This window comes from Tardiphaga robiniae (genome assembly GCF_001618955.1).
GTDB lineage: Bacteria > Pseudomonadota > Alphaproteobacteria > Rhizobiales > Xanthobacteraceae > Tardiphaga > Tardiphaga robiniae_A.
Genome location: NZ_LVYV01000007.1, coordinates 1 through 56,956, shown reverse-complemented (window position 1 = coordinate 56,956; position 56,956 = coordinate 1). Strand labels below are relative to the sequence as shown.

Genomic DNA, 56,956 nt, shown 5'->3' with positions numbered 1-56,956 from the left:
TGGGGCCAGTGCTTCCTGTCACGACCTGTGCCATGTCGGTCAGTGCGTCGTGGTAGTTCAGCCAGAGATATCCACCGCCGCCAGCGAGGATCAACAGCACGGCGACAACTCCGAGCGGGCCGAACGACCTGCGCTTGCGCAGCGGCACAGGGGGCGGCCCGACATTGATCTCGTTATTGAACGTATCGGCCACGGGAGATCCTCACTTGCGACGTCCGATCCTGCGGCTCGGGGAGCGAGACAACCGGCGCGATTCCTTAGAAGCGTATGTAAGCAAAAAGTCCACCGAGGTGAACTGCTGCGACTCGGTCATCCCCCATGTCGCCTCATCATGCCCGCGCAGATACGCCTTCAGCGCCCGTTAACCCTGCGCCGGGCTGGCGTCGCCTCGCCGGCGCCGCATTGTCATCGCCGTTGCGCCCCGATCGCTTCTCGCAACCGCGTAAAATGTTGCAACGACGCATCACTACAGCTCCGAATGAAAAGCCGACCGCGAATCTCTTTGACTGTGCGGCCCCCCGTACCGTCTGTAGTTCGCGGGGGAATAAGGACCACCACGATGATTGAGACCGTCACTGCACTCTTCGGATTTCTCAGCGCCGGCATTCTGGCCGCTCACGCCTATGACGGTTACCGCGCCCGCTTCTAAGCGCGCGACGATTTCGCGACACCGCCGCTCAGCCATCTCGCAACTCAGCTAGTTGGTGCGCCTGCAGCCACTGCGCTGCTCTGATCGAGAGACCGGGCTTCGATGAAAGCTGTCTCCGACGAAACAAGACTGAAACACGATTCTCCAGAACCGCTTTGAACGCGCCCGACGAGGGTAGCGACTGATGGGCAGGGACACAGCAAAGCGCTCGCGCGCCCACCCAATGGAGAAGATCTATGTTTCGCAAAGTAACCCTCGGACTGATCGCTGCGGCCTCGCTCGGTGCGGCCGCCCTCGCCCCCAGCGCTGCATCGGCCCACAGCTGGCATGTCGGTGGCTGGCACGGTGGATGGGGTGGCTACGGTCACCACGCCTTCTATGGCGGACCTACCTTCTATGTCGGCGGCCTGACCGACGGCTGCCTGCAGCGCCGCGTGGTGGAAACCCGTCGTGGGCCGCGCGTCCGGACCGTCAACGTCTGCGCCTACTGATCACATCAAGTTACGGAAAGCCCGGCCGCCCAACGGCCGGGCTTTTTGCTGCCGTACTCAGGTATTGTTCTGCTTCTGTTGCCCCCCGGTGACAGCCAAGGTCAGCGTTTCCAGCTAAAGCTTGTGTCGAATTCGCTCAATATCTTCAGAGCGATGGAAGGTCCTGGATGCGAACCCTTTGGCTGGCCGCGATCATCGCAGCGTCGGGCGCGGTGAATGCCGCTGCTGCCGACCTGCAGTCGCGCGTCTGGACCAAGACGCCCGCGACGACCGAAGCAGGCTATAGCTGGGGCGGCTGGTATGTCGGCGGCAACGCCGGCGGTTCCTGGGGCCAGAGCAACGTCTCCAACGCTTTCGTCAATGGCACCACGCCGATCGCAAACCAGCAGGCGATTGCGGCTGCCTCGCCGCGGCTCAATCCCGATGGCTTCACCGGCGGCGGTCAGGTCGGCTACAATCATCAGGTGGACCGCTGGTTGTTTGGCGTCGAGGCCGATGCGAACTATTTCGGCCTGAAACAGTCGCGCGGTTTCACCGCGCCTTTCCCGGCCGGCGGTTCGTTCACCACCACAAATTCCGTCACGAGCGATTGGCTGGTCACGCTGCGCCCGCGCGTTGGTTACACGGTCGATCGTACGCTTTTCTACGCAACCGGCGGCCTCGCGCTCACCGAGTTGAATTTCGCCTCCTCGCTAACCGACACGACTGGCCAGAACGAAACCGCGTCACTGTCAAAGACCGTGGCAGGTTGGACCATCGGCGCCGGTATCGAACACGCGTTCACCAAAAACTGGTCGGCGAAGGTCGAATATCTCCATACCGATTTCGGCAAGCAATCGGTCTCGGCTCCGACCTTCACCGGACCAGGCGCTGCAACCGGTATCATTGCCCACGATATCGACCTGAAGACCAATACGGTACGCGGCGGACTGAACTATCATTTCGGCGGCCCGTCGGTCGCGCGCTACTGATCGCTGCAGAACACATCGAAACAAAAAGCCCTCGGAAGCGAGGGCTTTTTGTTTGGAGGTACGTCGGTCAGCCGGTCATTGCCAAAACGCGGCTTTCGACCGGATACGGCTCCACGGTGATCGTCCAGCGCAGTGGCCAGCAGGTCAGATCCGGACGAACGGCGTGAACATAGCCGTTGACGAAAACGCTGTCGGCATCGTCGCTGAATCGCTCGTCGATCAACTCGCCATGAAGATGCGCCATCCGGCAGCGGCGCATCTGCGCATATTTCGTCGTTTCGTATTTGGCCAAATCGGGCCTCCCCAACGTCGCAATGTCCCCATCAGGAACTCTGGGCGACTCGCGGTTAAAAAAGCCTCAAGCAGATCCGCGACGGTATCGGGCTGGAGTGCGCGTATCAAAAATGCGCAAAGCCCCCGACTTTCGTCGATTCGATTCACGGCTGCTTCAAGAATGCAGAACAGTGTGGCGCCAATATTATTGGAGCGCCCCATGTTCATGATCGCGAGCATTCTGACGGTCGCTGCCGGTGTGTTTTACGCGGCGAGTATCAACAACAACGGATGGGCGATGCAGGTGTGCCGCTACGGCGACATATTCTGCATGAACCCGTCATGGCTTGTCATCGCCGCCGTCCTGTCCATCATCTGGGCATTCTTTTTGCGCGTCGATCGACTGTAGTCGTTCGATCAGCAGACGACCTGGTCCGCAACGAGTTCAGCGGGCTTGAGGTGTTGCCGACGCGGCGCCAAGCGCAGCGATTTCGACGTGGCACAATGTGGACAGCCAAAGGTGCGAATTTCACCGCCCTGGTCGTCCGACTCGATCTTGATCAAATAAACTTTGGTCCTGCAGCACGAACATTTCAGATGTTCGGTGCGAATGTTATCATTGAGATGAACTCTGCGGGTGCCGGACATCTGCAGTCTCCGAAAGCCGAGAACAGCTCGCCCGGAATGTCGCGTTTTTACGCGCACCGAGCGCCGAAACAGACAACCTATAGTTGCTTAAAATAAAATCCACGCCCTTAAGGAATCGTCGCCGTATTGGGCTACCTTGTTCCAACTGTATTATCCAGATTTCCCCGAGCCCATATACGTCTTTTCGCGCAGTTTGGAACTAATCCAATTCTTTGATTGCGGTCCGCCGTTACACAACTGTAAATTTCAATGACTCGCCCCATTTTCTCCGACTCGGACGTGTCGCGATGCACAAGCGATATCAGCCGTTAAATATCCCCATCGAGATCGTCCGGACCGTGGTGGCGATCTCGGAGACTGGCAGCCTGACCAAGGCAGCCGAACGCTTGGGCCTGAGCCAGCCCGCCGTTAGCTCCCAGATCAAGCGCATTCAGACCATGGTGGGAGGCATCCTTTTCACCAAGTCGGTGAACGGGACGATGGCTACCCAGCTCGGCAAGCTGGTGCTGCATCAGGCGAGACGGATTCTGGAAGCCAACGACCAGATGTTACGGATTGGCGGCGTGGCGTATCTTCCGCAACCGATCCGGTTTGGATTGAGCACCCTGTTCGTGCAGGATTTCCTCAGCCATCAGACCTCCCAAAGCCTAGCCGATCTGGTCATTCACACTGACAACTCGGTGGGCATCACCAAAGGCCTGATCGACGGCTATATCGATATCGCGTACATTCTCGAAAATCCGGAAATGAGCAGCGAGATATCGCACCTGATCGTCAACGAGGCCGACGAGGAGTTCGTGTGGGTGCGCGCAAAGGACTTCGTCCTCAGTTCGGGCGCGCCGATCCCCATTCTGACATGGCCGGGCGACGATCTGATGATCCGGACCCTGACGCGCCACGGTCTGTCCTACAAGATCGTATTCAACAGTCCCGACTATCACGCCAAGTTGGCGGCTGTGGAAAGCGGCATCGGCATCACCGCGATCCCGAAGCGGATGATTCCGCCTACACTTGTCTGGGCGCAGGAATATTATCTGCCGCACCTGCCGCCGGTCAAAGCGTTGCTGTGTGCGCGCTCGAACCTGGAAACAATGCAGAGCACGGAATTGCTCAACGAGATTTCGTCACGCTTTTTCAAATCGTCGGCCATGGTGAACCCTGTAGTTCAGCCATGATCGTGAGGCCGGCCGCAATCCCATCGGCAGTCAGCGTGGCACGAGATAGTGTTCGTCCCATTCGCTGCGCGGCACCTCAGTGCCGAGCTGATAGGCAAAGGATTTGACGTCGAGCCCGTCAGGGCTGGTCTCGCAGACATAAGACAGCCTGTACCACTTGCCCCCGCTGCGGATGGCGCCGCCCGGCGCTTTGATCTGGCTGCCTCGAATGACCGGATCGGCAAACGCGTAGGCAACGAACTCGTCCGGCTTGTATCCCTTGTGCTCGCGGCCCACGGCGCCCATGGCGCGCGCATCGCAACGCTGCTCCAGACGGGTTTCCGGCGACAGCTTGAGCATCTGATCGGTCCGGGACGACGCTGCACGTAGGGGAGACTGCGCAGCGATGCAGGCAATAGCCAAGATCGCGAATGCCATTTTTCTCATCGACTTAGACCAATTACCTTATGTGAATTGGGAGGATTGTTCGGCGTGAACCTACCATGTTCGCACGTGCAAAAAACCCCGCTCGTGTTACCGGCGGGGTTTCAACTTGGGATCGTCAGCCAATCCGTTTGAATGTCAGCAACTGATGAAATTCCGAGGGCGAGAACCGGCGGCCACCGAGACCTGAGATACTCACCCGCCAACCCGCATCGTTGAGCGTCCGGGCCTGGGCAACGGCAACATCTGGAATGATCCGGTGCGTCACCATGCTCTGGTCGTTGCGCGTCGCGTGGATAGTGAAGACATCGCCCCGCCGCGAAGCCGCAGGGGTATCGGTTGCTTCAAGATCACTGTCAGAAAACACAATCGCCACCGCCAGCCTCCATCATCACCAGTCAAAGCCCGATGTGATTGTGCGGCGCACATAGTTAACCAATTATTACAACGCGTGCATCGTCAGGATTTGAAAATGCCCGTGATCTTGTTCCAGAGCGATGAATCATCGTCGTTATCGTGTTTCGACCGGTCAGGCTGCGTCACGCTCACAGGATCCGAAGCCGGGAAACTGTCCTTCAGGCCGGTCTTGAGTTCCTCATGAGACTTGTGATCAGCGCGCGCTGCTTCCTTCACACCAACAGCATACTTGTCGTGGGGCGCGGGATCGAATTTCTCAGCCATGATTGTCTCCTTCATCTGATGAAGGAAAAACGTCCCCGCGGCCAAGAGGTTCCTCTCTGCGGCGATTAGTCGAGACCGCGCTCCCGGCTGAGGCCGACCATCTCCTGAATGAACAGCGCCTTCTGCTTATCATCCAGCGTGGCGAATAGCGGCTCCGCGGCATCGGCAACGGCGCGCTGATCGACGGCCCGGTCGTTGAGGAACTGGGCCTCATTGCGCATCTGCTCGATGATGTCATCCGGCGGATCGCGCTTGGCGCGGGCAATACGCAGTTTCAGGCGCTCCGCACCGTTATTGCCGAGCGTATGCATGGCGTTGCTAAAACCGGCCCAGTTCTTTTCCTGCTCCGGCGTCAGGTTGAGCGACGTCTTGATACGGCTAGTGTTGGCGTCGCTACTCGCGACGATCTGCTCGGCGGTCAGTTCCGGCTCCGCCGCGGGTTGAGCGCCTTTCTTGCCCTTCTTGGCGGCCTTGGTTTGTTTGGCACTCGACTGCCCGCCCACGGGACCGCGAACATTGCTGTTCGAGGGCACGCCCAGCACGCCGCCGACAACGCCCACGACGCCACCAATTGCTCCGCCGAGAACGCCGCCGATCGGCCCGGCCGCACGATTGCCGTCCCTTGCCCCCTGTTGCACGCCCTGCACCAGCCCTTGCGCGTGAACCGCTGCGGAATTTCCGAGCAGCAGAACGGCGGCGACGCACAGCACATGGCGCAGTGGTCGATGCGTGCGCTTGGGCAAATTCATTCTGGTCATCCCCGTCTCCCTCGCCGCAATTTCGCGGCGCAGCAAATCACTTGCGATCATCAGCAACCATAGTGGCTTCAACACGGCCAAGTCCACACGCCGCATCTCTGCCAATGGTAGACCTCATCGAGCCAAGCCTGTTAGATAACGCGCGGCCATTGGCAGGGCGCAACAACGTAGAATGCTTCAAGGGGTGGAAATGGCGACCAACAAGAAGAAACTTCTGATCACCGAGTCGATGTCGCAACTGGGCTGGGAGCTGTTCAATGCCCGCGATGACATCGAGATCGTCGAATTCTCGAACCTGATCTCCGCCGCCGATTTTTCAAAACTGATCGAGGAACAAGCACCCGTCCATGGCGTCGCGCTGGGCGCTACACGCTTTGGCGAACCGGAACTCGAAGCCTCAAGAGACATGAAGGTCGTAGCGCGCATTGGCGTCGGCTACGACGCCGTCGATGTCGCGGCACTCAGCAAGCGCAAGGTGCCGCTGATGATCGCAGGCACGGCGAACTCGCCATCGGTCGCCGAACAGGCGCTGTTCATGATGCTGACGCTGGCGAAGCGTGCGGTCGAACTACATGCGCTGGTCAAGGATGGCAAGTGGAGCACCCGTCTCGGCCTGCTGCCATTCGATCTGTTCGGCAAGACCGTGCTGGTGGTCGGCTTCGGCCGCATCGGCACCCGCACCGCCAAGCGCTGCCAGGCGATGGAAATGAACGTGCTGGTCTACGACCCCTATGTCTCGGCCGATACGATCAAGGCTGCCGGCTGCGAGCCTGTGAGCGATCTCGACGCGGTCCTGCCGCGCGCCGACTTTGTCAGCCTGCATTGCCCGAAGACTCCGGAAACGACCGGCCTGTTCAACGCTGCGCGGATCGCCCGCATGAAGCCGTCGGCCTATCTCATCAACACTGCGCGTGGCGGCATCATCGTCGAGGCCGCGCTGCATGATGCGCTGGTCTCGGGCAAGCTCGCCGGTGCCGGCCTCGACGTGTTCGAGGCGGAACCGCCGCCGCTCGGTCACGCGCTGTTCGAACTGCCGAACGTGATCATCGCGCCGCATGTCGCCGGCGTTACTCGCGAAGCACTCGACCGCATGGGCGCGCAGACCGCGCGCAACATGCTCAGCGTGCTCGACGGCGAGCCGATCAAGCAAAATGCCGTCAACGCGGACGTGTTCGGCTGAACCGTCGATTGCTGGCGCGGATGATTGATCCGCGGTAGCACGTCCTCAGTCCTCACCAGAGTACCCCGCGATGGCATTCAAGGAATACGGCGATCACGATGCGCTCGGCCTTGCCGGGCTGGTGCGCAGCAAGCAGATCAGCCCGCGCGAACTGCTCGATGAGGCGGTGGCGCGCACCGAGCGCGTCAATCCCCGGATCAACGCCGTCGTGGTGCGCCATGAGGACTATGCGCAGCGCCAGATCGACGAGGGATTGCCCGACGGGCCGTTCACCGGCGTGCCATTCCTGCTGAAAGATCTCGAACTCCTCGGCGGCACGCGCACGACCTTCGGGGCCAGTCTCTACAAAGACTTCGTCGCCGATCACACCGGCACCCTCGCCCAGCGTTTCCTCAAGGCCGGCCTGACGATATTCGGCAAGAGCGCGAGCCCCGAATTCGGGTTGATGCCGACGACCGAATGCCGGCTGCACGGGCCGACCCGCAATCCCTGGAATACCGATCATGCATCGGGCGGCTCGTCCGGGGGTGCGGCCGCTGCTGTGGCTGCGCGGATCCTGCCGGTCGCGCATGCCAGCGATGGCGGCGGCTCGATCCGTATTCCCGCCTCGGCCTGCGGCGTGTTCGGCTTGAAGCCGACCCGCGCTCGCAATCCGACGGGTCCTGACAAGGCCGAAGGCTGGGGCGGCTTTTCCTGCGGCCACGTCGTGAGCATCAGCGTACGCGACAGCGCCGCGATGCTCGACGCTGTTCACGGGCCTGAACTGACGAGCCCCTATATGGCGCCCGCGCCGGAACGTCCCTTCCTCGATGAAGTCAGCCGTGGTTCCGGCAGGCTGCGCATCTTCTTCACCGACAAGTCGCCCTATGGCGATGCGATCGATCCCGAGGTCGCCGCTGCCGTCCGCGATGTCGGCAGGTTGCTCGAAGCACAGGGTCATCATGTTGAAGAACGCGCGCCGGTTTTGCCGCTGGACCCTGCACAAGTGATTGCGGCGATCGTGTCGGCCAATACGGCGGCTACCGTGCAGTTCGCGGAGAAGAAGTTCGGCCGCCCGATGACCTCGGATGATTTCGAGAAACTCACACTCGGCAGCGCACACAATGCCAGCAAGGCAAGCGCAGTCGACTACGTGACAGCACTGCAGAACGCATTCCAGATCTCCCGCAGCGTCACCGAATTCTTTACCGGCTGCGACATCTTCCTGTCGCCGACACTCTGCACGCCGCCGATCAGGATCGGCGAGATCGATACGATGTCGGACGATCTCGGCCATGTCGCGCCTTTGCTGCGCCGCTACATGCCAGGCACCAGCATGGCCAACATGACCGGCCAGCCGTCCATGTCGGTGCCCCTGGCCTGGAGCAGCAAAGGCCTGCCGATCGGTATGATGTTCACGGCGCATTTCGGCGACGAGGCCATGCTGTTCCGTCTGGCCGGGCAACTCGAGCAGATCCGGCCCTGGAAAGACAGGCGTCCGCCGATCTCTGCCTAAAAACAGCCACAGCGATTACCAAAATGAAACCACAGCCGATTACATATCGGCCTATGTGGACGTTGCGTAATTGCGGGGAGGCGCATTTCAATGACCCAGAACGATCCGACCGATCACGCCCTCGCGGCCATTGCGAGCATTCTCGACCGCAAGGAAGCGGAATCGCAAGTGGCCGAACACGGCGACACCGAGCCCGCTTCGATTACCGTCATCACTGAAACCGTGGTCACCGAGACTGTATCTGTCATGGTCGCCGCTGAGCCCGAAGCACCGCTCGTCGAACACGAGTCGCCCTCCACGGTTCCAGAGGCCCTCGAGGTCGATGGCTACTCTCGTCTCGGTCCGGGTCCACTCGATGCCATCCGCTTTCGCTGGACCGCACGCCGCGACGACGACGGTCAGTATTTCGTCGATGAAACCATCGGTAGTTCGCGACCGATTTCATCAGGCCCGATGCCGCGTGACGAAATCATCGATTTCATCGATGGACGCGAGCGCGCCGCCCGCGATCGTTTCGAGACGCTGAAGAGCCAGATGACCGTGGGCAGCAGCGTCTCGCGTTACAGCGACTACTGACGAAAGCCAGCCTTCAGGCGACACCGCCATCCGGCGGCGGCGTTGAGGCCTGTCAGGCTGCCTTGAGCGCATATGTCCGGCGCATGATTGAACCACTTCTTCAGTCGGCGCCACACACCAAAGCAATTGCAATTCCCCCTGAGTGACGCGGATCACAGTGTTCGGGCGCATCCGCGGCTCGGTTAGGGGTAGGATTTCAACCGCTTTGGAGGACACATGAAGCCGCTCTTCGCCCTCGCCGCCATCCTGCTGACCAGCACCGCCGCTCAGGCCGGCGACAGCTACTCGTTCGACATCGGTGGCCGCACCATTACCATCGAAGCACCAAGCGACTGCAACTCGACGGACTGCATCTCGGTTTCCATTCCTGGCGTCTACGAATATGGCACGAAGCGCAGCAAGCGCGAGCGTGACCGCGAGACGCGCGAGCAGGCCCCTAACACTCCGCGATCCGAACAGACGGCCAAGCCTGCGGAGACGCAGAAGCCCGTTGTCGCCCCAAAGGAAGCGGCAGCTCCGGCGACACCTGTCACGCCATCCGTCGCGGTGGCCCCGCTGCCTGCCCCGGCTCCCGCGCCTGCCGAGAAATCTGTGCCCTCTACGGTCGTAGCCAACGCACCGCCCACCGATCCGGTCAACCAGCAGGATGCGCCCGCACCGGTTACGCCTGCCGCCGCGGCAACGCCGCTCGGCATCTGGATGACCGAGAAGAAGGAGGGCAAGGTTCGCATCGAACAATGCGGCGCCAATCTGTGCGGCTATTCGATGAATGCCAAGACCGAGGCCAATGGGGAGAAGGTGCTGATCAACATGAAGCCCGGCAACAACAAATGGGCGGGAAAGATCTTCGATCCGAACAGCGGCAGCACCTACGAATCGACTATCGCCCTGAAGGGCAGTGACACGCTGCGTGTTCAGGGCTGTGCCTTCGGTGGCATGTTCTGCGGCGGACAGACCTGGACGCGGGTGAACTGATCCCAGCAGACGCGCTCGTCGATTGAAAGGTCCAACATCCCCTGTAAGCTGATCGTAACGCGGTGCGCCCCTGAACGGTGAGCTCCGCGATACAAACGGGGGAGACGTCATGATCAGAATCACCGCCGCCTGGCTGGCAGCCTGCCTGCTGCTGTCGACGCCGTTGCAGGCAGAGACGCCAGTTGCTGCGCCCTCACCGTCCCGCCTCGACGATATCATTGCCCGGGGGACGCTGCGTGTTGGATTGACCGGCGACTACATGCCATTCAGCGCGTTCGATCCGACCACGACATCGTTCAAGGGCTTCGACGTCGAGATGGCGGCGCTCGGAAAAGCACTCGGCGTCAAGGTCGACTATGTGAAGACAAGCTGGCCAAAACTGTCAGCGGACTTTGCGGCAGACCAGTTCGACATGGTGATGGGCGGCGTGTCGATCACCCTCGACCGGCAGAAGAAGGGCGTGTTCTCGATCCCGATCATGCGCGAGGGCAAGACGCCGATCGCGCGCTGCGCAGATGCAGGGAAATTCGGCACGCTCGCGGAGATAGATCGGCCAGGTATCAAGGTGATCGTGAATCCGGGCGGCACCAATGAGCGCTTTGCACGGACGCATATCAAATCCGCCGAGATCACCGTCTTCAACGACAATACCCGCATCTTCGACGAGATCGCACAGGGCCGTGCCGACCTGATGATGACCGATGCGTCAGAGACCCGCTATCAGCAGAAGCTGCATCACGGCGTGCTCTGCGCTGTGCATCCCGACATGCCGTTCGATTTCGCTGAAAAAGCCTATTGGCTGCAGCGCGATGTCGCGCTGAAAGCCTTCGTCGATCAGTGGCTGCACATCATGCAGGAAGACGGCAATTTCCGTGCGACGGTCAACCGCTGGTTCGAGTGACCGGAGGCAATCGGCGCGCCGGACGCAAAGCCGGCGCACGCGATGTGACGGCACTATCCATTACGGAACGCGTAGCCGTATCCATTCAGCGCCGGCGCGCCGCCGAGATGTGCATAGAGCACCTTGGATCCTTCAGGGAAGTAACCCTTCTGCACGAGGTCGATCATCCCCTGCATCGATTTCCCTTCATAGACAGGGTCGGTGATCATCCCCTCGAGGCGCGCGCAGAGACGGATGGCGTCCTTGGTCTCTTCCGATGGCACGCCATAGACGGGATAGGCGTAGTCCTCGATCAGCACCACATCATCCTCGACGAGGTCTTTGCCTAATTTGACCAGCTTGGCGGTGTTCTGCGCGATCTCAAGTACCTGCGCCTTGGTCTGAGCCGGCGTGAAAGATGCGTCGATACCAATGACCCTGCGCTGACGATCGTCCTTGGCGAAGCCCACCAGCATGCCGGCATGGGTCGAGCCGGTCACGGTGCAGACGACAATGTAGTCGAATGCAAAGCCGAGCTCCTTCTCCTGCGCCCGGACTTCTTCGGCAAAGCCGACATAGCCGAGACCACCGAATTTGTGCACGGAGGCACCAGCCGGGATGGCGTAGGGTTTGCCGCCCTTGGCCTTCACATCCTCGATCGCCTCTTCCCAGCTATGGCGGATTCCGATGTCAAAGCCTTCGTCGACGAGCTGCACGTCCGCGCCCATGATCCGGCTGAGCATGATATTGCCGACACGGTCGTAGACGGCGTCCTCATGCGGCACCCAGCTTTCCTGCACGAGGCGGCACTTCATACCTATCTTGGCTGCGACAGCGGCGACCATGCGTGTATGATTGGACTGTACGCCGCCGATCGATACCAGCGTATCGGCGTTCGACGCGATGGCATCGGGGATGATGTATTCGAGCTTGCGCAGCTTGTTGCCGCCATAGGCCAGCCCGGAATTGCAGTCCTCGCGCTTGGCGTAGAGTTCGACCTTACCGCCGAGATGGGCCGAGAGCTTCTCCAGCTTCTCGATATAGGTGGGTCCAAAGGTGAGCGGATAGCGTTCGAAGCCTTCGAGCATGTGACACCTGTTGTCGTGAAAACTGGCGGTACAGCTAGCATTTTCGGTGCGGAAGGTGCTTTCAAAGATATGGCTGTTATCTGCTATATATCGTACCATATCCATATAAACTGGAAGTAAGATGCATATACTTCCAAAGATTTGGAAGATCCTTTCATGGCAGAAAATCTGGATAAAATCGGACTTCGCATGCTGCATTTGCTGCAGAAAGACGGGCGTCTGAGCAATGCCGATCTGGCCGCAAAGGTAAATGTCAGTCCCGCCACCTGCCATCGCCGCGCGCAGCAGCTGTTTGACGAAGGCTATATCAGGAACACACGCGCCATCATTGCGCCCGAGAAGGTCAACCGCGGCGCGCTGGTCATGGTCGGTGTCGTGCTCGATCGCTCGACGCCGGAAAGCTTTGCAGTGTTTGAAAAGGCAGTGGCCAAACTGAAATTCGTTCTCGATTGCCACCTGGTCGCCGGCGACTTCGACTATTTCCTAAAAATCCGCGTCGGCGACATGGCCGATTTCAATCGTATCCACGGCACGCAGCTCATCGCGCTGCCCGGCGTCCGTCAGACCCGAACCTTTTTCGTTATGAAAGAGGTGGTGGACAATGCGCCGCTAGACTTTTGAACCCAGCGTCGTCCTCGTACCCGGCAATGCCTGGCCGTCCTAGCCGACCGGCTTCGCATATTGTTCGTCGCTGACCTTTTCCATCCAGTCCGCGGTCTTGCCGTCGAGCGCTTCCTGCATGGCGATATGGGTCATGCCGGTGGTCGGCGCCGCGCCGTGCCAGTGCTTCTCGCCCGGTGGAATCCAGACGGTATCGCCCGGCTTAATCTCGACGACGGGCTTACCTTCGGTCTGAAAGCGCCCGACGCCCGCGATGACATAGAGCGTCTGCCCGAACGGGTGGGTGTGCCAGGCGGTGCGTGCGCCGGGCTCAAAGCTGACGCGGAAGGTCACCAGCCGCGCCGGCGCTTCGGCGACAATGACCGGGTCCTGCCAGACCGTGCCCGTGAAGTATTCCTCTGGCGCCCTTTTGGTCGGGCGCGAACCTGCGGGGAAAAGCTTCATGGCACGGTCTCCAATCTCTGGCCCTCATGGTGAGGAGGCGCGCAGCGCCGTCTCGAACCATGAGGGATGAACACTCCCTCGCCCTTCGAGACGCGGCCAAGCGGCCGCTCCTCAGGACGAGGGTATTTGAGTTGGTTGGTTACTTCTTCGACGCGGCGTAACGCGCCTTGGTCTCGGCATTCATCGGATACAGGCCGGGCAGCGTAGCGCCGTTGTTCACCTCGTTGACGATCCACGCTTCCATACGCTCCTGCTCGGCGCCTTCGGCGAGGACGAGATCGAGGAAGGCTTTCGGGATCACGACAGCGCCGTCCTGGTCGGCGACGATAACGTCGTCCGGGAAGATGGCAACGCCGCCGCAACCGATCGGTTCACCCCAGCCGACAAAGGTCAGGCCGGCAACTGACGGCGGAGCGGCATAGCCGTCGCACCACACCGGCAAATTGGTGCCGAGCACGCCTTCGATGTCACGCACCACGCCGTCGGTGATCAGCGCAGCCACGCCGCGCTTTTGCATGCGGGCGCAAAGAATGTCGCCGAAGATGCCGGCATCGGTGATGCCCATGGCATCGACCACGGCGATGCAGCCTTCCGGCATGGCTTCGATGGCGGTGCGGGTCGAGATCGGCGACGACCACGATTCCGGGGTGGCGAGATCCTCGCGCGCCGGCACAAAACGGAGGGTGAAGGCCGGGCCGACGAGACGGGGCTGACCGGGGCGCAGCGGCTTGGCGCCGCGCAGCCAGACATTGCGCAGGCCCTTCTTCAGGAGAACGGTGGTGATGGTCGCGGTGGTGACCTTCGACAGGGTGGCAATGGCTTCGGGTGTCAGGGACATACGCAGGGCTCTTCAGGTCAGAGGATGCAGGACGTTGAACTTACGGCGGCGCATCTTGCGGTGGAATGCCAGCGCGTCAAGGGCTGCTGCTTCAAAGCGCCATGCAATGTGATGAAACCTCTGCGATCAGTACGGCTTATCGCCAACATGCGTATTAATTTATTGAAGATGCACGGCTATTTTCAGATTGCGAATTCCACTCGCTGGTAAAACGCGCTATGCATGATTGTCCAATACTGACGTTGTGAGGCCATGGTCGCAGCTCTCTCCCCGCCCCGCATCCTCCCCAGTGGCGATGCTGCCATCACCGTGGAATTCAGCCGCACCATTGACGAGGAAGCCAACCGCCGGGTGCTGGCGCTCGACAAGCTCGTCGCGTCGGCCGGCCTTGCTGCCGTCACCGAAACCGTGCCGACCTATCGCTCCCTGCTGGTGCATTACGATCCGCTGCAGATCGGCTTCGACGCTTTGGGTGAGAAATTGACCGAACTGGCGCTGCAGCCGCTGCCCGAGGCCAAGGCGGCCCGGCGCTGGCGCATCCCCGTCGCCTATGGCGGCGAGAATGGCATTGATCTCGAAGACGTCGCGAAGGCGCTCAACATCACGCCGGACGAAGTGGTCGCACGCCATGTGGGCGGCGACTACAAAGTGGCGATGATCGGCTTCACGCCGGGCTGGTCCTATCTCAGCGGGCTGCCGAGTTCGATGCAGATGTCGCGCCGGCAGAATCCCCGACTGCTGACACCGCCCGGCACGATTTCCATCGGCGGCATCCAGACCGGCGTGCAATGCCTTGCCGGCCCCAGCGGCTGGCATCTGCTCGGACGGACCGCCGTGCGCACCTATCAGCTCGGCCGCGATCCCATCTTCCTGCTTGAACCCGGCGACGCCATCACCTTCGCGGCTGTCGATGAGAAGACCTTTGCCGAACAGGACCGCGCGGCCGAGGCCGGCGCATTCGTCGCGGAGCTGATCGCGTCATGAGCAAGCTCATCGTTACTTCCGTGAGCCCCGGCTCCTCAGTGCAGGATGTCGGCCGGTTCGGCGCACAGCGCTATGGCCTGGTGCCATCGGGCGCCGTCGATCGACTGGCGATGGCCGCCGCCAATGCCCTGCTCGGCAACACGCTGTTCGCCGCCACCATTGAACTCGGCCCGCTCAATTCGGTCTTCACCGCCAAAGGCGGCGCCGTGCGTGTGTCGCTGACCGGCGCAACACGGCCGGCGGATATCGCGGGCACACCCTTCAACGTCAATACCTCCGTCACGCTGGCCGATGGCGAGAGCCTCAATCTCGGCGTCGCCCGCGCCGGCACCTTCGGCTATCTCGCCATCGAAGGCGGCGTACGCGGCGAGCCGATGTTCGGCAGCCTGGCCGTGAACGCCCGCGCCGGTCTCGGCAGTCCCTATCCGCGCCCACTGCAGGCCGGTGACGAATTGCTGGTGGCGGCTGCAAGCAGCGCCAACGAGAAGCGCATCGATTTGCCTGCGCCGGCCGAAGGTCCGATCCGCGTGGTGCTTGGACCACAAGACGACGAATTCGGTGACGCCAAAGAATTGTTCCTCAGCAGCGAGTGGAAGATCTCGGCGACCAGCGACCGCATGGGCTATCGCCTTGAAGGCCCCGTCGTCAAACATCTGCATGGGCACAACATCGTTTCCGACGGCACCGTGAACGGCTCGATCCAGGTGCCTGGCAACGGCCAGCCCATCGTGCTGATGCCCGACCGTGGCACATCAGGCGGCTATCCGAAAATCGCGACCGTGATCTCGACGGATCTCGGCCGGTTCGGCCAGACCCAGCCGGGCCGCGCTTTCCGCTTTAAAGCCATCACCATGGCCGAGGCGCAGGCGGAATATCGCGCCTTCGCCGAGCTGCTGCAGAGCCTGCCCGGCCGTGTCCATGATTCCAACATCCTGATGTTGGACATCAAGGCGCTGCTGTCGTCCAATGTCGCTGGTGTCGCCGTCAGTGCAACCGATGACAATACGTGGCAGGCACCGCAAACGGCAGACGCCCAAGACTGATTTCGAATCCTACTCACGAAAGAGCACGACCATGGCGACCATCGATCTGAACTGCGACCTCGGCGAAAGCTTCGGCATGTGGGAGATGGGCAACGACGCCGCGATGATCGACCTCGCGTCCTCGGTGAACATCGCCTGCGGTTATCACGCGGGCGACGCCGACGTGATGCGCAAGACCGTGCAGCTTGCGAAAGCGCGCAATGTCAGGATCGGTGCCCATCCCGGCTATCGCGATCTGCACGGTTTCGGCCGCCGGCCTATCGTCGGTCTCACCGCACTTGAGATCGAAAACCTGATCGCCTACCAGATTGGCGCCTTGCAGGCGATCGCCGCCATGGAAGGCTACAAGGTCACCCATGTGAAAGCTCACGGCGCGATCTCCAACGTCGCTTGCGAGGACGACATGACCGCCCGCGCCATCGCCGCCGGCATCAAAGCCGTCGACCGCAATCTGACCTTCGTGGTGCTGGCGAATTCCAAACTTGTAACTGCCGGCGAAGCCGCCGGACTCCCGTTGGCACATGAAGTGTTCGCCGACCGCGCCTATGAGGACAACGGCAATCTCGTCTCGCGCAAGAAGCCCGGTGCGGTGTTACATGATCCGGTGATGGTTGCTGATCGTGTGGTGAAGATGGCACAGACCGGGGAAGTCATCTCGATCACTGGCAAGGTGATCAAGATGAAGATGGACACCGTGTGCATTCACGGCGACACGCCGGGAGCCGTCGAACTTGGCCGCCATGTACGAGATGGGCTGAAGGCGGCGGGGATCGATGTGGCGCCGTTCAAGACGGCGCTTTAGTTCGTAAACAAAACGCCGTCATGCCCGGCGAATGCCGGGTATCCACGCCTTGGCCACAAGCGAAGACGTGGATAGCCGGGACAAGCCCGGCCATGACGACCGAGAGGACAGGGATCATCCCCCTATCGATCGTTCAACATCCCCTCATGTGGCAGTCCCTCGATCGGGCATTCCTCCACACCCACCGTCGACCGCGTGAAGGCTTCGACATTCTCCCGCGCCTTGTCGGGATTGTTGACCCAGTTCGCGTAGAAATCGAACGGGCACGCTGCGACACCCTTGTTGCTTTCGCCGGAATTGATCGTGCCCGTATAACCGCGATGCAGCAGCTTGAAGAGATGGTTCTCCGACTGCCCGGTGCGTCGCGCGTCGCGGATCAGTGATTTCGACAGCGCCGCATATTGAATGCCGTAATCTTCCTCGCCGCATTCGCCGAGGGTGCGGCCATCGAAACCGATGATCGCTGAATGTCCGAAGTAGGAATACACGCCGTCGAAGCCTGACGCGTTGGCCACAGCAACATAAGTGTTGTTGGCCCATGCCATCGCCTTGGCCATCAGCACCTGCTGATCCTTGGCGGGATACATGTAACCCTGACAGCGCACGATCAGCTCGGCGCCCTTCATGGCACAGTCGCGCCAGATCTCGGGATAGTTGCCGTCGTCGCAGATGATCAGCGAAATCTTCAGGCCCTTCGGCCCCTCGGAGACATAAGTGCAATTGCCGGGATACCAGCCTTCGATGGGCACCCAAGGCATGATCTTGCGGTATTTCTGAACGATCTCGCCCTGATCGTTCATCAGGATCAGCGTGTTGTAAGGCGCCTTGTGCGGATGCTGCTCGTGCCGCTCGCCGGTCAGCGAGAACACGCCCCAGACCTTGGCCTTGCGGCAGGCCTCCGCGAAAATCTCGGTTTCCTCGCCGGGTACGATCGAGGCGGTCTCGTACATTTCCTTGGAGTCGTACATGATGCCCTGGGTCGAATATTCCGGGAACACCACCAGATCCATGCCGGGAAGACCGATCTTCATGCCGACGATCATGTCGGCGATCTTCTGCGCATTGGCCAGCACCTCGGCCTTCGTGTGAAGCCGCGGCATCTTGTAATTCACGACGGCGACGCCGACCGCGTCCTTGCTGGATGAAATATCGCCGTGATGCATCTGCGCTGGTCTCCGTTGCCGGGCGATGGTGGGCCGACGGAGGGAGACCGGGAATACGTGGATTTACGGATGTGCGGGTTGTGGCTCTGGCGACAGCGAGACGTCCTCGATGCAAACACCGTCATGGCCGAATTAAACACCGTCATGGCCGGGCTTGTCCCGGCCATCCACGCCTTTACTGCTTGTGGCACAGACGTGGATGCCCGGGACAAGCCCGGGCATGACAGAGTTTAAGTAGCAATTGCCGGGTCTGGATCGAGAGTCTACAACCCCGCACCCTTCCCGATCGCATCGTTGAACGATCGATCCACGATCGCATTGGCATCGAGCTTCTGCTTGATCAGTCCGCTGCGCAGATAGAGATCGATGGTCTTCTGCTCATCCGCGGCGACGCCATCGTCGATCGGTGCGATGCGGATTTGTGCGCGGGTCAGCCAATTCAGCGGCACCGACGGTGCCACGTTCATCAGCTTGCCCCAGGTCTGAGCATAGGCGTCCGCGTTCTTCAGCGCCCAGGCGCGGGCTGCGGTGAGGCGGCGGAGATAGTCCTCGAGCTCGGCATGCTTGTCGCGGATCGCATTCGGCGTCGCCACGACAAAGCTCAGCCCCGATGTCAGGCCCTCGGCATTGAGCACGACGCGCGACTGGAACAGCACCTCTTCCTGGCTCACATAAGGTTCCCAGGTCGACCACGCATCGACTGAGCCGCGGGTATAGGCGACCTTGGCGTCCGACGGCGCGAGGAACACGATCTGCACATCGTTCGCAGTCCAGCCCTTCTTCTCCAGCGCGGCGAGAATGAGCTGATGCCCGATCGAGCCGCGGCCGGTGGCGATCTTCTTGCCCTTCAGATCGTCGAAGCTCTTGATCGTCGAGTCCTTCGGCACCAGCACGGCGAGACCGTCGCCGGTCTGCCGGATCGCGCCGATTGCCTTGACCGGCACATTGGCCGCCGCGGCAAAGGTGAAGGGCGCATCGCCGACCAGCCCGCTATCGAGCGCGCCCGCACCGAGCGCCTCCAGCAGCGGCGCTGCCGCCGCGAACTCCTTCCACTCGATCTTGTAAGGCACGTCCTTCAGCACGCCGGATGCTTCCATCACGGCGCGCGCATTGCCCTTCTGGTCGCCGACGATCAGCGTGGTCTCGGCGTGGGCGGAAGTGGCAAACGCCGCGAGGATCAGCCCGGCGGCGAGAACAAGCCGTTTCATGCTGCGACAACTCCCTTGGCGGCGTCACGCGCCGCAATCAGCTCACGGGTGCGCGGGATCAGTTCGCGGCCGTAATCGATGGCGTCGATCAGGGGATCGAAGCCGCGGATCAGGAAGTGGCTGACGCCGAGATCGTAATAGTCGGCGAACACCTCGGCGACCTGTTCGGGCGTGCCGACCAGCGCAGTGGTGTTGCTGTTGGCGCCGGTGAGCGCCGCCATCTCGGTCCACAACCGCTTGTCGATGCGGGTGCCCTGCTCGGCCAGCGCCAGCAGACGCTTCGCGCCGGCGGTGGCATGGCCATCGGCCGGCTTGCGATAGCCGGTCTTGTCCTGCAACGCAGTGGCGCGGGCGAGAATGTCATCCGCCTTGGCCCAGGCTTTCTCCTCGGTGTCGGCAATGATCGGGCGCACCGACAGGCTGAATCGCGGCGCCGGACGGCCGTATTTCGCAGCAGCAGCACGTACGCGGCCAGTGACGTCGCGGACTTGCGCATAGGATTCCCCCCACAGCGCGAAGGTGTCGGCATGCTTGCCCGACACGTCGATCGCCGCATCCGACGCGCCGCCGACGAAGACATGGATCGGCACGATCGGCTTCACCTGTGAAAAGCCACCCTCGACCTGATAGTATTTGCCGTTGTAATCAAACGGCTTCTCGCTGGTCCATTCCTGCTTGATGATGTCGAGCCACTCGCCGGTGCGGGCATAACGCTCGTCCTTGTCGTCGAGCGTATTGCCGTCCTGCCGCAGCTCCTTGGCATTGCCGCCGGTGATGACATGCAGCGAGACGCGGCCGTTGTGGAAATTCTCGATGGTGGCGAGCTGGCGCGCCAGCACCGTCGGCGCGGTGAAACCCGGACGCTGCGCGATCATCACCTTCAGCTTCTCGGTGACGCCGAGCGCATGCTGGGCGACTTGCAGGCCGTCCGGCGAGGTCGAATGGAAGGCGAGCAGCGCGCGGTCGAAGCCGGCGAGCTCATGCGCCTTCGCGACGGTTTCGATATAGCTGGGATCGAGCACTGGGCCGGAGCGGACGCGGGTCTCGGATGCGTCATTGTTGGTGATGAAGCCGATGAATTCGACGGACATGGGTATCTCCACTTCCTGCTGTTATTCAGATGCCGAGCGCGATGCGTCCGGCGGAAATCTTGGTGCTGTCGTCCTGCGGCGTGTGCACGCGGCCACACAGCACGTCGCGATAATGCCGCTCCAGCGGATTGGCGCGGGTCAGTCCGTGATTGCTGGTCAGCGACAGCGCGTCTTCGACGACAGCCACGGCATTGTTGGTGACGGTGAGCTTGAGGATGTTCGCCTCGACCGGCGTCAGCGTAACACCGTCATCGATATCCCGTGCGAAGGTCTCGAGCAGGCGCGCATTCACCGCGAGCTTCGCCTCGATGCCGCCCACGATCTCCTGCACCCGCGGCAGAGTCGCCAGCGGCGCGCCGAGGCTTGAGGGCGTGCGGGTCTTGAGAAAGTCGATCAGCCAGTCACGCGCCGCCCGCGCCACGCCGTCATAGACGGCGCCCACCAGCACCGCCTGGATGGTCGCCTGCGACACATCCGGCGCGCCCCACTCGCTGGGACGGCGCAGATCCACTTCATGGTCGAGCGGGATGAGCACGTCGTCGAACACGACATCATGACTGCCGCTGGCGCGCAGACCGAGATGATCCCAGGTCTCGACGATCTCCGTGCCCGGCAGCCCCGCCGGCACCTGAAAGACGCCGACCCGTACGTCGGGCTCGTGCGTCTTCGCCCATACCGTGTACCATTTGAGGATCGGCGACCCCGTCGAATAAATCTTGCGGCCGGTCATGCGCCAGCCTTCGGTCGTGCGCTTCGCTGTTGTTTGAGGCAGACCGCCCCGCGATGGCGATCCCTGATCGGGCTCGACGCGCAACGCGTTGATCAGCGCCGGACCATTCACGGCATCGCGCGACACGCGCTGCGCCAGATGCGCAGGCCAGTTGCCATTCCGCGTGATGACCAGATGGTGGATATAGTGCATCGCCAATACAAGCGCGGTCGCGGCATCGGCCTTGCCGACCGCGTTCACGACGCGCGCAGCCTCGCGCACCCCGGCACCCGCGCCGCCCAGCGCCTTTGGCACCGGCAGCGCCAGAAGGCTCGCCTCGGACAGTTCCTGAAAATTCTCGAATGGAAAACTTGCCGCACGATCATGCGATGGCGCACGTTCCGCAAAGCCCGGAACGAGCAAATTAACTCTGTCGATAATGCTGGGAACCGCGTCCATATCGTATTGCTTTCGGCTTCTCTAACCCTAGAGAATGCCGTTCGGCAGGCGTTACAAGCGGTACCCGGAAATAACGACAGCGGGACTGATGGGCCTCAGACCCACAGGTGAAAATTCTCCCCGATGACCTCAGGCGAGAATTTTATTCGCGCGATTTTGAAGCCCGATTCAGGAATCTGCCGCCACCTGCCGGCTGCCAGCGATATGGCTGGTAAGCCTTTGCGTGACCTCACGCCGCAACGCATTGAACTCCGGCGATGCGACATCGCGCGGGCGCGGAAGGTCGACCTCGATTTCGCAGTCGATGCGGCCGGGTCCCGCGGACATCACGATGACGCGATCCGCCAGCATCACGGCCTCCTCGACCGAATGCGTCACGAAGATCACGGTAAGTCCTGTCGTGCGCCAGATCTCAACGAGTTCCTCCTGCAGCTTGCTGCGCGTCAGCGCATCCAGCGCGCCGAACGGCTCGTCCATCAGCAGCACGTCGGTGTCGTTGCTCAGCACGCGCGCGATGGCGACGCGCTGTTTCATGCCGCCGGAAAGCTGGTGCGGATAGCGATCGGCAAAGGCCGTCAGCCCGACCATGGCCATGAACTTGTCGGTAAGCTCGCTCACGAGTTTGGTGGCGAGACGACGATGCTTCGGCCCAAAGCCGATATTGTCGCGCACGGTCAGCCATGGAAACAGCGCGTAATCCTGAAACACCATGCCGCGATCCGGGCCAGGCTTGTCGACCGAAAAGCCGTACATGGTGACCGAGCCCTCAGTCACTTTCTCGAAACCGGCGACAATGCGCAGCAAGGTGGACTTGCCGCAGCCGGACGCGCCGAGCAGACAGACGAACTCGCCCTTGCGGATGGTGAGGTTGACACCGCGCAGCGCTTCGACCGGACCGTTGGAGGCCTGATAGATTTTCCTGACATCGCTGACCTCGAGGATATCAGGCGCAATTGTGGTTGGTCGATCAAGCATGGTGCTGCGGGCTCCAGCGAAGGAAGTAGTTGCTGAGCATCAGCAGGATACGATCCGACACGAAGCCGGTGATGCCGATGATGACCATGCCGGTGATCACGAGATCGGTGCGCGACAGTGTGCGGCCATCCATGATGACGGCGCCGAGGCCTTCGGGCACACCGGTCATCTCGCCGACCACGATCAGGATCCAGGCGAAACCGGCACCGAGACGAAGGCCGTTGAAGATGCTTGGCAGTGCCGCGGGCAGCACGACCGAACGGAACTGCTGCGCACCACTGCAGCCAAGCATCTCGGCAGCCTCGAACAGTCTGATATCGACCGATCGCACGCCGAATACCGTATTGAGCAGGATCGGGAAGAACGCGCCGAGGAACACCAGGAAGATCGCCGCGCGCGGACCTAGCCCGAAGAAGATCATCGACAGCGGCAGCCATGCTGTCACCGGGATCGGCCGCAGCAGCGACAGCGTGGGATCGAGCAGCTTGCGCAGCAACGGCATGCGCCCGATCATCAGCCCGAGCGGAATGCCGACCGCCGCCGCACAGAGAAAGCCGCCATAGACACGCTGCACGCTCTTCCAGAAATGGATCGGCAGGCTGGCGCTATAGGCGTCGTCATAGATTCCGCCGAAAGCGAAATCCCACATCATCACGGCGACACCATAGGGCGACGGCACCAGTCGCGTGCCGGTCCAGCGCACCATGACGTCCCAGATCACCATCAGGCAGACCGGCACAATCAGCGCGAGCGCGATGGTGCGCGCCCGCTGCACGCCCTGCCCGCGCTTGCCGGCCGCAGGCACCGGGGTTTCCGCTGCCGGCGCAAGCTGGACCCTGTTGGACGTATCGTCCATCGTGCTTTGCAGGCTCACGACGCGTTCACGTGGCCGCCAGCGCCTTCACGAAGCTCGCATCGATGAAGGTCTTGTAGTCCGGCAACTGCCGGATCTGCTTCTTGGACAGCATCTGGCCGCCGTAATATTCTGCCTGCTTCATGAACTGGTCGTCGATATTCCAGGTCAGCTCCACATTCGGTGCGGCCTTCTCGATCGACGGCTTCTGCTGTCCGAGCTTCTGCATCGCGATGGCGATGAAAGCCTCGCGGTCCTTCATGGCATATTCGCTGGCCAGGCGATGGGTCTTGAGCAGCGCCTTGATGAGTTCGGGGTCCTTCTCGATCAGTTCGCGGCGCGTGGCCAGTACCATGTTCAGCGAACCGGTCGGGGTCGTATAGGGATATTCGACGATCTGGCCAACGCCATTGGCGAGGCTGATGCCAGGGCCGGGCTCGGCGCCCACATAGGCGTCGATGTCGCCGCGGGCGAGCGCCGGCGCCATGTCGCTGAACGACAGACGCACGGACTCGACGTCCTTCACCGTCATGCCTTCGGCGGAGAGACGATCGAGGATCACGACTTCCTGGGTCGAGCCCGGCAGGATCGCGACTTTCTTGCCCCTCAGGTCCTTGATCGTATTGATCCCGGAATCCTTCTTGGCGACGACCGCCATGCCGCGATTGCAGGCAGACGCGATCACTACGATCGGCTCGCCATTGGCGCCGCCGAGCGTCGCCGCGGCAAAGCCGAAGATGCCAAAATCGACAGTGCCAGTCACGACAGCGTTCTTGCCGTCGGTCGGGGTTTCGAACGGGATCACCTCGAACTTGACGCCATCAGGCGCGAATTTCTCGTAGAAATACGGCGTGACACCGTGAATGAGCTTCAGCGTTCCGATCTTGACCACGCGATCGGCGGCGAAGGCCTTGATGCTGGCCGTGGACAGCGCCGCAGCAATAGCCGTCAGGCGGATGAAATCACGTCGGTTGGTGCTGTACATATCATTCCCTTGGGCTGAACCGTGTGTCAGCCCAAAAGGAATGCAATAACCATGCCTCGCATACAGCTATCGGTGGAGCGTGCCCTCACCCGCAACGGACCATATTCGGGAGGAGCTCACCACGTCGCGTCCAGCCCGAGCAGCCCCAGGATCTGTCGTCGCAGCTCCGCCAGATGCGGATCTCCGCGATGACGCGGATAGGGCCGGTCGACCGTGATATCCGCCGTTATCCGCGCGGGACGATCGCTAAACACGATGACGCGGTTGGCGAGGAACAGTGCCTCCTCCACGTCATGGGTCACCAGCAGTGCCGTGAAGCCGTTGCGTTGCCACAGCGAGACGAGTTCGGCCTGCATGGTGATGCGTGTCAGCGAATCCAGTTTGCCGAGCGGCTCGTCAAGCACAAGGATGCGCGGATCGTTGACCAGTGCGCGCGCCAGCGCGACGCGCTGCGCCATGCCACCCGAGAGTTGGTGCGGATAGGCTTTCTTGAATGCGCCGAGGCCTACGAGATCGATCGCGGCATCGACGCGGTGACGCTGCGTCTTGAGTACGCCCTGCGCTTCCAGCCCGAGCGCGACATTGTCCCACACCGTCCGCCACGGAAATAGCGTCGGATCCTGAAACACCACGACGCGGGACGGATAAGGTCCGGTGATGGCAACGCCCTCTTCTTCCAGCGTGCCGGCACGCGGCGGCTCGAGACCCGCCACCAATCGGAGCAGCGTGGACTTGCCGCAGCCGGAGGGGCCAAGCAGCGCGACGAATTCGCCGGGCGCGACGGATATACTGACATCGTCGAGCACCGGCAACACGCTGCCATCGATGTCGAAAGCGTGGCTGACGCTCTTGATGTCGAGCGACGCGCCGGTCGCTGCGGGCTGAAACGGTTTTGCCAGCGCTACCATTTGACGACTCCCTTCTGCCAGACCAGCAGCCGGTCGCGTACCTTGAACAGCAGCGTGATCGCGCCGGAGCACAGCAGTGACATCACGATCAGTGCCGCATACATGTTGTTGTAGGACGCCCAGCCCTGCGCCCATTGCAGATAGAAGCCGAGGCCGGCTTTGACGCCGATCATCTCGGCCACAACCAGCACCGCGAAGGACGCACCGAGCCCCATGAACAGGCCGACAAACACATGCGGCAAGGCTGCCGGGATCGCGACCTTGGTCACCAGGAAAGACGGCTTGGCGCCGAGCGTTCGTGCGACGTCGTAATAGGCGGTGCTGACGCTGGCCACACCCGACCAGGTCAGCACCGTCACCGGAAAGCCGGTGGCCAGCGCGATCAGGAACGTGCTGGCGCTCCAGGCGGATGGGAACGTGAAGAACGCAATCGGCAGCCAGGCCGTCGCCGGCAACGGTCCGATGAAGCGCAGGATTGGATGCACCCAGTAACCCGCGAGCCGTGACCAGCCGATGGAGACGCCGGTGAGGAAGCCTACGGCCGCGCCGATGAAGTAGCCGCCGAGCTGCAGCTTCACCGAGGCGAAGGCGCTGTCGAGCAGTTTCGGCAGATCGTCGGTATAGACCTCGACGATCGACTGCGGCGGTGGAAAGAACGGCAACGGCAGCCAGCCGAATTTCGCCGTCGCAAGCTCCCACAGCGTCAGGAACGCTCCCAAGGCAAACAGCCAGGGCGCGCGCCGCTGCACGCCATCGCCGAATTTGCCGAGCGCTGCCTGCGCTGTGGTTGCAATCGCGATGCCGCCAGCAATCGCGAATGCCGTATAGGCCACTGCTTCGGTGCGTGGCCAGTCGCCGATATCCGGCCATCGCAGGCACGACAGGCCGAAGGCCAGCCATGCGAGCCCTGCCCCGATCCCCGTGATACTAAAACGAAGCTTGCTGATGAATTGAAGTCCGCCATCGCCAGCAATGAGCGCGGTCTCGCGGTCACCGTCAAGCGGTGCGATCTCAGACGCGGAATACGTCGGCATAGATGCGCTCCGCGAATTTGGTGGTATCGGTGCTCGGTTTGAACACCGAGACCGTCTTGAGATCGTCGGCGTAGGATTTCAGTTCGCGCTTCAGCGCATCGCCCACGGGGTGGTGATGATGGGTATGATACTTCACCATGCCCAGCAGATCCTCGATGGTCGCGTTCTTCGGCGCATAGGGCTGGAATGACTTCGCCGCCTTTTCGGGATTCTGTGACGCGAACATCGCCGCATCGAGCAGTGCCTGCGTCAGGCCGCGCGCGACCAACGGATCGTCACGCAGCAGGCTGCCGCGCACGCCGACGATGCAGCAACTGATATCCTTGTAGGGGCCATCGAGATTGGAGCCGACTTCCTTCAGCTCACCGTCCTTGAGCCAGAGATAGGCCAGCGGATCGGAGGCGAGCCCGATCTGCGCTTCGCCTTTCTCCACGGCGAGCCGCACGAGGTTGCCGGGATATTGCCGCCACTCGACGTCCTTGTCCGGATTGAGTCCGGCTTTCGCGAGCTGGATCGAGAAGAAGTTCTTGTCCGGACCAGCCATATCGCCAACCGCGATCGTCTTGCCCTTGAAATCCGCAACGCTCTTCACTTCAGATTTCGCCGGTGCCAGCGCGCGCAGGCAGCCGCCATGGGTGCCGGCGACGATCTTGACGTCGAAGCCCTGCTCCAGCGGCTTCAGCCAGCGCAGCGCCATACCTAGGCCCGCATCGGATTTTCCGGTGGCAATGGCTTCGAGCAATTGATCCGTCGAGCCACTGTAGTTGACCAGCTCGACATCGAGATTCTGCTTCTGGAAAAAACCGTGATCGATGGCAACCGGCAGCGGCGCAAGGCAGACCGCGCCGGCATTCCAGGAGAGTTTCAATTTACGCGGTGCACCGGTGAGCGCGGGCGCCTCCGATGCGGTCCTGCAGATCGGAAACTCGGAAAAATCGATGGGTGACGCCTGCCGGAACGGAAACGCCTGCGCGCCCCATACGCCGAGCGGCGCCGCCAATGCGGCTGCAGCGCCGCCGCGCAGTAGCGACCGTCGATCCATCAGCGGCTTGCGGTTGTGATCATCGTTCGACATCTGGTCTCCTTGCGATCGGCACAGCGCTGCCCATGGCCGCAACGCATGGTGTTGCGGCTCGCGCTGATGCGATGGTCAATGTGTTGAGTGGAAGCTCAGCCGTGAGAGTCCGACGACTCCCGCCCCTGTGATTTCGATGGTACGAGGATGCGCAGCGCGGCGCGCAGGGTCAATGAAATGGAATTTTGAATGTGGGAGTAGTTGGAGAGAGTTTCTCCAACTAGAGGCGCGCCGGGAGAGAACGAGATTCAGGACCGCACGGCCATTCTATTCGTCAACACCGCGACAACCTATTCATTCTCAGCCGTCGCGCCCGCGAAGGCAGAGACAACACAGCAGCTTTGGCAATCGCCGACACATCACGCACTCAATATACGTCGAGCTGAAACCGCCCCTTCTTCTTCAGCTCACTGACGAACATCACCGCTTCATCAGTCGAACGCGCGCCATGCTGGGCGGCGATATCGACCAGAGCCCGTTCGACATCCTTGGCCATGCGCTTGGCATCACCACAGACATAAACATGGGCGCCTTCGGCGAGCCAGGTCCAGACGTCACGGCCGACCTCGCGCATGCGGTCCTGCACGTAGAACTTCTCACCGGCGTCACGCGACCAGGCGAGCGATAAGCGTGTCAGGAAGCCTTCGGTCTTCATGCCATTGAGTTCGTCGGCATAGAAAAAATCCGAGGCGCTGCGCTGATGGCCGAAGAACAGCCAGTTCTTGCCCGGCGCCTTGGTGGCCTTGCGATCGTGCAGGAACGCCCTGAACGGCGCGATGCCGGTGCCCGGCCCCACCATGATGATCGGCGTCTCCGGATTTTCCGGCAGCGCGAAACCGTGCGCCTTCTGGACATAGACCTTGAGCTCGTCGCCGGGCTGGATGCGATCGGCGAGGAAGCTCGAAGCAAGACCGTGACGCTTCCGCTTGCCGACTATGTAGCGAACGATATCGACGGTGAGAGACAGTTTGCAGGGCGTCGCATTGTGCGATGACGAGATCGAGTAGAGCCGCGGCTGCAGTGGCTCCAGCGCCTCGATGAAAGCTTCCGGATGCGGCCGCACGCCGGAGAATTTCTGCAGCGCAGCCATCACGTCAAGCGTCGCGGCATCGCCATCGGGGTCCTCGCCCTGTGCCAGCGCGCGCGCCTTGGTCCGCTGCGCACCGCCAGTGAGATAAGAGATCAGTTCGAACAGCGAGTCCGGCGCCGGGGCCAGCGAGACGTCGTATTGCAGCACTTCACGCAGCGTCTTGCCGCGCACCTCCGTCATATGCGACGCGCCGAGCAGCGCGATGATCTGGTCGACGTGACCGAGATCGTTCGACGCAAAGATGCCGAAACTGTCGCCGACCACGTAATCGAGCCCACAGCCCGACAGATCGAAATCGATATGCCAGGTCTCTTTCTCCGAGCCTTTGCCATTGAGCAGGCGGCGGCCGAGAAACACCGCGGGGGCGGGATTGTCGCGCGAGCGGCCGAGCGTCGATGGATCCGGCGCAGCAACTTCGACCGGCTCCGCAGCAGTCGTCGCTGCTGCCGCGGGCGCAGCACCGGCCGGCGCCTTGTCGAGCTCCTCATAGAGCGACTTCAGCATCCGCGCGGTTTCCTTGCCGCCGGGCACGCAGAGATTCAGCCGCGCCTCCGCCTTGGAAGCAATCGCGTCGGAATAGTCGTTGCAGTTATAGCCGCACTGGCCGCAGTCCTGCTGCGCCATCGCCGCCATCATCTTGCGGCGCATCGGCTTGCCTTCGGCAAGCTTCATGCGATCGGCGATCGGCATGGTCTGGTCATGCCACGGCGCGCCGTCGTCTTCTTCCATGATCGCGGCGCCCTGCTCGGCCGACAACGGCGTCGCCGGCGCATCGGACAGCAGGCCGGCGAAGAAGCCGTTCAGCCAGGAGCGTTGCGCTTCCGAGAACGGCGCAGACGCTGGAATGATCTCGAGTTTAGGCGGCGGCGTCATCTGGTTCATGCGGACACCTGTTCATCGGCGAGCTGACGCAACGAAGCCGCGTCGTGACGGCGCGAGAAAGTGAGGAAGGTCTCGTCCGGCGATGCGCGGTGGGCGAGATAGGCTTTCAGCAGCCGCTCGACGACGACAGGCGCGTCTTCGGACTTCACGTTCTGATAGACCTCCTGCCCCACATCGGCCTGTGGGCCGAAGCCGCCGCCGGTGAAGATGTGGAAGCCGTCCACGGTGTCGTCGCTATCGTCCAGCGCCACGCGGGCGCCGATCATGCCGATGTCGCTGATGTAATGCTGCGCGCAGGAATGATGGCAGCCGGTGAGATGGATGTTGATCGGCGTATCGACCTCGACGCGCATATCGCACCATTCGGCGATGTTCGTTGCCGTGCGTTTGGTATCTGCATTGCCGAACTTGCAGCCGGCGCGGCCGGTGCAGGCGATCAGGCCGGCGCGGATCTCGGTGGTCTTGATGGCAAGACCGAGCGCCTCGATGGCCGCAGTCGCCAGCGCGACATTCGCGTCTTTCACACCGGGGATGAGCAGGTTCTGCCACACTGTGAGGCGGATATCGCCGTCGCCGAGATCGGCCGCAATCTTCGAAAGCCCCCGCATCTGATCGCAGGTTACCTTGCCCAGCGGCAGCACGACGCCGATCCAGTTCAACCCGTCCTGCTTCTGCTTGTGCACGCCGATATGCGCCGTGCGGTCGAACTCCGGCCGCGGCATCAGCGCCTCAGCAGAAATGCGCGTAAATGGCTGACCGAGCTTCTCCTCGACCAGGGTGAGAAATTTCTCCATGCCCATGCCGTCGATGACGTATTTCAGCCGCGCTTTAAGCCGGTTGGTGCGGTCGCCGAGATCGATAAAGACGCGCACGATGGCGTCGGAGACCTTGGTGGAGTCCTCCGGTCTCACGATGATGCCGGTATCGGTGGCGAAATCCTTGTGGCCGGTGATTCCGCCGATCCCGAGCTTGAACCAGACGCCGGGCGCGACGCCGAAGCTATCTTTCACTTCGACTGCCTGGAAGGCGATGTCGTTGGTGTCCTCCAGCACGGCGATCTTGCCGGCGCCGTCGAAGGCGACATTGAATTTGCGCGGCAGGCCGGTGAGCGAGCGGTCATTGAGGATGTGATAGTGCCACTCGCGCGCATAGGGCCGCGTGTCCAGCAGTTCCTGCGGATCGATGCCCGCGGTCGGCGTGCCCGTGACGTTGCGGATGTTGTCGGCCCCGGAGCCGCGTGAGCACAGACCGAGATCCTGGATCCCCTCGATCAGTTTCACGGCATGTTTCGGCGGAATCTCGCGCACCTGCAGATTGGCGCGCGTGGTCACATGGGAGAACGGACCGCAGAGCTCGTCACTGAGATCGGCAAGACCTGCAAGCTGCCAGTGCTTCATGATGCCGTTCGGGATCCGAAGCCGGCACATATAGGAGTCCTGCGTTGGCCCGACATAGAAGATGCCGTAATAGCGCCAACGGAAATTGTCGGCCGGCGATGGCCGCGCATCGATCGCAGCCTGATCGCGCAGCCGCGGATAGGCGTCGAACGGATGTTCCTCGCGCTTCCATTTCTCCTGCTCGACCAGCTTCTTGCCCGACGCAATCGTGCGATCCTGCGCCTTGATATGCGACGCATCCGGTCCGGTCGGCTCCGCATTGGCTTTGGCTGACGCAGCGCCACCGAGACCCTTGCCGACGCGGCTGATCTGCAGCCCGGTCGAGAAGCCCTCAAGGTAGCGCTTCTGTTCGTCAGTAAAGTCGACGGAGAGCGTTTCGATTTTCATGAGCGGGACGAAGCTCCTGCGGGCCACAGCGTGGCTTCAACGGGGATAAGGATTGCGGATCGCGCAGGCTCATGTCGGCGCCTTGCGCCGGCTTGAATTCTGGAAGCGATCCGATCAGCCTCGTTGCTGCGGAAATCCATCTGAACTGACCGGCGAGCATCAGCGAACGCCGGTTGATCAGAGACATTCAAGTCTCGTGCCAGACCATCATCGGGGGAAAAACGTCAATAAATCAGGGGATTGAGGTCGAGGTCGGGCCGAACCCGCCTGTCCGGTGTCAGCGTTTGTGCATCGCACGCTCAATAATTAGACGGCGGCAAGTCAACAGCAGCTATCGCTGCGAGGAGCCCTTGCGACGGAGCAATCCAGCCTTGGCTCGTGGCCTTTCGGATTGTCGCCTCGGCAAGAGGAAAGCTGGCGAGCCAGCTTTCCTTGACCTCATCATGGAGTACAAACGTCTGCGCAGGCCAATTACGCCGTTACGCGCGCCGCCTCGAACGTCGCCAGATCTGCGGCTCCGTCGTCCAGCACTTGCGTCTGCCGCAGCATGTCCTCGATGCCATCTATCGCGCGACCCACATCGACCGTCGACGTATCGATCCGCAGCTCGACCGTCTCCGGCGCCTGATAGTCGTTGGCGATACCGGTGAAGCCCGGCAGGTCGCCGGCGCGGGCCTTGGCGTAATGCCCCTTGGGATCGCGCTGCTCGCAGATCTCCGCCGGAGTCGCGACATAGATCTCGTGAAATGCAGTATCGACCGCGCTGCGGGCCTCGGCGCGGTCGCCGCGCGAGGGTGAGACAGCCGCGACGATGGCGATATGACCGTTGCGAGCGAGATGGCCGGCCATTTCTGCCAGTCGCCGGACATTCTCGCTACGATCGGCGGCGGAGAAGCCGAGGTCGCGATTGAGTCCGGCGCGCAGCGTGTCGCCGTCGAGCAGGATCGGCGAACCGCCTTTGGCGAACAGACGGTGCTCCAGCGCCCGCGCCAGCGTCGACTTGCCCGATCCCGGCAATCCCGTGAACCACACCACTGCGCCTTGATGGCGATAGCGCGCTGAACGTTCCTCAGGCTGCAGTGCCGACTGCACCGGCACGATGTCCGACGACACCGCGCGTTGGGCAGCATCGATGGACAGCACGAGACCGCCACCGGCGATCCGGCCGCCGACCTCGATCACGAGGCGTCCGGTGCGCGGATTGTCGATATAGCGATCGGCGGCGACCGGTTGCGCCAGCGCAATCTCGATTTCACCGACATGATTGCGGGCGATCTGTTTGGTCTCGACACTGGCCAGTTCGCCGGGATCGATCGCTTTTTCGATCGCGACCACACGGCCGCGCACTTCGCGCACGCCGAGCCGCAGCAGGATCGACGATCCCGCTGTCAGCGGCTGGTCGTGCAGCCAGAAGATCCGCGCCCGCAGTCGTCGTGTATCCGATGGCACCGCGCCCACATGCGCGATCACGTCGCCGCGCTCGACGAACAGTTCGCGGTCGAGCGTGATACCGACGGATCGCCCTGCCCCGTGCTCGCCTTCCAGCGGCATCGCCGACCAGCGCTCCACGCTCTTGATCTTTGCCCGCTTGCCGGCGGGCATGATCACCACGTCGTCGCCGACAGCCAGATGACCGGCCTCGATACGCCCGGCCACGATGCGCCGGTCGTCGAACTTGTAGATCGCCTGTACCGGCAGCCGCAGCGGCAATTCATCAAGCGCGAGCGCCGGCTTCAGCGCATCGAGCGCCCCCACGACTGTCGGCCCGCGATACCAGCCGATACGGTCGGTATGGGTGGCCACGCCATCGCCATCCCGCGCCGAAATCGGAATCACCGCGGCGGGCGTGACACCCAGTTCGATGAGATGCGCCGAAATTTCGTCGCTGATCGCCTGGAAGCGCAGAGCGCTGAAATCGACGCGGTCCATCTTGTTGACGACGACGGCGACCTGCTTCACGCCCAGGAGATGCAGCAGATAGGCATGGCGCCGGGTCTGATCGCGAACGCCTTCCAGCGCATCGACGATCAGCACGGCGCCATCGGCCTGCGATGCACCGGTGATCATGTTACGCAGAAACTCGGCGTGGCCGGGCGCGTCGATCAGAATAACGTCGCGCAATTTGGTCCGGAAGCGGATCTGCGTGGTATCGATGGTGATGCCCTGGTCACGCTCGGTCTGCAGCGCATCGAGCAGGAACGACCATTCGAACGGCATGCCGCGTCGCGCGCTAACCGCTTTCAGCATCTCCAGCTTGCCATCCGGCAAGCCGCCGGTCTCGTGCAGCAGGCGACCGACCAGCGTCGACTTGCCATGATCCACATGGCCGACGATGACGATGCGCAGTTGCGGGCGCGTGGTGCCGTTGGGCATTCCGAGCGAGGTCGGATTGACAATCTTAGTCATGCATCACCTCTACAGATAGCCGGCGACACGCAGTCGCTCGAAGGCGTCTTCGGTCTCATGATCGAGTGCGCGGCCGGCGCGCTCGGGAATCGTGGTGCCGTCGAGCTCGACCAGGATTTCGGCAATCGTGCTGGCGGTCGATGCGACGGGATTGGTGATGTCGGCATCACCCAGCGAGCGGTAGCGCTTGCCGTCTTTGGCCAGATACAACGGGATGATCGGGATGTTTTCGCGCGCCGTGTAGGCCCAGATGTCGGCTTCGGTCCAATGCAGAATCGGATGAATGCGCAGATGCGCACCAGGCGGCGGCGATGCGTTGAACTGATCCCAGAATTCCGGTGGCTGGTCGCGCACGTCCCATCCGCCCTCGACGCCACGCGGCGAGAACACGCGCTCCTTGGCACGGGTCGCCTCTTCGTCCCGCCGAATGCCGGCGATCAATCCGTCAAAGCCGTGCTTCGCCAACGCAAGTTTGAGACCTTCGGTCTTGCGCGCCGCCGAACGCGCCGCCGGCGGCAGTGTCGGATCGACACTATCGATCGACGGGCAATATTCGACGGTGAGGTCGAGTCCCCACTCCTTCGAATAGTGATCGCGGAATGCGTACATCTCCGGAAACTTCTTGCCGGTATCGACATGCAGCGCGGGGAACGGTACGTGGCCGAAGAACGCCTTGCGTGCCAGCCAGATCATGACATTGGAGTCCTTGCCGAGCGACCACAGCAAGGCCAGCTTCTTCAGCCGCGCGAAGCCCTCGCGCAGGATGTAAATGCTTTGTGCTTCCAGTTGATCGAGGTGGTCCATCGATACCACATCCGATCGGACGCGTTCGAGATTGGTCGACGTCATACGCCTTCTCCAGGTCCTCAAAACCGCCGTGAGATTCGCCGTTGCTCACGAAGCGGATACGCTCGGAGAAAGTGCATCTCTGGAACTCGATTTATGGGGTCAAAAAATCTAAACTGCGCTTCTCAAATAGAAAGAATATTTTTCTATTAAGCGACGATAAACAACTGATATATAGAATCTTATTCCAGTCAAGCTGGATGTGTTGAGGAGTTCGAGATGTTGTCGCCCGGAGCCGTCGCAAGTGCTGTCCAATACGATCAAGCGCTGCAATCCGCGTCGCCCGCCGAGGTGATTGCCGCGGCGCTTGAGGCCGCGGGCCGCGATGGACTCGCACTGGTATCGTCGTTTGGTACGGAGTCCGCGGCGTTGCTGAAGGTGATGGCCGATGTCGATCCCGCCATCCCCGTGCTGTTTCTCGACACTGGCTGGATGTTCGAGGAGACACTCGCCTATCGCGACCAACTGATCCTGACGCTGGGCCTGCGCGACGTGCGAACGATCCGCCCCGCAACGGATGCGCTTGCCGCTCACGACAGCGATGGGGATTTGTGGTCGTCCGATCCCGACACCTGCTGCCGGATCCGGAAGGTCGAGCCGCTGGCGCAGGCGCTGGCGCCGTTCAGCGCATGGATCAACGGCCGCAAGCGATTTCAGGGTGCGTCGCGCGCGGCCATTCCTGTCGTTGAAACCGATGGCGGCAAATTGAAATTCAATCCATTCGCCAATGTCACGCCGGACGAGATCGGACTGATCTACGCGTCAGCGAAGCTGCCGCCGCATCCGCTCGTGGCCTCAGGATTTGCGTCGGTCGGCTGCATGCCCTGCACGTCCCGCACCGCGCACGGCGAAGACCCGCGCGCCGGCCGCTGGCGCGGCCGCGCCAAAACGGAATGCGGTATCCACACATCGGCGGGCTGAGCCGCCGTCACGACTTCATATGCACGATCTCGAACGCCGCGAGATGAGCAGCGATGTTGCTCGGATCGAATGGCGGTCCGGCAAACGCGCCGACCGCGTCGGGCACATCAGTCGGAGCGCTCCCGATGATACCGAGCGCAGCATCGTAGAGATCGGGGCGGAACACCCCCTGTGCGATCTTCAGCGCCTCCGGGCTGATCGCGGCCTGTCCCCAGCGCACCATCTGGGCATAAAGCCAGGCGGCCTGAACGGGATCGGGGCGCCCGGCTCCTTCGCGGCCGACCAGCAGATAGCGCCCGCTCTCGCGCATGGTGCCGTCGGGCGCAATCTTCAGCCGGCCATCAAGCGTCCGCAGCAGGACTTCCGGCGAGACGCCGATATGGTGGGGCTTGGCGAGAATCGCCGCGATCTCATTGCGGTTCTCCGGAGCCTCGATGAAGGCAGCCGCGCTCACATGCGCCCGCGTGAGCGCCGCCACGGTGTCCGGGTTCTTCTCCGCCCAACTCTGCCTCATCGCCAGCACCTTCTCGGCAGCGCGCAGCAGGATGTCGGAGACGAAATGCAGAATATGGCCGACGCCGAGATCGACCGCGACAGAATTCCAGGGAGCGCCGACACAGAACGCATCGACGTGACCGTTGGCGAGGCTCTCGACCATGTAAGGCGGCGGCAGCACCACGAGGCGGACGTCCTCATCGGGATCGACACCGCCGGCGGCCATCCAGAAACGGAGCTGGTAATTATGCGTCGAGAACGGAAACGTCATGCCGAAGGTCAGGGGATCGGCGCCGGCACGGGCACGCGCGACGACCACGCGGCGCAGCGCCTGCGCGGTGGCCATCGGATCGGTCGGGTCACCGTCGAGCTCCGACATCAGCGCCGCATGTAGCGCCGGCGAAACGGTAATGGCATTGCCGTTGATGCCGAGATTGAACGACGCCACGATCGGCACTTTCACGTGCCCGAGCCCGAGGCTGGAAGCGATGGCAACGGGCGCCAGCAGATGCGCCGCTTCAAACAAGCCGATATTCAGCTTGTCGCGGACATTCGACCACGACACTTCCCGAACCAGTTCGACGTTCAGCCCCTCGGCCTTCGTGAACCCCTTGTCGACCGCAACAATCAGCGCAGCGGCGTCGACCAGCGGGATGAACCCGACACGGAGCGGTTGATCGATCATTTCAGCAACTCCGCTGCGGTGATGATCGACTGCGCGATCTCGCCGATTTTCTTCTTTTCACGCATCGCCGTGGATCGCAGCAATACGTAAGCCTCTTCTTCATTGAGGCCCTTGAGCTTCATCACGATGCCCTTGGCGCGGTCGATGATCTTGCGCTCCTCCAGCGCCGACTTGGTGCGCTCGAGCTCGTCCTGCAGTTTGGAGAAGGCGTTAAAACGGGAGATGCAGAGATCGAGAATCGGCTTGATCCGCTCCTTCTTCAGCCCGTCCACGATGTATGAGGATACCCCCGCCTCGACCGAGGCACGGGCCGACTCGGCGTCGCTCTGGTCGACGAACATGGCGACCGGCCGGCGCACCGCGCGCGAGACCTGGAACATTTGTTCCAATACGTCGCGGCTGGGGTTTTCGAGGTCGATGACAATGACGTCCGGATCCAGCGCATAGACCCGGGCCAGCAGGTTATGCATCTCCCGGATATGCTGGACGTCCACATAGCCAGCCTCCCGCAGCCCTTCCTCAAGGATCGCGGCCCGGATCGGGCTTTCGTCGACAATGACAATTTTGGGCGACTGGTCGGCAGGCATCGGGCACTCACATGGATGCGGAATACCCATAGCACGCCCGCGCACGGCTTAAAGCCTTGTAATTATGGGCAAATGGGACTACCTGCTGCCTCTCAATCAGGCAGATCGAACATGCAACAGGCCGCCGCGCCGAAAATCTCCTTTGTCTCGCTGGGATGCCCCAAGGCCCTGGTGGATTCCGAGCGCATCATTACGCGCCTGCGGGCCGAAGGTTACGAACTCGCCCGCAAGCACGACGGCGCCGACATCGTCATCGTCAACACCTGCGGTTTCCTCGACAGCGCCAAGGCGGAGTCGCTGGGCGCCATCGGCGAAGCCATGGCGCAGAACGGCAAGGTCATCGTCACCGGCTGCATGGGCGCCGAGCCCGAGCAGATCGAGGCCGCCTATCCCAACCTGCTGTCGATTACCGGCCCGCAGCAATATGAGAGCGTGCTCGACGCCGTGCATCGTGCGCTGCCGCCGGTGCACAATCCGCATATCGATCTCGTGCCGCCGCAGGGCATCAAGCTGACGCCGCGGCACTACGCCTATCTGAAAATTTCCGAAGGCTGCAACAATCGCTGCACCTTCTGCATCATCCCGAAGCTGCGCGGCGATCTCGTCTCGCGCCCGGCCAACGAGGTGCTGTTAGAGGCTGAGAAGCTGGTAAAGGCTGGCGTCAAGGAACTGCTCGTCGTGTCGCAGGACACCTCGGCCTACGGCGTCGATATCAAATATGCCACCAGTTCATGGAAGGACCGCGAGGTCCGCGCCAAGTTCTACGATCTCGCCAAAGAGCTCGGTGAACTCGGCGCATGGGTCCGCCTGCAGTATGTTTACCCGTATCCGCATGTCGACGAAGTCATCGACCTTATGAATGCCGGCAGCAATGTGCTGCCCTATCTCGACATCCCGTTCCAGCACGCGGCCCCGGAAGTATTGAAGGCGATGAAGCGCCCGGCCGCGCAGGACAAGACACTCGCCCGCATCAAGACGTGGCGCGAGATGTGCCCGGATCTCACATTGCGCTCGACCTTCATTGTCGGCTTCCCCGGCGAGACCGAGAGCGATTTCCAGTATCTCTTGGACTGGCTGGAAGAGGCGCAGATCGACCGCGTCGGCGCGTTCAAATACGAGTCCGTGGCGGGCGCGACCTCCAATGCCATTGCCAATGCGGTGCCTGAAGAAATCAAGCAGCAGCGCTGGAACGCGTTGATGGAGCGTCAGCAGAAGATCTCCGCGCGCCGCTTGAAGCGCAAGGTCGGCACCCGGCAGCAGGTCATCATCGACGAGGTCGGGCCGACCGTGTCGAAGGGCCGCTCGAAGGCGGACGCACCCGATATCGACGGCTCGGTCTACATCACGGCGCGCCGCCCGTTGAAGGTCGGCGAGATCGTCACGGCGAAGATCGAACGCGCGGATGCGTATGATCTGCACGGGACCGTGGCGGGGTTCTGAGGGAAGCGTAACTAAAACGCCGTCATGCCCGGGCTTGTCCCGGGCATCCACGCCTGTCTTTTCTCGCGGCCAAAACGTGGATGGCCGGGACAAGCCCGGCCATGACGAACATTAGCAATGAGACTGTGGCAAAGCCACCCGCCTCACACCTTCAAAATCACCGCGCCCGTGGTCTTGCGGGCTTCCAGATCCACATGCGCCTTGGCCGCATCCTTCAGCGCATAAGCGTGATTGATCGGCACATGCAGCTTGCCGTCGATCACAGCCGAGAACAGCGTGTCGGCGCCCTCCAGCAATTCAGAGCGCTTGGCGACATAGTCGTTCAGCTTCGGGCGCGTCGCGAACAGCGAGCCATGATTGTTGAGTTCGGCGATGGCGAATGGCGGCACCGGGCCAGAGGCATTGCCGAACGACACCCACATGCCACGTGGCTTCAGGCATGACAGCGAGCCCGGATAGGTGGTCTTGCCCACACCGTCATAGACGACATCGCAGAGTTCGTTACGGCTGATCTGCTTCACGCGATCGACGAAATTCTCTTCGTTGTAATAGATGACGTGATCGCAGCCATTGGCCAGCGCCAACTCGCCCTTCTCTTTCGAACCGACGGTGCCGATCACATGCGCGCCCATGGCCTTGGCCCACTGGCAGGCGAGCAGACCGATGCCGCCCGCTGCGGCGTGGATCAACACGCGGTGATGCGGCTCGACCTTGAAAGTCTTGTGCAGCAGATACCAGACCGTGAGGCCCTTCAGCATCAGCACGGCACCCTGCTCGTGGGTGATGCGATCCGGCAGTTTCACCAGCCGGTCGGCGGCAAACACGCGCTCAGTCGCATAGCTGCCGAGCGCCGAATAATAGGCGACGCGGTCACCGGGATGGAAGCCGGTGACGCCGGGGCCAACCTCGATGACTTCGCCGGAGGCTTCGTTACCGGCGATGAACGGCAGCTGCGGCGCCTTGTAGAGGCCGCTGCGGAAGTACGTATCGATGAAATTGACGCCGATGGCATGCTGGCGGATGCGCACCTCGCCCGCAGCCGGTGCCGGGACCTGCACGTCTTCATAAGTGAGCACTTCGGGTCCACCGATCTCATGGACGCGGACGGCTTTAGTCATCGTTCAATCTCCCTGAATGACTTTGGTCTCAAGCGATAACCAACACCCGCGTGATGTCAACCTGTGCCCGGTTGGGCCCGCTTTCGGCGGTTGCGCTTCGCCAGCACGTTGAACAACTCGACCGCCGCCGAGAACAGGATGGCGAAATAGATGTAACCGCGCGGAATATGGAATTTGAATCCATCCGCCATCAGCGAGACGCCGATCAACACCAGGAAGGCCAGCGCCAGCATCTTGGTGGTCGGATATTGCGCCACGAAGCGTGCCACGGGTCCGGACGATACATACATCACCGCACAGGCGATGATGACAGCGGCAACCATGATCTCGATGTCCTGCGCCATGCCGATCGCAGTGATGATGGAGTCGAGCGAGAAAACGAGATCGACGACGACAACCTGCAGGATTACCAAGGCGAAAGCGTTCGGTGCCGGCTTTTCGTCGCCGTGTCCTTCCCGCGCCTCGACCTCGGCATGAATTTCATGCGTCGCCTTGGCGATCAGGAACAGACCGCCACCGATCAGGATCAGATCACGCCAGGAGAATGCGAGGCCTCTCACCGTGATGACGGGTTCAGTCAAGCCGATCAGCCAGACGAGAACGCTCAGCAGGACGATGCGGAACACCAGCGCCAGCGCGAGACCGATCTGGCGTGCGCGGGTTGCCTGCGGCTCCGGCAGCCGCGACACCAGAATCGACAGGAAAATCACATTGTCGATACCAAGTACGATTTCGAGCGCGGTCAGCGTCAAGAGCGCGGCCCAGGCTTCGGGGCTGGAAAACAGTTCGATCATGATTTGGAGGGCCTCATGAGGCGGATGACGGCGTCACCGCAGACAATGTAAAAAGCGATCGCGCAGAGCGCGACCGTAATAGGCAAAGCAACAGCGAAGTTCTGTATCAGCGTGATGACGGCCAGCACGGCCCAGATCGCCATCAGCGACAGATTCAACCGGCGCAGGCGCGTCACGCGAACGGGATGCAGCACATGCACCGGCACAAAGGTCAGGACGATCAGCGCCAGCATCGCAAGGCTCGCGATGACGGGTGATGGTTGCAGCAAGAACAGATAGAACGCCGCCCCGTTCCACAGCGCCGGAAAACCGCGAAAGTGGTTGTCGTCGGTCTTCATGCGTTTGTCGGCAAAATATAGTGCGCTGGTGACGACGATACCGGCACCGAGCAGCACCGCCGTCCACGGCACCAACAGACCGGAGGCAGCGATCGCATAGGCTGGCACGAACACGTAAGTGAGGAAGTCGACCACGAAATCGAGCGCGTCGCCCGACCAATCCGGCAGCACGCGGCCGACGTCGAAGTGTCGGGCGATCGGGCCATCGAGCCCGTCGATGATCAGCGCCAAACCGAGCCAGCCGAACATCGCTGCCCATTCGCCTCGCACGGCGCTCATCATGGCGATGAGTGCTACACCGGCACCGAGCGCCGTGAAAATATGAACCGAGAACGCCGCCGCGCGCGCGGATCGTGACGACGACGGGAGTTGGTCCGGACTCGAAGCGGTCATGTGCCGGGAATTGCTAGCAGGAATCCGCCCGATTTGCACAGGCGCCGATGCGGCGTTCGGCCGCCCGACTACGCGGGAACGATTCCACGGCGCGTAACGGCTTGAAAATACCGGGCCAAAGGCCGATGGTCCGGCCATGACCGAGACCTCTGCTTCCACCTCCACCTATAATGTCGCCGTTGTCGGCGGCGGTCCTGCCGGCCTTGCTGCAGCCCTTGCGCTGGCCGAGACCGGCGCCCGTACCGCCCTCGTCGCCCGCCGCGTCCCCTACGGCGACAACCGCACCACTGCGCTGCTGGGCGGCTCCGTCGCGTTTCTGGAAAGCCTCGATGTCTGGCGCCGCTGCGCTGACAAGGCGGCTGCGCTGACGACCATGCGGCTGGTGGACGACACGGGCCGGCTGATCCGTGCGCCCGAAGTCAAATTCGTCTGCAGCGAGATCGGCCTCGAGACCTTCGGCTACAATATCGAGAACCGCGAATTGATGATCGCGCTCGAAGCGCGCGCTGCGGAATTGACCAATCTCATTCGCATCGATGACGAGGCGGATATAGTCACGCCGGACGAGATGCAGGTTCAGGTCCGCACCCGGCAAGGCCAGGTCTTGATGGCGCGGCTGATCGTCGGCGCCGATGGCCGCCAATCCCTTTGCCGCGAGGCCGCGGGCATTTCAGTCAAGCGACGCGCGCTTGAGCAGACCGCGGTGACCTTCAACATCACGCATAGCCGGCCGCATAAGAACATGTCGACCGAATTTCACACCCCCGCCGGTCCCTGCGTGTTTGTGCCCCTGCCCGGCAACCGCTCCAGCGTCGTCTGGGTCAACAAGCCCCGGGATGCTGAGCGCCTGATGGCATTGAGCGATGAAGCATTGTCGGACGCCGCCGAGAAACAATCGCATTCGATCCTCGGCCGGGTTCAGGTCGAGCCGGGTCGACACACGTTCCCGCTGGCAATCGAGCAGCCCGCACAACTCGCTTGCAACCGCATCGCGCTGGTCGGCGAAGCCGCCCATGTGGTGCCGCCGATCGGTGCGCAGGGTCTGAATCTTGGCCTGCGCGACGCCGGCGATATCGCCGATATCGTCCGCGATGCCGGCATGAATGGCGCGGATATCGGGGCAGCGCCGGTGCTGGCGCGTTTCGAGAAAACCCGCCGCAGCGACATCTCCTCGCGCACCTTTGCTATCGACATGGCTAACCGTTCGCTGCTCAGCGATCTCTTGCCGATGCAGGTGATCCGCGCGGCCGGCATGCATGCGATGGGGTCTATCGGCCCGCTGCGCCGGCTCGCGATGCGAGAGGGCCTGTCGCCGTCCTGGCGGAAGAGTGCTTCCTAGAGATCTCGCGCGTCCTAAGGGAACGCGATCTGGCCGGTCTTCAGGAAATACATCACCGAGGTCAGTGTCAGCACGGACACGAAAGTGCCGAGCAGCACCGCGACCGATGCAGGCTCTATCCAGCTGTCGTACTGCCGCGCAATCACGAACACATTCAGCGCCGGCGGCAATGACGCCAGCAGCACAGCAGTGGCAGCCCAGAGCGGCGGGAACGGTCCGAGCAACAGCATCAGGCCGAACACGATCAACGGATGCAACAGTAGCTTGATGAAAATCAGGCCCGGGATTTCCCAAGGCACCCGCCCCAGAGGACGCAGCGCGACCGTAACGCCGAGTGCGAACAATGCGACGGGTGCCGCCGAGTTCTGCAGGAACAGCAGCATGCCGTCGACAGCGACCGGCATCTGGATATGAAACGCCGCGACGAAAGCGCCGAGATAGGCTGCCACGATCAAGGGATGCAGCACGATGTGCTTGATGACGATGAAGATCGTCGGCAGCAGCGGGCGCTTGTCGCCTGAGGTCAGCGCCATCATCAGCGGCGCGATCGAGAACAGGAAGATGCTGTCGAAACAGAACACCAGTGCGGTCGGCACTGCCGCCTTGGGGCCGAGCACCGCCAGCGCCAACCCCGGCCCCATATAGCCGATATTGCCATAGCCGCCGGCGAGCCCCGCCATCCCGGCCTCGCGCATGGTCAGCCGGCCGAGGAATTTACCGGTGCCAACCGACAGGAAAAACGCCGTCGCGGTCGCCAGCGTGGTGCCGATCACGAAGGGCAGATTGTTCAGCTCCTCGAACGGCGTCTTGGCCATGATGCGGAAGAACAGCGCCGGCAGTGACACATAAAGGAGGAAGAAATTCATCCAGGCGAGGCCCGTTTCGGGCAGGTTCTTCACCTTGCCGCAGGCGAAGCCGATGAAGATCAGCCCGAAATACGGCAGTGCAAGATTGAGGACGTCCATCATGTCGAGCGTGTTTTTCTTGGTTCTTGGCCCGGCGGGCGGGATAGCGGGGAGCAGCTGCCGGCTGTCTTAATTCCGTCGTTTGCCTCTAGCATCGGCCACAATCCTGGTCTATTCGACCAGAATGATCAAAGCGCGGACCGCCAAATTCCAGATTGGACAGATCGTCCGCCACCGGATCTTTTCGTTCCGGGGGGTGGTGTTCGACATCGATCCGGAATTTAACAACACCGAAGAGTGGTGGCTGTCGATCCCCGAAGACGTCCGTCCGCACAAGGACCAGCCGTTTTATCACCTGCTGGCCGAGAATTCTGAGTCGGAATACGTCGCTTACGTCTCCGAGCAGAACCTGCTTCCCGATGAATCCGGCGAGCCGATCCGGCACTCCCAGGTCGCCGAGATCTTCATCAAGGACAAGTCCGGCAGCTATCGGCCGCGCAATCCGTCGCTGAACTGACGCCAAAGGCGTCATCTCCAGGCACACCAATTGGTGTGCCTGAGGGCGCGCTCTTTGCGCGACCTCAGGATCTCCACATGCTCATCGTTCCCAAACTCATCACTTCGGGATTCCGGGTTAGCGTCCGGCAAGTGCCGGCTACACCCTCAGGCAAACCAATTGGTTTGCCGGGGAATGACGAGCATAGACACCAACAAAAAAGGCGCTCATTTCTGAGCGCCTTTTCGTTTGTCCGTTGAACCAGCTTACTTCGCGGCCGGATTGGCCGGGGCTGCCGGTGCGGCACCAGCTGCCGGCTGCTGGGCTTCGAGCTTGGCGCGGGCTTCCGCGGCGCGCTTCTGCAGCTCTTCCTGCAGCTTCTTCTGGGTTTCCTCGAACACCTTCGGATCGGTCGGCGGGCCGTCATAGGCCTTGGCGAATTCGGCCAGCGGCAGCGGCAGCGTCAGCGGTGCGCCGTTGGAGTTGATCGCCTGCACGATCAGGTTCTGGCCCTTCTTCAGATTGGCCAGCAGCTCCGGAGTGACTTCGTAATCCGACATACAGCCATTGGCGAAGCAGATCACATAGGGGCTCTGTGCCGGGGCATTGCTGTCCACGATCACGCGGGTGCCGTGCACGAGCTGCATGCCGAGCGGCAGCGTCACGCGCAGGATCTTCTTCGGTTCGCCTTCCGGCTCGATGATGACGGCGGCGATGACGGGCTGGCCCGACTCGATGCGGCCGTCCTTGCCGGTGAAGCAGACCTGCTTGGCGTTGGCGTCCTGGCCCTTGAGGCAGAACTTGGTCCACGGCGCGTAGATCAGCTGAACCTGCTGATCGGCCGGTGGCGCGCCTGCCGCCGGCGCCTGGGCGGCGGGAGCGGCCGGAGCAGCAGCCTTCGGAGCGGCCTTCGGGGCAGCCTTGGGCGCAGCAGCCTTCGGCGCCGCGGCTGGCGGCGCAGCAGGCGCAGGAGCCTGCGCATGCGCAACCGGAGCGATCAACGTGGCGGTCAAGGCCGTCGCCGCCAGAAGCGCGAAGCCCCGCCCGCGCGGCAGAACCGACGCAGCCAAGAGACGGAAATTCATTTCGGAAAACCCTTTCTGAACGGAGGCGCTCATATCCCGGAGGCGGCGCTGACAGTCACCCGTTGGCGGGTGTCTCGGTGCCAATTAAGGCCGTTACGTGACAGGCCGCGCCGTCCTCGTCAATTGTCCGCTTTCAATACAGCGGCCGACGAAAAGATCAATGGCGCCAGCCCTATTTGATCCATGGCACAGGTTCGGGGCGGGCAGCCATGGTAAAGTTCCTCTGTGAAATCAACCGAATCAAATCGCACACATGCACGGGGTCTTTCGATCCTGTCCAAGGTGATCGCCGCGCTGGCCTGCTGGACAGCTCTGACCGGCCCAGTGGCCGATTCCGCACGGGCCGATCCCAGCCACGCCATCGCCATGCACGGCGCCCCAGCCCTGTCAGCCGATTTCAGGCAGATGCCCTATGCCAATCCCGACGCGCCGAAAGGCGGCCGCATGGTCCAGGGCGTTCTCGGCACCTTCGACAGCCTCAATCCCTTCATCGTCCGGGGCATCGCGGTGCCGCAGATGCGCGGCTATGTGATCGAAAGCCTGATGGCCCGCGGCCAGGACGAGGCCTTCACGCTCTATGGCCTGCTCGCCGAGAGCGTCGAGACCGATGACACGAGAAGCTTCGTCACTTTCCGGATCAATCCCCAGGCCAAATTCTCCGACGGCAAGCCCGTCCTGGCTGCAGACGTGCTGTTCTCCTGGCAGTTGCTGCGCGACAAGGGCCGGCCCAATCACCGGCAGTATTATTCGAAAGTGGCCAAGGCCGAGGCGCTGGATGATCGCACGGTGCGCTTCGACTTCGGCGGCCAAGCAGATCGCGAACTGCCGCTGATCCTCGGCCTGATGCCGGTGCTGCCGAAACACGCCGTCAATCCCGACACCTTCGAGGAAACCTCGATGGCGCCGCCGCTGGGCTCCGGGCCCTATACGGTGACGACCGTGAAACCCGGCGCGGCGGTGACCCTCACCCGCAATCCCACCTATTGGGGCCGCGATCTGCCGATCAATCGCGGGCTATGGAACTTCGACGAGATCCGCCTCGACTACTATCGCGAGGCCAACACCCATTTCGAAGCCTTCAAGCGCGGTCTCTACGACTTCCGCGTCGAGAACGAACCGCTGCGCTGGCATGATGGCTATACATTTCCCGCTGCCGCATCCGGAGAAGTGATCCGCGACAGCATCAAGACCGGCCTGCCGAAGCCGTCCGAATTTCTGGTGTTCAACACGCGGCGGCCGATGTTCACCGATATCCGCGTGCGACAGGCGCTGACGCTGCTGTTCGATTTCGAATGGATCAACCGCACCTATTTCTTCGGCCTCTATGCCCGCTCGGCCGGCTTCTTCGCGGGCTCCGATCTCTCCGCCTATATGCGCGCCGCGGACGATCGCGAACGGACATTGCTGCAGCCCTACGCCTCAAATATAGCCGCCAATATTCTCGATGGTAGCTACCGCCTGCCGGTCAGCGATGGCTCGGGCCGTGACCGTCCCGCGCTGCGCACTGCCCTGGCACTGCTCAAGGACGCGGGCTACGAACTTGTAAACAACACACTGCGGCGGCAGTCGGACAAAACGCCGCTTGCCTTCGAGATCCTCGTCACCACCCGCGATCAGGAACGCATCGCGCTAGCCTATGCACGCGATCTCAAGCGCGCCGGCATCATTGCCAATATCCGCTCCATCGATGCCGTGCAGTTCGACCAGCGCCGCATCAATTTCGAATTCGACATGATCCAGAATCGCTGGGACCAGTCGCTGTCGCCGGGCAACGAGCAGTCGTTCTACTGGGGCTCGGAAGCCGCCGACAATCCCGGCACCCGCAACTATATGGGCGCGAAGAATCCCGCGGTCGATGCCATGATCTCCGCCATGCTGGAAGCCCGCGACCACGGTCCGTTCGTCGATGCCGTCCGTGCCATGGACCGCGCACTGATCGCCGGTTTCTACGCTATCCCGCTCTACTATGTCGGCGAGCAATGGATTGCGCGATGGAATCGGATAGAACGACCTTCGACCATCGCGCTCTCAGGCTATTTGCCGGAGACCTGGTGGGCCAGAACGCTGCCAGCTTCGCCGCCGAACCGGAAGTGACACCGTGACATCACCCACGCCGAATGCCTCGCCCACCCTCGACGGTCTGTTTCGCCGCATCCTCAGCCGGCAGCCGCAGGCGCTGGCGCTGGTCGACCCCGCCGACAAGCTGCGCATCACCGCAACCGAGCCGCAGCGGCTGACCTTTGCGGACGCGGACCGGGCGATCTCGGCACTGACGGCGCATTTCATGGAGGCCGGCCTCCCCGCCAATTCGGTCATCGCCGTCCAATTGCCGAACACCGTCGAATTCGTGCTGACCGTGCTGGCTGCGCATCGCGCCGGCCTCGTCGTCGCGCTGCTGCCGCAGCTCTGGCGCCAGGCCGACCTGACCATGGCACTGAATCGCTGCAGTGCGCGTGCACTGGTGACGTCGAGCAAGATCGATGGCGTCAGCCATGCCGACCTGATCATGAACGCTGCGGCCGAGGCCTTCTCGATCCGCTATGTCGGCGGCTTCGGCAGCGACCTGCCGGAAGGCATGACCCCGCTCGACGCGGTATTGACCGGCGAATTCGCCGAATCCACTGCGGTGGCGCAGGATGCCCGCCGCGCGGCCATCGTCTCCTTCGATGTCACGTCCGATGGCTTCCGCGCGGTGCCGCGCACGCATCTCAACCTGATCTCCGGTGGCCTTGCTGTGTTCCTGGAGAGCGGGATGCCACAGGGCGCCACGATCATGTCGGCGATGGTGCCGTCGTCTTTCGCCAGTATCGCCTCGTCACTGGTAACCTGGCTGCTGTCTGGCGGCGTGCTCGCTTTGCATCATCCATTCGACAATGCGGTGCTGGAACGCGGAATCGCTGCCAATGCCTGCGACGTGCTGGTGGCGCCCGCGCCGCTGGCGCAGCGTCTCGCCGACGGCGGGTTGCTCGATCGTTCGCCCGTGCTGCGTTATGTGCTCGGCCTCTGGCGCGCGCCTGAACAGGTCGCCGCCTCGCCTGCATGGCCGGGCTCGCAGGCCTCGTTCACCGACGTCTATCTGTTCGGCGAAGCCGGCCTGTTCGGCGCCATTCGCGGCGACGACGGCTTGCCCGTCGCGATCATGCCAGGCCCGCACGGCGCACCGCGCGCCCAGCAAGGCTCCTCCATTGCCGGCGATATCATGCTGACGCCCAGGGGCACGCTGGGCCTGCGCGGCCCCATGGTGCCGGTGCTGGCCTATACGGCCCAGGCCGACGCCAGCAACGCGCTGATCCCCGCCAAGCCGCTCGATTATGTCGATACCGGCTATATGGCTCGGCTCGACCGTGCGACCGGCGCGATCAACATTACCGCGCCGCCGTCCGGCATCATGGCCGTCGGCGGCTATCGCTTCCTGGCGCAGGACCTCAACGAATGGGCCAAGCGGCTCGGCGAGAACGCCATGCTGACGGCGCTCCCCGATCGGCTCAGCGGCTACCGCCTCGCCGGCCGCGCCAGCAATAACGGCCGCGCCCGCGACGCCCTGACAGAACTCGGCCTCAATCCGCTGATGGTCGAAGCCTTCCGCGACCGTGCCGCAGCCGACTGAGCGAGCAAAAGCGATCCTGAAAATGCAACGGATCTCATTGACTCTGCATTAAGGACGTCGGGCTAGCCTGCCGCGATCAGTTTCGCGTAGAGGTTCAGCTCAAGCATGTCCGACCAGGCCACGATCGTCGCCGTCTCCAACCAGCAGCCGGCCGCGTTTGCGACAGCCCTGGCGGAGAGCAACATCTTCCCGGTGGTCGATGCGACATGGGCCGAAGCGCTGGACGCAGTGGCGCGGGTGCAGCCGGCCGCCGTTGTCGTGTCAGCTTCCGCTGACGACATGCCGACCTTCCAGGCGCTGGCCAAGCGCCTTGGCGCCAAGCAGCCTTATGTGCCGCTGATCGCGATCGATCCCGCCACGGACCTGCCCGGCCATGCGATCCCGCTCACGCAGACCGACGGCAATTTCGACCGGCTCAGCGCGCGGCTGCGCAACGCGCTGCGTGTGCGCACGCTGCACGCCACGGTCATGCGACGCCTGACCGCCGAAAACCTGCATCGCATGTCCCTGCAGTCGGACCCGCTGGAAGATGCGACGGTGATGCTGATCGGCCGCGGCGGTGGTTATCCCGCGCTGTCGGTTGCGCTCGGCGAACGCGTCGGCGTGGTCGGCGCGCTCAGCATCGAGGCTGCCGCCAAGCATCTCAATGCGCGCGACCTCGACGGCATCGTCATCGGCGAAGGCTTCAGCTCACGCGTCGTTGATGCGTTTCTCACTGTCCTCACCGAAGACGCACGCTTCCGCAATCTGCCCGTTGTCGTCACCGTGCCCGGCCTGACGCCGAGCTACGATCTCGCCAATCTCGAAATGGTCGTCGGCGATGCCGACACCGTCGCGGCCACGGCGCTGCCGCTGCTGCGCCAGCATGCCTTCGAGGCACGTCTCGGCCGCACCTTGAAGTCGATCGAATCCGACGGGCTGCTCGATCCCGCCACCGGGCTGCTGACAGCTGCAGCCTTCGAACGCGACATCGCGACCGCCGTCTATCACACGCAAACCCGCGGCGGCGGATTGTCGATGGCCCGGTTCTCATTCGACAATATCCCGCTGCGCGCACAGCGCGACGCTGCGCGGATCATCAGCCGGCTGATGCGGCGGATGGACTTCGGCACGCTGCAGAACGACGGCTGCATCGTGGTCGCCTTCGCCGAAACCGACCAGCGCAACGCCCATATGATCGCCAAGCGGCTCTCCAGCGTGATGAAGCACACCATGCACGGACCCAAGCGCGATGCGCGCAACGATCCCAACGTGACCGTGATCACGATGCAGCCGACGGATACCGCGAAGTCGCTGCTGGCGCGCCTGCATGGCGAGGACGCGCAACGCGCAGCGTCGTAAGTTCCTGAAATAAAGTCAGGAACGAAGTACGAAACGTCGCATTGTAGGTGCATCTGCAATGGAGACAACGATAATGAAAAAGCTTGCACTCATCACCGCTTCCCTCGCCCTCCTCGCCACGCCAGTTCTGGCACAGTCGGCAGTCACAACAGGTGCCGCACCCGCCGAGGCGAAGTTCTCGACCGTTTCCAAGGAAGAAATGTTCTCGTCCAAACTCAAGGGCCTGAACATCACCAACCAGAAGGACGAAACGATCGGCGAGATCAGCGATCTGGCAATCAAGAACAACCAGGTCGATGCGCTGATCCTGTCGGTCGGCGGCTTCCTCGGCATGGGCGAGCGCTATGTCGCGGTCTCGCCTGCATCCGTGAAGGTGAGCCTGAACAAGGACAACAAGTGGGTGGCGACCATGAACACCACCAAGGATGCGCTGAAGGCCGCTCCGGAATTCAAGTATCCGAAGTAAGCGTCATCAGTAGTTGAACGAACGGCCGTCGGCAGCAATGCCGGCGGCTGTTTGTCGTTACGCCGCCTTCTTGCTCTCAGCGAGTCCCGCCAGCGCGCGCAGAATCTCCGTGGCGCCTTCGAGGCGTTCTTCCGGTGTTCCCCAATCCTGCAGGAACACCACCTTCATGTCCGGGCGAACTTTCGCAGCCTGGCCATATTGCTTGATGAAGAACACCAGTCTGTCCGGCTGCGCGAACGAGTTGTCGCGGAACGAGATGACAACGCCCTTCGGACCGGCATCGACCTTCTCGACATTGGCGCGGCGGCAATAGGCCTTGATGGCGGCGATCTTGAACAGATAGCGCACCTCGTCCGGCAGCACGCCGAAACGGTCGCGCAGTTCGGCGGCGAAGGCTGCAATCTCGTCGTCGGTTTCGAGATCGGCGAGCCGGCGATACAGCGACAGGCGGACCGCGAGATCGGCGACGAAGTCGTCGGGGATCATCACCGGCATGCCGAGCGTGATCGTCGGCGACCACCTGTCTGCGATCGGCTCGGAGATACCTGACTTGAGCGCCAGGATCGCCTCTTCCAGCATCGATTGATAGAGCTCGAAGCCGACTTCCTTGATGTGGCCGGACTGTTCTTCGCCGAGCAGATTGCCCGCACCGCGGATATCCAGATCGTGCGAGGCGAGCTGGAAGCCGGCGCCAAGATTCTCCAGCGACTGCAGCACTTTCAAACGGCGTTCCGCCTGCCCGGTGATCTTGTGCGTCGACGGCAGCGTGAACAGCGCATAGGCGCGCAGCTTCGAGCGGCCGACACGGCCACGGAGCTGATAGAGCTGTGCCAGGCCGAACATGTCGGCGCGGTGAATGATCAGCGTGTTGGCGTTCGGGATATCGAGGCCGGATTCCACGATCGTGGTGGACAGCAGGATGTCGTATTTGCCGTCATAGAACGCCGACATGATGTCCTCGATGACCGTCGGCGCCATCTGGCCATGAGCAACGGCGACCTTCATCTCCGGCACATGCTTGTCGAGGAAATCCTTCACCTCGGCGAGATCGTCGATGCGCGGTACCACATAGAACGCCTGACCGCCGCGATAGCGCTCGCGCAGCAGCGCTTCGCGGATCATCAAGGGATCATGTGGCGCCACGAAGGTGCGCACCGCCAGACGATCGACCGGCGCGGATGCAATGATCGACAGATCGCGCACGCCAGTGAGTGCGAGTTGCAGCGTACGCGGGATCGGCGTCGCGGACAGCGTCAGCACATGGACATTGGCCCGGAGCTGCTTCAGCCGTTCCTTGTGCGTCACGCCGAAGTGCTGCTCCTCGTCGACCACGACGAGGCCAAGGTCCTTGAACTTGATCGACTTGCCGAGCAGCGCATGGGTACCCACGACAATGTCGATGGAGCCGTCCGCAAGGCCCTTCTTGGTCGCCGTCAGCTCTTTCGGCGCGACCAGCCTTGAGGCCTGCGCGACATTCACCGGGAAGCCCTTGAAGCGCTCGGTGAAGTTCTTGGCGTGCTGCCGCGCCAGCAGCGTGGTCGGTACCACGACGGCGACCTGCTTGCCTTCCATGGCGACGGCGAAGGTGGCGCGCATGGCCACTTCCGTTTTGCCGAAGCCGACATCGCCGCAGATCAGGCGATCCATCGGCTTGCCATGTTCGAGATCGTGCAGCGCGGCGTTGATCGCGGTCTGCTGGTCCTCGGTTTCCTCATAGGGAAAGCGCGCGCAGAATTCGTCATACTGCTCGCGCGGTACGACGATCCGCTCGGTCTCGCGCAGATGCCGCTCGGCCGCGATCTTGATGAGTTCGCCGGCAATTTCCTGAATGCGGTTCTTGAGCTTGGCCTTGCGCGCCTGCCAGCCCGAGCCGCCGAGCTTATCGAGTTCGACATTGGTCGCGTCGGAGCCGTAGCGCGACAGCAGTTCGATATTCTCGACGGGGAGAAACAGCTTGGTCTCGTTGGCATAGCGCAATTCGAGACAGTCATGCGGCGCGCCGCCGACCTGCAATGTCTGTAGCCCAACGAAACGGCCGACGCCGTGCTCCACATGAACCACGATGTCGCCGGCGGCGAGACTCGTCACTTCCGAGATGAAGTTGTCGAGCTTGCGGCTCGCCTTGCGCGGCCGCACCAGACGGTCACCGAGGATGTCCTGTTCGCTGATGACAGCGATCTGGTCGGTCTCGAAACCGAATTCCATGCCGACCACGGCCAGCATGGTCTCGTTGCGCGGCGTCGCCTGTACCGCGCGCCAGGAATTCACCATCTGCTGGTTGAGCAGCTTGTGATCCTTCAGCATGCTCGCCATGCGATCGCGCGAGCCTTCGCTCCACAGCGCGACGACGACCTTCTTGCGCTCCGCCTGCAACGCCCCAATATGCGCGACCACGCGCTCGAACACGTTCACATTGGCGTCGGCCCGCTCCGGCGCAAAATTGCGGCCCTGCCGCGCACCGGCATCGACGGCACCTGCCGTGCCTTCAGGCAGCGCAAACGGCGACAGCCGCGCCAGCGCCACGTCTTCGAAACGCTTGTGCCATTCGCTGTCGCTCAGATAGAGCCGGTCCGGCGGCAGCGGCTTATAGATCGCACCGCCGCCCGGCGTGCCCATGACCTCGCGGCGCGCCTCGTAATAATCGCCGATCTGCTTGAAGCGTTCGGTGGCGGCATCTTCGCCCTGCGGCTCGATGGCGACCGGCGTGCCTGGCAGATAATCGAACAGCGTCTCCATACGGTCCTGGAACAGCGGCAGCCAGTGCTCCATGCCGGGATGACGGCGGCCTTCGCTGACCGCTTCATAGAGCTGATCGTCGCGCTCCGGCGCGCCGAACTGCGCAACATAGCCCATGCGGAAGCGGCGGATAGTTTCGGTGATGAGCTGGAATTCAGACACCGGCACCAGATCCAGCGCGCGCATATCCATCAGCGTGCGTTGCGTCTCCGCATCGAAGACCCGGATCGATTCCAGACTGTCGCCGAAGAAGTCGAACCGCACCGGCTGGTCGAGGCCCGCCGGAAACAGATCGAGGATGCCGCCGCGCACGGCATATTCGCCGGGCTCCCGCACTGTGCCGGAGCGGGTGTAGCCGTTGTGTTCGAGCCAGGCGACGATGGAGTCCATCGGCACCACATGGCCGGGCGCGACAGACAGCGCCTGCGCCGCCACGATCTCGCGGGCCGGCACGCGCTGCACGACGGCATTGACCGTGGTCAGTACGATCATCGGCTTGTCGCTGCCGGTGAGGCGCGACAGCCGCGCCAGCGTGGTCATGCGATGGGCGAGGATGCCACCATGGGGCGAGACGCGATCGTAAGGCTGGCAGTCCCAGGCCGGGAACTGCAGCACCGGCAGATCCGGTGCAAAGAATTCAAGCGAGCGCGCCAATTGCTGCATGCGCGGCCCGTCGCGGCAGATCACGGTCAGGCTGACCGCCGGCGGCTTCGGCTTGGCCGCAACCGCACGTGCCAGATCGGCAACGATCAGGCCTTCGGCACCCTCGGCGACATTGGCAAAGGTCAGCGCACGGCCGGGCGCAAGCTGCGCGGCCGGCGAGGCAACGGGGGATTTCATAGAGGCTTGTCCAGATTCCGGAACAGCTTGATGCGTTCGAACAGCGGCGTGCGGTACTGCTCGTCCAATTGGGTATCACCGACGAAGGCCGGATAAAGCTCGGGGTCTTCGAGGCCAACCAGATCTTCGAGCTGCTTGAGTTCGAGGTCCGCCAGAATGCCGATCTCGGCATCCGCGAAGCGGCCCAGAATGAGATCCATCTCGCGCGTCCCGCGATGCCAGCAACGGAACAGCAGCCGCTTGCGGCGATCATCCAGGCCATTGCTCGATCGTGTCGTTCCCGTCATCTGTCCATCCCGCCCAAAGCCCGCAAACGCAGAAAGCCCGGACGTGCCGGGCAGGCTCATATAGCCCCCGCTTCCGCCCCTGTCAGCACCTCATAACGCATTGCTTTCGCCTTGAAATGCATCCAACTCTCGCAAATACCGTAGCTCTCTCGCCGTGCTGGCCACCTGAGTCGTCCTGATGCGCCCTGAAGTGCTCAATCCCCTGTTCGTCCCGGTCACCAGCATGTCCGGCATCGGGCCGAAGCAGGACAAGCTGCTGCGCTTCCTGCTCGACCGCGCCGAGACGCCGCGCATCGTCGATCTGCTGCTGCATCTGCCGGTCAGCGTGATCGACCGCCGCGACAGGCCTAAGATCAACGAGGCCGAGATCGGCGCCATGGTGACCCTCGAAGTCACCGTCGATCGCCATCGCGAGCCGCCGCCCGGGCGCTCCCGCGCGCCGCATCTGGTCTATGCCCACGACGACACCGGCACGGTGATCCTGACCTATTTCCGCACCTATCCCGGCCAGATCGAAAAGCTGCTGCCGGTTGGCGAGAAACGTTATGTGTCCGGCACGACGCAGCTGTTCGACGGCATGCTGCAGATCACCCATCCCGACCGCGTGGTCGACGAGGAAGGCTTCGCCAAGCTCACGGGCATCGACGCGGTCTATCCGCTGACCCAGGGCCTCGCCATCACCTCGCTGCGCAAGGCCATCGCGCAGGCGCTGACCAAGCTGCCCGCGCTGCCGGAATGGATCAGCCCGGAAGTGATCCGGCGCTGCAAGTTCCCATCGCTGGCGGAGGCGTTGCAGCGCGTCCATGTGCCGGTCGAGATCACCGATGTCCTTCCCGAAGGTCCGTTCTGGTCGCGTCTCGCTTTCGATGAATTGCTCGCTGGCCAACTCGCGCTGGCGCTGGTGCGCGCGCAACTCCGCCGTCCTGCTGGCGATCGCAATGCCGGCGACGGCCACATCCGCCATAAGATCATCGACGCCCTGCCCTATGCGCTGACGCAATCGCAGCAGCAGGCGACCGCGGCCATTGCCGATGATCTCACCAAGCCGCTGCGCATGCTGCGGCTGCTGCAGGGCGACGTCGGCTCGGGCAAGACTGTCGTGGCGCTGCTGGCCGCAGCAGCAGTTGCGGAAGTCGGCAAGCAGGCCGCATTGATGGCCCCCACCGAAATCCTCGCGCGTCAGCACATCAAGACCATCGCGCCGCTGGCCGAGCGCGCGGGTCTGCGCGTCGCCATCCTCACCGGCCGCGAGAAAGGCCGGGAGCGCAAGGATATCCTCGCGCGGCTTGCCGCCGGCGAGATCGACTTCATCGTCGGCACCCACGCACTGATCCAGGACGACGTCGCATTCAAAGCGCTGGCGCTGGCCGTGGTCGACGAGCAGCACCGCTTCGGCGTCCGCGAGCGCCTCACGCTGACCAACAAGGGCAGCGCGGTCGATGTGCTGGTGCTGTCGGCGACACCGATTCCGCGCACGCTGGTGCTGACCTATTTCGGCGACATGGACATTTCGGAACTGCGCGAAAAGCCCGCCGGACGCCAGCCGATCGAGACCCGCACCATGTCGGCAAGCCGGCTACAGGAAGTCATCGACGGCATCGGCCGCGCCGTGGACAACGGCAAGCTGATCTACTGGATCGTGCCGCTGGTCGAAGAGTCCGAAATGGATGGCCCGAAACTCACCAATGCCGAAGAGCGCTTTGAAAGCCTGAGCGAGCGCTTCGGCGATAAAGTTGGCATCGTGCATGGCCGGATGAAAGGGGCGGAGAAGGATGCCGCGATGGCGCGCTTCGCTGCCGGCGAGACCCAGATCCTGGTCGCTACGACCGTCGTCGAAGTCGGCGTCGATGTCCCGGCCGCCACGATCATGGTGATCGAGAATGCCGAGCGCTTCGGCCTCGCGCAATTGCACCAGCTCCGCGGCCGCATCGGGCGTGGCTCGGAAGCATCGACCTGCCTCCTGCTCTATCGCGAACCGCTCGGCGAGATCGCCACCAAGCGCCTCAAGGTGATCAAGGACTCGACCGACGGATTCCGGATCGCCGAGGAAGACCTCAAGCTGCGCGGCGAAGGCGACGTGCTCGGCACGCGTCAATCAGGCATGCCCGGCTTCCGCATCGCCCGCTCGGAAGTTCACGCGCAGCTCATCACTCAGGCCCGCGACGAGGCGCTGCGAATTTTGCAGGACAATCCGAAACTCACGGGCGAGCGCGGCGAGGCGCTGCGCTGCCTTCTATATCTCTATGAACGCGATGAGGCGATCCCGCTGATCGGTGCGGGATAGTCGAGTGCCTTCGCGTCATTCCCCGGCACACCAATTGGTGTGCCTGGGGGCGCACGCAAGCGGCGAAGCCGGCAGAGCCCAAACCTCGGCCACTCCAATTGGAGTGGCGGGGAATCCCGATCCACACTCGTCATTCCGGGGCGTGCGTCGCCGGCGCAGCCGGCAGAGCGCGAACCCGGAATCCCGAAGTGTTTTGCGCTGAACAGGTCGAGATTCCTGTATCTGTCGATCTGTCACGCGCATAGTGACGGCAGGCGGAGATAGCCCGTTAGATTCCAGGCCCGATCGGCCGTAACCCGGCATGGGCATCTCGCCTGTTTTGTCTGATCGAACAGT

Annotated in this window: 55 protein-coding genes (1 of these 55 cut by a window edge); 22 read left to right on the top strand and 33 right to left on the bottom strand. The window is 62.5% G+C overall.

From position 1 onward, the window contains the following. Positions 1–193, bottom strand: partial view of a hypothetical protein gene (locus A4A58_RS10720; protein ID WP_068731750.1) — the 5' portion only. Its footprint begins 398 nt before the window's first position; 193 of the gene's 591 nt are visible here — the first part of the coding sequence; it begins with the start codon at positions 191–193; its stop codon lies beyond the left edge, outside the window. A gap of 692 nt (positions 194–885) precedes the next feature. Here A4A58_RS10720 and A4A58_RS10715 point away from each other — a divergent pair. Both A4A58_RS10715 and A4A58_RS10710 read left to right on the top strand, forming a co-directional pair. Next, entirely contained in the window at positions 886–1,140 is a 255-nt protein-coding gene (locus tag A4A58_RS10715) for a hypothetical protein (RefSeq protein ID WP_068731748.1), read from the top strand. A gap of 167 nt (positions 1,141–1,307) precedes the next feature. Further along, complete coding sequence (locus A4A58_RS10710) at positions 1,308–2,111, top strand: outer membrane protein (protein WP_068731746.1); 804 nt, start codon at positions 1,308–1,310, stop codon at positions 2,109–2,111. Positions 2,112–2,178: 67 nt separating this feature from the next. Here the strand turns inward: A4A58_RS10710 and A4A58_RS10705 are convergent, their stop codons facing one another. Next, positions 2,179–2,403, bottom strand: a complete 225-nt coding sequence (locus A4A58_RS10705) for a hypothetical protein (protein WP_068731744.1) — start codon at positions 2,401–2,403, stop codon at positions 2,179–2,181. A gap of 201 nt (positions 2,404–2,604) precedes the next feature. Here A4A58_RS10705 and A4A58_RS10700 point away from each other — a divergent pair, with 201 nt between their 5' ends. Together A4A58_RS10700 and A4A58_RS10690 are read left to right on the top strand one after the other, a co-directional pair. Beyond that, entirely contained in the window at positions 2,605–2,793 is a 189-nt protein-coding gene (locus tag A4A58_RS10700; RefSeq protein WP_068731742.1) for a hypothetical protein, read from the top strand. 451 nt (positions 2,794–3,244) lie between these two features. Beyond that, positions 3,245–4,207, top strand: coding sequence for a LysR family transcriptional regulator (locus A4A58_RS10690; RefSeq protein ID WP_244499727.1), 963 nt, complete (start codon positions 3,245–3,247; stop codon positions 4,205–4,207). A gap of 30 nt (positions 4,208–4,237) precedes the next feature. Here the strand turns inward: A4A58_RS10690 and A4A58_RS10685 are convergent, their stop codons facing one another. From A4A58_RS10685 to A4A58_RS10670, 4 genes are all read right to left on the bottom strand, one after another. After that, positions 4,238–4,546 carry a DUF930 domain-containing protein gene (locus A4A58_RS10685; protein ID WP_068731877.1) on the bottom strand — a complete coding sequence of 103 codons (309 nt, stop codon included), beginning with the start codon at positions 4,544–4,546 and terminating at the stop codon, positions 4,238–4,240. A gap of 202 nt (positions 4,547–4,748) precedes the next feature. After that, a complete protein-coding gene (locus tag A4A58_RS10680) occupies positions 4,749–5,006 on the bottom strand; it encodes a hypothetical protein (protein ID WP_068731736.1) in 258 nt (85 codons plus the stop codon). An 83-nt stretch (positions 5,007–5,089) separates the two neighbouring features. Next, positions 5,090–5,311, bottom strand: a complete 222-nt coding sequence (locus A4A58_RS10675; protein WP_068731875.1) for a hypothetical protein — start codon at positions 5,309–5,311, stop codon at positions 5,090–5,092. A gap of 65 nt (positions 5,312–5,376) precedes the next feature. Next, positions 5,377–6,060, bottom strand: a complete 684-nt coding sequence (locus tag A4A58_RS10670) for a Spy/CpxP family protein refolding chaperone (protein ID WP_086937017.1) — start codon at positions 6,058–6,060, stop codon at positions 5,377–5,379. Positions 6,061–6,259: 199 nt separating this feature from the next. Between A4A58_RS10670 and A4A58_RS10665 the strand changes: the two genes are divergently transcribed. The 5 genes from A4A58_RS10665 to A4A58_RS10645 all read left to right on the top strand — a co-directional run bounded on the left by A4A58_RS10665 (position 6,260) and on the right by A4A58_RS10645 (position 11,196). Continuing rightward, positions 6,260–7,249: a hydroxyacid dehydrogenase gene (locus A4A58_RS10665; protein ID WP_068731733.1), complete on the top strand. Its 990-nt coding sequence runs from the start codon at positions 6,260–6,262 to the stop codon at positions 7,247–7,249. Between the two features lie 70 nt (positions 7,250–7,319). Continuing rightward, entirely contained in the window at positions 7,320–8,744 is a 1,425-nt protein-coding gene (locus tag A4A58_RS10660; RefSeq protein WP_068731731.1) for an amidase, read from the top strand. Positions 8,745–8,834: 90 nt separating this feature from the next. After that, positions 8,835–9,320: a hypothetical protein gene (locus tag A4A58_RS10655; protein ID WP_068731729.1), complete on the top strand. Its 486-nt coding sequence runs from the start codon at positions 8,835–8,837 to the stop codon at positions 9,318–9,320. A 216-nt stretch (positions 9,321–9,536) separates the two neighbouring features. Then, positions 9,537–10,295: a DUF2147 domain-containing protein gene (locus A4A58_RS10650; RefSeq protein ID WP_068731727.1), complete on the top strand. Its 759-nt coding sequence runs from the start codon at positions 9,537–9,539 to the stop codon at positions 10,293–10,295. Between the two features lie 109 nt (positions 10,296–10,404). Further along, positions 10,405–11,196 carry a transporter substrate-binding domain-containing protein gene (locus A4A58_RS10645; RefSeq protein ID WP_068731725.1) on the top strand — a complete coding sequence of 264 codons (792 nt, stop codon included), beginning with the start codon at positions 10,405–10,407 and terminating at the stop codon, positions 11,194–11,196. 53 nt (positions 11,197–11,249) lie between these two features. Here A4A58_RS10645 and A4A58_RS10640 read toward each other — a convergent pair whose 3' ends face one another. Further along, entirely contained in the window at positions 11,250–12,263 is a 1,014-nt protein-coding gene (locus A4A58_RS10640; protein WP_068731723.1) for a 1-aminocyclopropane-1-carboxylate deaminase, read from the bottom strand. A gap of 156 nt (positions 12,264–12,419) precedes the next feature. Between A4A58_RS10640 and A4A58_RS10635 the strand changes: the two genes are divergently transcribed. Next, positions 12,420–12,884, top strand: coding sequence for an Lrp/AsnC family transcriptional regulator (locus tag A4A58_RS10635; protein ID WP_068731721.1), 465 nt, complete (start codon positions 12,420–12,422; stop codon positions 12,882–12,884). Positions 12,885–12,923: 39 nt separating this feature from the next. Here the strand turns inward: A4A58_RS10635 and A4A58_RS10630 are convergent, their stop codons facing one another. Together A4A58_RS10630 and A4A58_RS10625 are read right to left on the bottom strand one after the other, a co-directional pair. Then, positions 12,924–13,328 (bottom strand): (R)-mandelonitrile lyase, encoded by a 405-nt coding sequence (locus tag A4A58_RS10630; protein ID WP_068731719.1) that lies wholly within the window; start codon positions 13,326–13,328, stop codon positions 12,924–12,926. A gap of 139 nt (positions 13,329–13,467) precedes the next feature. Continuing rightward, positions 13,468–14,166 (bottom strand): ribonuclease activity regulator RraA, encoded by a 699-nt coding sequence (locus A4A58_RS10625; RefSeq protein WP_068731717.1) that lies wholly within the window; start codon positions 14,164–14,166, stop codon positions 13,468–13,470. A 252-nt stretch (positions 14,167–14,418) separates the two neighbouring features. Here A4A58_RS10625 and pxpB point away from each other — a divergent pair, with 252 nt between their 5' ends. From pxpB to A4A58_RS10610, 3 genes are read left to right on the top strand one after another with little or no spacing between them, the layout of a single operon-like run. Then, a complete protein-coding gene (gene pxpB / locus A4A58_RS10620; RefSeq protein ID WP_068731715.1) occupies positions 14,419–15,150 on the top strand; it encodes a 5-oxoprolinase subunit PxpB in 732 nt (243 codons plus the stop codon). Continuing rightward, positions 15,147–16,193, top strand: coding sequence for a biotin-dependent carboxyltransferase family protein (locus A4A58_RS10615; RefSeq protein WP_068731713.1), 1,047 nt, complete (start codon positions 15,147–15,149; stop codon positions 16,191–16,193). The genes pxpB and A4A58_RS10615 overlap by 4 nt, the downstream gene beginning before the upstream one ends. Before the next feature lie 31 nt (positions 16,194–16,224). Continuing rightward, entirely contained in the window at positions 16,225–16,995 is a 771-nt protein-coding gene (locus tag A4A58_RS10610) for a LamB/YcsF family protein (RefSeq protein ID WP_068731711.1), read from the top strand. Positions 16,996–17,117: 122 nt separating this feature from the next. Here A4A58_RS10610 and A4A58_RS10605 read toward each other — a convergent pair whose 3' ends face one another. The 15 genes from A4A58_RS10605 to cysD form a co-directional block, all read right to left on the bottom strand. After that, positions 17,118–18,158 (bottom strand): aliphatic amidase, encoded by a 1,041-nt coding sequence (locus A4A58_RS10605; protein ID WP_068731709.1) that lies wholly within the window; start codon positions 18,156–18,158, stop codon positions 17,118–17,120. Positions 18,159–18,421: 263 nt separating this feature from the next. Next, a complete protein-coding gene (locus tag A4A58_RS10595) occupies positions 18,422–19,366 on the bottom strand; it encodes an ABC transporter substrate-binding protein (RefSeq protein WP_068731704.1) in 945 nt (314 codons plus the stop codon). Further along, complete coding sequence (locus tag A4A58_RS10590) at positions 19,363–20,457, bottom strand: LLM class flavin-dependent oxidoreductase (RefSeq protein WP_068731703.1); 1,095 nt, start codon at positions 20,455–20,457, stop codon at positions 19,363–19,365. The genes A4A58_RS10595 and A4A58_RS10590 overlap by 4 nt, the downstream gene beginning before the upstream one ends. Positions 20,458–20,482: 25 nt before the next feature. Further along, positions 20,483–21,625 (bottom strand): acyl-CoA dehydrogenase family protein, encoded by a 1,143-nt coding sequence (locus A4A58_RS10585; protein WP_068731701.1) that lies wholly within the window; start codon positions 21,623–21,625, stop codon positions 20,483–20,485. 168 nt (positions 21,626–21,793) lie between these two features. Continuing rightward, a complete protein-coding gene (locus tag A4A58_RS10580) occupies positions 21,794–22,600 on the bottom strand; it encodes an ABC transporter ATP-binding protein (RefSeq protein ID WP_068731699.1) in 807 nt (268 codons plus the stop codon). Beyond that, entirely contained in the window at positions 22,593–23,456 is an 864-nt protein-coding gene (locus tag A4A58_RS10575) for an ABC transporter permease (RefSeq protein ID WP_086937016.1), read from the bottom strand. Before A4A58_RS10575 ends, A4A58_RS10580 begins: the two co-directional genes overlap by 8 nt. A 25-nt stretch (positions 23,457–23,481) precedes the next feature. Beyond that, on the bottom strand, positions 23,482–24,438 hold the full coding sequence (locus A4A58_RS10570) for an ABC transporter substrate-binding protein (protein ID WP_068731695.1): 957 nt from the start codon (positions 24,436–24,438) through the stop codon (positions 23,482–23,484). A gap of 116 nt (positions 24,439–24,554) precedes the next feature. Next, positions 24,555–25,346: an ABC transporter ATP-binding protein gene (locus A4A58_RS10565; RefSeq protein ID WP_068731693.1), complete on the bottom strand. Its 792-nt coding sequence runs from the start codon at positions 25,344–25,346 to the stop codon at positions 24,555–24,557. After that, on the bottom strand, positions 25,340–26,380 hold the full coding sequence (locus A4A58_RS10560; protein WP_068731690.1) for an ABC transporter permease: 1,041 nt from the start codon (positions 26,378–26,380) through the stop codon (positions 25,340–25,342). The genes A4A58_RS10565 and A4A58_RS10560 overlap by 7 nt, the downstream gene beginning before the upstream one ends. After that, positions 26,358–27,455 (bottom strand): ABC transporter substrate-binding protein, encoded by a 1,098-nt coding sequence (locus tag A4A58_RS10555; protein ID WP_068731688.1) that lies wholly within the window; start codon positions 27,453–27,455, stop codon positions 26,358–26,360. The genes A4A58_RS10560 and A4A58_RS10555 overlap by 23 nt, the downstream gene beginning before the upstream one ends. A 367-nt stretch (positions 27,456–27,822) precedes the next feature. Beyond that, entirely contained in the window at positions 27,823–29,427 is a 1,605-nt protein-coding gene (locus tag A4A58_RS10550) for a sulfite reductase subunit alpha (RefSeq protein ID WP_068731686.1), read from the bottom strand. After that, a complete protein-coding gene (locus A4A58_RS10545) occupies positions 29,424–31,211 on the bottom strand; it encodes a NirA family protein (protein ID WP_068731684.1) in 1,788 nt (595 codons plus the stop codon). Before A4A58_RS10545 ends, A4A58_RS10550 begins: the two co-directional genes overlap by 4 nt. Beyond that, positions 31,177–31,398, bottom strand: coding sequence for a hypothetical protein (locus A4A58_RS30255; protein ID WP_139069826.1), 222 nt, complete (start codon positions 31,396–31,398; stop codon positions 31,177–31,179). Before A4A58_RS30255 ends, A4A58_RS10545 begins: the two co-directional genes overlap by 35 nt. A 284-nt stretch (positions 31,399–31,682) precedes the next feature. After that, a complete protein-coding gene (gene cysC, locus A4A58_RS10540) occupies positions 31,683–33,617 on the bottom strand; it encodes an adenylyl-sulfate kinase (protein WP_068731683.1) in 1,935 nt (644 codons plus the stop codon). Positions 33,618–33,626: 9 nt separating this feature from the next. Beyond that, complete coding sequence (gene cysD, locus A4A58_RS10535) at positions 33,627–34,466, bottom strand: sulfate adenylyltransferase subunit CysD (RefSeq protein ID WP_068731681.1); 840 nt, start codon at positions 34,464–34,466, stop codon at positions 33,627–33,629. A gap of 216 nt (positions 34,467–34,682) precedes the next feature. Between cysD and A4A58_RS10530 the strand changes: the two genes are divergently transcribed. Continuing rightward, positions 34,683–35,384 carry a phosphoadenylyl-sulfate reductase gene (locus A4A58_RS10530; protein ID WP_068731678.1) on the top strand — a complete coding sequence of 234 codons (702 nt, stop codon included), beginning with the start codon at positions 34,683–34,685 and terminating at the stop codon, positions 35,382–35,384. A 7-nt stretch (positions 35,385–35,391) separates the two neighbouring features. On the opposite strand, the gene A4A58_RS10525 is transcribed toward A4A58_RS10530, so the two are convergent. Continuing rightward, the gene (locus tag A4A58_RS10525) at positions 35,392–36,561 is read right to left on the bottom strand and encodes a CmpA/NrtA family ABC transporter substrate-binding protein (protein WP_086937015.1); all 1,170 of its coding nucleotides are present in this window, start codon (positions 36,559–36,561) and stop codon (positions 35,392–35,394) included. Further along, a complete protein-coding gene (locus A4A58_RS10520; protein ID WP_068731674.1) occupies positions 36,561–37,151 on the bottom strand; it encodes an ANTAR domain-containing response regulator in 591 nt (196 codons plus the stop codon). Before A4A58_RS10520 ends, A4A58_RS10525 begins: the two co-directional genes overlap by 1 nt. Before the next feature lie 111 nt (positions 37,152–37,262). Here A4A58_RS10520 and rimO point away from each other — a divergent pair, with 111 nt between their 5' ends. Next, entirely contained in the window at positions 37,263–38,591 is a 1,329-nt protein-coding gene (gene rimO, locus A4A58_RS10515; protein ID WP_068731672.1) for a 30S ribosomal protein S12 methylthiotransferase RimO, read from the top strand. Between the two features lie 143 nt (positions 38,592–38,734). Here the strand turns inward: rimO and A4A58_RS10510 are convergent, their stop codons facing one another. Genes A4A58_RS10510 through pcsA form a run of 3 tightly spaced genes read right to left on the bottom strand, consistent with a single transcriptional unit; the run spans position 38,735 to position 41,234 of the window. Then, positions 38,735–39,709: a quinone oxidoreductase family protein gene (locus A4A58_RS10510; protein ID WP_068731670.1), complete on the bottom strand. Its 975-nt coding sequence runs from the start codon at positions 39,707–39,709 to the stop codon at positions 38,735–38,737. A 56-nt stretch (positions 39,710–39,765) separates the two neighbouring features. Beyond that, positions 39,766–40,503: a TerC family protein gene (locus A4A58_RS10505; protein WP_068731668.1), complete on the bottom strand. Its 738-nt coding sequence runs from the start codon at positions 40,501–40,503 to the stop codon at positions 39,766–39,768. Beyond that, a complete protein-coding gene (gene pcsA, locus A4A58_RS10500) occupies positions 40,500–41,234 on the bottom strand; it encodes a phosphatidylcholine synthase (RefSeq protein WP_068731666.1) in 735 nt (244 codons plus the stop codon). The genes A4A58_RS10505 and pcsA overlap by 4 nt, the downstream gene beginning before the upstream one ends. Positions 41,235–41,370: 136 nt before the next feature. Here pcsA and A4A58_RS10495 point away from each other — a divergent pair, with 136 nt between their 5' ends. After that, complete coding sequence (locus tag A4A58_RS10495) at positions 41,371–42,573, top strand: UbiH/UbiF family hydroxylase (protein WP_068731664.1); 1,203 nt, start codon at positions 41,371–41,373, stop codon at positions 42,571–42,573. A 14-nt stretch (positions 42,574–42,587) separates the two neighbouring features. On the opposite strand, the gene A4A58_RS10490 is transcribed toward A4A58_RS10495, so the two are convergent. Next, positions 42,588–43,541 carry an AEC family transporter gene (locus A4A58_RS10490; protein ID WP_068731662.1) on the bottom strand — a complete coding sequence of 318 codons (954 nt, stop codon included), beginning with the start codon at positions 43,539–43,541 and terminating at the stop codon, positions 42,588–42,590. 121 nt (positions 43,542–43,662) lie between these two features. Between A4A58_RS10490 and hspQ the strand changes: the two genes are divergently transcribed. Beyond that, the gene (gene hspQ, locus A4A58_RS10485) at positions 43,663–43,995 is read left to right on the top strand and encodes a heat shock protein HspQ (protein ID WP_068731660.1); all 333 of its coding nucleotides are present in this window, start codon (positions 43,663–43,665) and stop codon (positions 43,993–43,995) included. 245 nt (positions 43,996–44,240) lie between these two features. On the opposite strand, the gene A4A58_RS10480 is transcribed toward hspQ, so the two are convergent. Continuing rightward, positions 44,241–45,059, bottom strand: coding sequence for an invasion associated locus B family protein (locus tag A4A58_RS10480; protein ID WP_068731658.1), 819 nt, complete (start codon positions 45,057–45,059; stop codon positions 44,241–44,243). Between the two features lie 294 nt (positions 45,060–45,353). On the opposite strand from A4A58_RS10480, the gene A4A58_RS10475 reads away from it, so the two are divergent. From A4A58_RS10475 to A4A58_RS10460, 4 genes are all read left to right on the top strand, one after another. Continuing rightward, entirely contained in the window at positions 45,354–47,153 is a 1,800-nt protein-coding gene (locus A4A58_RS10475; protein ID WP_244499730.1) for an extracellular solute-binding protein, read from the top strand. Positions 47,154–47,157: 4 nt separating this feature from the next. Continuing rightward, the gene (locus A4A58_RS10470; RefSeq protein ID WP_068731656.1) at positions 47,158–48,666 is read left to right on the top strand and encodes a class I adenylate-forming enzyme family protein; all 1,509 of its coding nucleotides are present in this window, start codon (positions 47,158–47,160) and stop codon (positions 48,664–48,666) included. A 105-nt stretch (positions 48,667–48,771) separates the two neighbouring features. Continuing rightward, on the top strand, positions 48,772–50,007 hold the full coding sequence (locus A4A58_RS10465) for a hypothetical protein (RefSeq protein ID WP_068731654.1): 1,236 nt from the start codon (positions 48,772–48,774) through the stop codon (positions 50,005–50,007). 73 nt (positions 50,008–50,080) lie between these two features. Next, entirely contained in the window at positions 50,081–50,473 is a 393-nt protein-coding gene (locus A4A58_RS10460) for a PRC-barrel domain-containing protein (protein ID WP_068731652.1), read from the top strand. 57 nt (positions 50,474–50,530) lie between these two features. Here A4A58_RS10460 and mfd read toward each other — a convergent pair whose 3' ends face one another. Then, positions 50,531–54,049, bottom strand: coding sequence for a transcription-repair coupling factor (mfd, locus tag A4A58_RS10455; RefSeq protein ID WP_068731650.1), 3,519 nt, complete (start codon positions 54,047–54,049; stop codon positions 50,531–50,533). Continuing rightward, positions 54,046–54,336 carry a succinate dehydrogenase assembly factor 2 gene (locus A4A58_RS10450; protein ID WP_068731648.1) on the bottom strand — a complete coding sequence of 97 codons (291 nt, stop codon included), beginning with the start codon at positions 54,334–54,336 and terminating at the stop codon, positions 54,046–54,048. Before A4A58_RS10450 ends, mfd begins: the two co-directional genes overlap by 4 nt. A 178-nt stretch (positions 54,337–54,514) precedes the next feature. Between A4A58_RS10450 and recG the strand changes: the two genes are divergently transcribed. Then, positions 54,515–56,620, top strand: a complete 2,106-nt coding sequence (gene recG / locus A4A58_RS10445) for an ATP-dependent DNA helicase RecG (RefSeq protein ID WP_068731646.1) — start codon at positions 54,515–54,517, stop codon at positions 56,618–56,620. The last annotated feature ends 336 nt before the right edge of the window (positions 56,621–56,956 follow it).

Excerpts from the sequence above, each read along its gene's own strand:
- A4A58_RS10675 (WP_068731875.1), bottom strand. The coding sequence starts at position 5,311 with ATGGCTGAGAAATTCGATCCCGCGCCCCACGACAAGTATGCTGTTGGT.
- A4A58_RS10490 (WP_068731662.1), bottom strand. The coding sequence starts at position 43,541 with ATGATGGACGTCCTCAATCTTGCACTGCCGTATTTCGGGCTGATCTTC.
- A4A58_RS10660 (WP_068731731.1), top strand. The coding sequence starts at position 7,320 with ATGGCATTCAAGGAATACGGCGATCACGATGCGCTCGGCCTTGCCGGG.
- A4A58_RS10545 (WP_068731684.1), bottom strand. The coding sequence starts at position 31,211 with ATGAAAATCGAAACGCTCTCCGTCGACTTTACTGACGAACAGAAGCGC.
- A4A58_RS10635 (WP_068731721.1), top strand. The coding sequence starts at position 12,420 with ATGGCAGAAAATCTGGATAAAATCGGACTTCGCATGCTGCATTTGCTG.
- A4A58_RS10465 (WP_068731654.1), top strand. The coding sequence starts at position 48,772 with ATGTCCGACCAGGCCACGATCGTCGCCGTCTCCAACCAGCAGCCGGCC.
- A4A58_RS10715 (WP_068731748.1), top strand. The coding sequence starts at position 886 with ATGTTTCGCAAAGTAACCCTCGGACTGATCGCTGCGGCCTCGCTCGGT.
- pcsA (WP_068731666.1), bottom strand. The coding sequence starts at position 41,234 with ATGACCGCTTCGAGTCCGGACCAACTCCCGTCGTCGTCACGATCCGCG.
- pxpB (WP_068731715.1), top strand. The coding sequence starts at position 14,419 with ATGGTCGCAGCTCTCTCCCCGCCCCGCATCCTCCCCAGTGGCGATGCT.
- A4A58_RS10480 (WP_068731658.1), bottom strand. The coding sequence starts at position 45,059 with ATGAATTTCCGTCTCTTGGCTGCGTCGGTTCTGCCGCGCGGGCGGGGC.
- A4A58_RS10495 (WP_068731664.1), top strand. The coding sequence starts at position 41,371 with ATGACCGAGACCTCTGCTTCCACCTCCACCTATAATGTCGCCGTTGTC.
- A4A58_RS10665 (WP_068731733.1), top strand. The coding sequence starts at position 6,260 with ATGGCGACCAACAAGAAGAAACTTCTGATCACCGAGTCGATGTCGCAA.
- A4A58_RS30255 (WP_139069826.1), bottom strand. The coding sequence starts at position 31,398 with ATGTCTCTGATCAACCGGCGTTCGCTGATGCTCGCCGGTCAGTTCAGA.
- mfd (WP_068731650.1), bottom strand. The coding sequence starts at position 54,049 with ATGAAATCCCCCGTTGCCTCGCCGGCCGCGCAGCTTGCGCCCGGCCGT.
- A4A58_RS10650 (WP_068731727.1), top strand. The coding sequence starts at position 9,537 with ATGAAGCCGCTCTTCGCCCTCGCCGCCATCCTGCTGACCAGCACCGCC.
- A4A58_RS10640 (WP_068731723.1), bottom strand. The coding sequence starts at position 12,263 with ATGCTCGAAGGCTTCGAACGCTATCCGCTCACCTTTGGACCCACCTAT.
- A4A58_RS10585 (WP_068731701.1), bottom strand. The coding sequence starts at position 21,625 with ATGGACGCGGTTCCCAGCATTATCGACAGAGTTAATTTGCTCGTTCCG.
- A4A58_RS10625 (WP_068731717.1), bottom strand. The coding sequence starts at position 14,166 with ATGTCCCTGACACCCGAAGCCATTGCCACCCTGTCGAAGGTCACCACC.
- A4A58_RS10610 (WP_068731711.1), top strand. The coding sequence starts at position 16,225 with ATGGCGACCATCGATCTGAACTGCGACCTCGGCGAAAGCTTCGGCATG.
- A4A58_RS10670 (WP_086937017.1), bottom strand. The coding sequence starts at position 6,060 with ATGAATTTGCCCAAGCGCACGCATCGACCACTGCGCCATGTGCTGTGC.
- A4A58_RS10645 (WP_068731725.1), top strand. The coding sequence starts at position 10,405 with ATGATCAGAATCACCGCCGCCTGGCTGGCAGCCTGCCTGCTGCTGTCG.
- cysC (WP_068731683.1), bottom strand. The coding sequence starts at position 33,617 with ATGACTAAGATTGTCAATCCGACCTCGCTCGGAATGCCCAACGGCACC.
- A4A58_RS10565 (WP_068731693.1), bottom strand. The coding sequence starts at position 25,346 with ATGGTAGCGCTGGCAAAACCGTTTCAGCCCGCAGCGACCGGCGCGTCG.
- A4A58_RS10510 (WP_068731670.1), bottom strand. The coding sequence starts at position 39,709 with ATGACTAAAGCCGTCCGCGTCCATGAGATCGGTGGACCCGAAGTGCTC.
- A4A58_RS10530 (WP_068731678.1), top strand. The coding sequence starts at position 34,683 with ATGTTGTCGCCCGGAGCCGTCGCAAGTGCTGTCCAATACGATCAAGCG.
- A4A58_RS10550 (WP_068731686.1), bottom strand. The coding sequence starts at position 29,427 with ATGAACCAGATGACGCCGCCGCCTAAACTCGAGATCATTCCAGCGTCT.
- cysD (WP_068731681.1), bottom strand. The coding sequence starts at position 34,466 with ATGACGTCGACCAATCTCGAACGCGTCCGATCGGATGTGGTATCGATG.
- A4A58_RS10710 (WP_068731746.1), top strand. The coding sequence starts at position 1,308 with ATGCGAACCCTTTGGCTGGCCGCGATCATCGCAGCGTCGGGCGCGGTG.
- rimO (WP_068731672.1), top strand. The coding sequence starts at position 37,263 with ATGCAACAGGCCGCCGCGCCGAAAATCTCCTTTGTCTCGCTGGGATGC.
- A4A58_RS10685 (WP_068731877.1), bottom strand. The coding sequence starts at position 4,546 with ATGCTCAAGCTGTCGCCGGAAACCCGTCTGGAGCAGCGTTGCGATGCG.
- hspQ (WP_068731660.1), top strand. The coding sequence starts at position 43,663 with ATGATCAAAGCGCGGACCGCCAAATTCCAGATTGGACAGATCGTCCGC.
- A4A58_RS10655 (WP_068731729.1), top strand. The coding sequence starts at position 8,835 with ATGACCCAGAACGATCCGACCGATCACGCCCTCGCGGCCATTGCGAGC.
- A4A58_RS10590 (WP_068731703.1), bottom strand. The coding sequence starts at position 20,457 with ATGTCCGTCGAATTCATCGGCTTCATCACCAACAATGACGCATCCGAG.
- A4A58_RS10505 (WP_068731668.1), bottom strand. The coding sequence starts at position 40,503 with ATGATCGAACTGTTTTCCAGCCCCGAAGCCTGGGCCGCGCTCTTGACG.
- A4A58_RS10630 (WP_068731719.1), bottom strand. The coding sequence starts at position 13,328 with ATGAAGCTTTTCCCCGCAGGTTCGCGCCCGACCAAAAGGGCGCCAGAG.
- recG (WP_068731646.1), top strand. The coding sequence starts at position 54,515 with ATGCGCCCTGAAGTGCTCAATCCCCTGTTCGTCCCGGTCACCAGCATG.
- A4A58_RS10615 (WP_068731713.1), top strand. The coding sequence starts at position 15,147 with ATGAGCAAGCTCATCGTTACTTCCGTGAGCCCCGGCTCCTCAGTGCAG.
- A4A58_RS10575 (WP_086937016.1), bottom strand. The coding sequence starts at position 23,456 with ATGGACGATACGTCCAACAGGGTCCAGCTTGCGCCGGCAGCGGAAACC.
- A4A58_RS10700 (WP_068731742.1), top strand. The coding sequence starts at position 2,605 with ATGTTCATGATCGCGAGCATTCTGACGGTCGCTGCCGGTGTGTTTTAC.
- A4A58_RS10580 (WP_068731699.1), bottom strand. The coding sequence starts at position 22,600 with ATGCTTGATCGACCAACCACAATTGCGCCTGATATCCTCGAGGTCAGC.
- A4A58_RS10450 (WP_068731648.1), bottom strand. The coding sequence starts at position 54,336 with ATGACGGGAACGACACGATCGAGCAATGGCCTGGATGATCGCCGCAAG.
- A4A58_RS10595 (WP_068731704.1), bottom strand. The coding sequence starts at position 19,366 with ATGAAACGGCTTGTTCTCGCCGCCGGGCTGATCCTCGCGGCGTTTGCC.
- A4A58_RS10460 (WP_068731652.1), top strand. The coding sequence starts at position 50,081 with ATGAAAAAGCTTGCACTCATCACCGCTTCCCTCGCCCTCCTCGCCACG.
- A4A58_RS10605 (WP_068731709.1), bottom strand. The coding sequence starts at position 18,158 with ATGCATCACGGCGATATTTCATCCAGCAAGGACGCGGTCGGCGTCGCC.
- A4A58_RS10570 (WP_068731695.1), bottom strand. The coding sequence starts at position 24,438 with ATGTACAGCACCAACCGACGTGATTTCATCCGCCTGACGGCTATTGCT.
- A4A58_RS10560 (WP_068731690.1), bottom strand. The coding sequence starts at position 26,380 with ATGCCGACGTATTCCGCGTCTGAGATCGCACCGCTTGACGGTGACCGC.
- A4A58_RS10520 (WP_068731674.1), bottom strand. The coding sequence starts at position 37,151 with ATGCCTGCCGACCAGTCGCCCAAAATTGTCATTGTCGACGAAAGCCCG.
- A4A58_RS10555 (WP_068731688.1), bottom strand. The coding sequence starts at position 27,455 with ATGTCGAACGATGATCACAACCGCAAGCCGCTGATGGATCGACGGTCG.